The organism is Promicromonospora sp. NPDC110617 (assembly GCF_055598465.1).
Map to the genome: position 1 here is coordinate 1 of NZ_JBVKBM010000007.1, position 57,671 is coordinate 57,671.

Annotated in this window: 47 protein-coding genes (1 of these 47 running past the window's edge); 35 read left to right on the forward strand and 12 right to left on the reverse strand. The window is 72.8% G+C overall.

Annotation, left to right across the window (positions count from 1 at the left end):
- Window positions 1-179: 179 nt before the first annotated feature.
- The 6 genes from ACZ7LE_RS26625 to ACZ7LE_RS26650 all read left to right on the forward strand — a co-directional run bounded on the left by ACZ7LE_RS26625 (window position 180) and on the right by ACZ7LE_RS26650 (window position 8,841).
- Complete coding sequence (locus ACZ7LE_RS26625) at window positions 180-926, forward strand: IclR family transcriptional regulator (RefSeq protein WP_470406224.1); 747 nt, start codon at window positions 180-182, stop codon at window positions 924-926.
- Between the two features lie 117 nt (window positions 927-1,043).
- Window positions 1,044-2,630, forward strand: coding sequence for a malate synthase A (gene aceB, locus ACZ7LE_RS26630; RefSeq protein WP_470406225.1), 1,587 nt, complete (start codon window positions 1,044-1,046; stop codon window positions 2,628-2,630).
- Between the two features lie 136 nt (window positions 2,631-2,766).
- Complete coding sequence (locus ACZ7LE_RS26635; RefSeq protein WP_470406226.1) at window positions 2,767-4,209, forward strand: FAD-linked oxidase C-terminal domain-containing protein; 1,443 nt, start codon at window positions 2,767-2,769, stop codon at window positions 4,207-4,209.
- Window positions 4,209-5,537, forward strand: a complete 1,329-nt coding sequence (locus ACZ7LE_RS26640; protein WP_470406227.1) for an FAD-binding oxidoreductase — start codon at window positions 4,209-4,211, stop codon at window positions 5,535-5,537. The genes ACZ7LE_RS26635 and ACZ7LE_RS26640 overlap by 1 nt, the downstream gene beginning before the upstream one ends.
- Complete coding sequence (locus ACZ7LE_RS26645) at window positions 5,537-6,904, forward strand: heterodisulfide reductase-related iron-sulfur binding cluster (protein ID WP_470406228.1); 1,368 nt, start codon at window positions 5,537-5,539, stop codon at window positions 6,902-6,904. The genes ACZ7LE_RS26640 and ACZ7LE_RS26645 overlap by 1 nt, the downstream gene beginning before the upstream one ends.
- A 119-nt stretch (window positions 6,905-7,023) precedes the next feature.
- On the forward strand, window positions 7,024-8,841 hold the full coding sequence (locus ACZ7LE_RS26650) for an L-lactate permease (protein WP_470406229.1): 1,818 nt from the start codon (window positions 7,024-7,026) through the stop codon (window positions 8,839-8,841).
- 137 nt (window positions 8,842-8,978) lie between these two features.
- Here the strand turns inward: ACZ7LE_RS26650 and ACZ7LE_RS26655 are convergent, their stop codons facing one another.
- Complete coding sequence (locus tag ACZ7LE_RS26655) at window positions 8,979-10,058, reverse strand: hypothetical protein (RefSeq protein WP_470406230.1); 1,080 nt, start codon at window positions 10,056-10,058, stop codon at window positions 8,979-8,981.
- Window positions 10,059-10,400: 342 nt separating this feature from the next.
- Here ACZ7LE_RS26655 and ACZ7LE_RS26660 point away from each other — a divergent pair, with 342 nt between their 5' ends.
- The 14 genes from ACZ7LE_RS26660 (at window position 10,401) to ACZ7LE_RS26725 (ending at window position 26,427) form a co-directional block, all read left to right on the forward strand.
- Window positions 10,401-11,588: a hypothetical protein gene (locus ACZ7LE_RS26660; RefSeq protein ID WP_470406231.1), complete on the forward strand. Its 1,188-nt coding sequence runs from the start codon at window positions 10,401-10,403 to the stop codon at window positions 11,586-11,588.
- Complete coding sequence (locus tag ACZ7LE_RS26665) at window positions 11,585-12,592, forward strand: HAD-IIA family hydrolase (protein WP_470406232.1); 1,008 nt, start codon at window positions 11,585-11,587, stop codon at window positions 12,590-12,592. The genes ACZ7LE_RS26660 and ACZ7LE_RS26665 overlap by 4 nt, the downstream gene beginning before the upstream one ends.
- 404 nt (window positions 12,593-12,996) lie before the next feature.
- Window positions 12,997-13,173: a hypothetical protein gene (locus ACZ7LE_RS26670; RefSeq protein WP_400544452.1), complete on the forward strand. Its 177-nt coding sequence runs from the start codon at window positions 12,997-12,999 to the stop codon at window positions 13,171-13,173.
- Window positions 13,174-13,178: 5 nt separating this feature from the next.
- On the forward strand, window positions 13,179-14,174 hold the full coding sequence (locus ACZ7LE_RS26675; protein WP_470406233.1) for a TlyA family RNA methyltransferase: 996 nt from the start codon (window positions 13,179-13,181) through the stop codon (window positions 14,172-14,174).
- Window positions 14,171-15,118: an NAD kinase gene (locus tag ACZ7LE_RS26680; RefSeq protein WP_377229968.1), complete on the forward strand. Its 948-nt coding sequence runs from the start codon at window positions 14,171-14,173 to the stop codon at window positions 15,116-15,118. Before ACZ7LE_RS26675 ends, ACZ7LE_RS26680 begins: the two co-directional genes overlap by 4 nt.
- 8 nt (window positions 15,119-15,126) lie before the next feature.
- The gene (gene recN / locus ACZ7LE_RS26685) at window positions 15,127-16,881 is read left to right on the forward strand and encodes a DNA repair protein RecN (RefSeq protein WP_470406234.1); all 1,755 of its coding nucleotides are present in this window, start codon (window positions 15,127-15,129) and stop codon (window positions 16,879-16,881) included.
- A gap of 5 nt (window positions 16,882-16,886) precedes the next feature.
- A complete protein-coding gene (steA, locus tag ACZ7LE_RS26690) occupies window positions 16,887-18,110 on the forward strand; it encodes a putative cytokinetic ring protein SteA (RefSeq protein WP_470406235.1) in 1,224 nt (407 codons plus the stop codon).
- 89 nt (window positions 18,111-18,199) lie between these two features.
- A complete protein-coding gene (locus ACZ7LE_RS26695; protein WP_470406236.1) occupies window positions 18,200-19,189 on the forward strand; it encodes a copper transporter in 990 nt (329 codons plus the stop codon).
- Window positions 19,190-19,257: 68 nt separating this feature from the next.
- On the forward strand, window positions 19,258-20,163 hold the full coding sequence (locus ACZ7LE_RS26700; protein WP_470406237.1) for a hypothetical protein: 906 nt from the start codon (window positions 19,258-19,260) through the stop codon (window positions 20,161-20,163).
- Window positions 20,160-21,908, forward strand: coding sequence for a murein biosynthesis integral membrane protein MurJ (gene murJ / locus ACZ7LE_RS26705; protein WP_470406238.1), 1,749 nt, complete (start codon window positions 20,160-20,162; stop codon window positions 21,906-21,908). The genes ACZ7LE_RS26700 and murJ overlap by 4 nt, the downstream gene beginning before the upstream one ends.
- Window positions 21,909-22,035: 127 nt before the next feature.
- The gene (locus tag ACZ7LE_RS26710) at window positions 22,036-23,712 is read left to right on the forward strand and encodes a CTP synthase (RefSeq protein ID WP_470406239.1); all 1,677 of its coding nucleotides are present in this window, start codon (window positions 22,036-22,038) and stop codon (window positions 23,710-23,712) included.
- Between the two features lie 37 nt (window positions 23,713-23,749).
- On the forward strand, window positions 23,750-24,382 hold the full coding sequence (locus tag ACZ7LE_RS26715; RefSeq protein ID WP_020012930.1) for an NUDIX domain-containing protein: 633 nt from the start codon (window positions 23,750-23,752) through the stop codon (window positions 24,380-24,382).
- 221 nt (window positions 24,383-24,603) lie between these two features.
- Complete coding sequence (locus tag ACZ7LE_RS26720) at window positions 24,604-25,368, forward strand: DUF4230 domain-containing protein (protein ID WP_470406240.1); 765 nt, start codon at window positions 24,604-24,606, stop codon at window positions 25,366-25,368.
- 75 nt (window positions 25,369-25,443) lie between these two features.
- Entirely contained in the window at window positions 25,444-26,427 is a 984-nt protein-coding gene (locus ACZ7LE_RS26725; RefSeq protein ID WP_470406241.1) for a hypothetical protein, read from the forward strand.
- Between the two features lie 75 nt (window positions 26,428-26,502).
- Here ACZ7LE_RS26725 and ACZ7LE_RS26730 read toward each other — a convergent pair whose 3' ends face one another.
- Entirely contained in the window at window positions 26,503-28,599 is a 2,097-nt protein-coding gene (locus ACZ7LE_RS26730) for a glycoside hydrolase family 48 protein (RefSeq protein ID WP_470406242.1), read from the reverse strand.
- Between the two features lie 198 nt (window positions 28,600-28,797).
- On the opposite strand from ACZ7LE_RS26730, the gene ACZ7LE_RS26735 reads away from it, so the two are divergent.
- On the forward strand, window positions 28,798-29,988 hold the full coding sequence (locus ACZ7LE_RS26735; protein ID WP_470406243.1) for an FAD-dependent monooxygenase: 1,191 nt from the start codon (window positions 28,798-28,800) through the stop codon (window positions 29,986-29,988).
- A gap of 332 nt (window positions 29,989-30,320) precedes the next feature.
- Window positions 30,321-34,202, forward strand: coding sequence for an AfsR/SARP family transcriptional regulator (locus ACZ7LE_RS26740; protein WP_470406244.1), 3,882 nt, complete (start codon window positions 30,321-30,323; stop codon window positions 34,200-34,202).
- Between the two features lie 56 nt (window positions 34,203-34,258).
- Here ACZ7LE_RS26740 and ACZ7LE_RS26745 read toward each other — a convergent pair whose 3' ends face one another.
- From ACZ7LE_RS26745 to ACZ7LE_RS26770, 6 genes are all read right to left on the reverse strand, one after another.
- Entirely contained in the window at window positions 34,259-35,089 is an 831-nt protein-coding gene (locus ACZ7LE_RS26745; RefSeq protein ID WP_470406245.1) for an ABC transporter permease, read from the reverse strand.
- Window positions 35,086-36,090, reverse strand: a complete 1,005-nt coding sequence (locus ACZ7LE_RS26750; protein ID WP_470406246.1) for an ATP-binding cassette domain-containing protein — start codon at window positions 36,088-36,090, stop codon at window positions 35,086-35,088. Before ACZ7LE_RS26750 ends, ACZ7LE_RS26745 begins: the two co-directional genes overlap by 4 nt.
- Window positions 36,091-36,177: 87 nt before the next feature.
- Window positions 36,178-37,101, reverse strand: coding sequence for a COX15/CtaA family protein (locus ACZ7LE_RS26755; RefSeq protein WP_470406247.1), 924 nt, complete (start codon window positions 37,099-37,101; stop codon window positions 36,178-36,180).
- Between the two features lie 158 nt (window positions 37,102-37,259).
- A complete protein-coding gene (locus ACZ7LE_RS26760; RefSeq protein WP_470406248.1) occupies window positions 37,260-38,474 on the reverse strand; it encodes a S8 family peptidase in 1,215 nt (404 codons plus the stop codon).
- 120 nt (window positions 38,475-38,594) lie between these two features.
- Window positions 38,595-39,368, reverse strand: coding sequence for an ABC transporter permease (locus tag ACZ7LE_RS26765; protein ID WP_470406249.1), 774 nt, complete (start codon window positions 39,366-39,368; stop codon window positions 38,595-38,597).
- Window positions 39,365-40,441, reverse strand: a complete 1,077-nt coding sequence (locus tag ACZ7LE_RS26770; RefSeq protein ID WP_470406250.1) for an ABC transporter ATP-binding protein — start codon at window positions 40,439-40,441, stop codon at window positions 39,365-39,367. The genes ACZ7LE_RS26765 and ACZ7LE_RS26770 overlap by 4 nt, the downstream gene beginning before the upstream one ends.
- A gap of 222 nt (window positions 40,442-40,663) precedes the next feature.
- Here ACZ7LE_RS26770 and ACZ7LE_RS26775 point away from each other — a divergent pair, with 222 nt between their 5' ends.
- Genes ACZ7LE_RS26775 through ACZ7LE_RS26810 form a run of 8 tightly spaced genes read left to right on the forward strand, consistent with a single transcriptional unit; the run spans window position 40,664 to window position 47,527 of the window.
- Complete coding sequence (locus tag ACZ7LE_RS26775) at window positions 40,664-41,452, forward strand: helix-turn-helix transcriptional regulator (protein ID WP_470406251.1); 789 nt, start codon at window positions 40,664-40,666, stop codon at window positions 41,450-41,452.
- On the forward strand, window positions 41,452-42,888 hold the full coding sequence (gene sufB / locus ACZ7LE_RS26780) for a Fe-S cluster assembly protein SufB (protein WP_470406252.1): 1,437 nt from the start codon (window positions 41,452-41,454) through the stop codon (window positions 42,886-42,888). Before ACZ7LE_RS26775 ends, sufB begins: the two co-directional genes overlap by 1 nt.
- Before the next feature lies 1 nt (window position 42,889).
- Window positions 42,890-44,107 carry a Fe-S cluster assembly protein SufD gene (gene sufD, locus ACZ7LE_RS26785; protein WP_470406253.1) on the forward strand — a complete coding sequence of 406 codons (1,218 nt, stop codon included), beginning with the start codon at window positions 42,890-42,892 and terminating at the stop codon, window positions 44,105-44,107.
- On the forward strand, window positions 44,104-44,448 hold the full coding sequence (locus ACZ7LE_RS26790; RefSeq protein ID WP_470406254.1) for a non-heme iron oxygenase ferredoxin subunit: 345 nt from the start codon (window positions 44,104-44,106) through the stop codon (window positions 44,446-44,448). The genes sufD and ACZ7LE_RS26790 overlap by 4 nt, the downstream gene beginning before the upstream one ends.
- Window positions 44,449-44,495: 47 nt before the next feature.
- A complete protein-coding gene (gene sufC, locus ACZ7LE_RS26795) occupies window positions 44,496-45,266 on the forward strand; it encodes a Fe-S cluster assembly ATPase SufC (RefSeq protein ID WP_470406255.1) in 771 nt (256 codons plus the stop codon).
- 27 nt (window positions 45,267-45,293) lie between these two features.
- Window positions 45,294-46,628, forward strand: coding sequence for a cysteine desulfurase (locus ACZ7LE_RS26800; RefSeq protein ID WP_470406256.1), 1,335 nt, complete (start codon window positions 45,294-45,296; stop codon window positions 46,626-46,628).
- A gap of 31 nt (window positions 46,629-46,659) precedes the next feature.
- Window positions 46,660-47,139: a Fe-S cluster assembly sulfur transfer protein SufU gene (sufU, locus tag ACZ7LE_RS26805; RefSeq protein ID WP_377236855.1), complete on the forward strand. Its 480-nt coding sequence runs from the start codon at window positions 46,660-46,662 to the stop codon at window positions 47,137-47,139.
- A 10-nt stretch (window positions 47,140-47,149) separates the two neighbouring features.
- Window positions 47,150-47,527 carry a metal-sulfur cluster assembly factor gene (locus ACZ7LE_RS26810; protein WP_020012947.1) on the forward strand — a complete coding sequence of 126 codons (378 nt, stop codon included), beginning with the start codon at window positions 47,150-47,152 and terminating at the stop codon, window positions 47,525-47,527.
- 143 nt (window positions 47,528-47,670) lie between these two features.
- On the opposite strand, the gene ACZ7LE_RS26815 is transcribed toward ACZ7LE_RS26810, so the two are convergent.
- A complete protein-coding gene (locus ACZ7LE_RS26815; protein ID WP_470406257.1) occupies window positions 47,671-48,561 on the reverse strand; it encodes a hypothetical protein in 891 nt (296 codons plus the stop codon).
- Window positions 48,548-50,263, reverse strand: coding sequence for a VWA domain-containing protein (locus tag ACZ7LE_RS26820; protein ID WP_470406258.1), 1,716 nt, complete (start codon window positions 50,261-50,263; stop codon window positions 48,548-48,550). Before ACZ7LE_RS26820 ends, ACZ7LE_RS26815 begins: the two co-directional genes overlap by 14 nt.
- A 432-nt stretch (window positions 50,264-50,695) precedes the next feature.
- Between ACZ7LE_RS26820 and ACZ7LE_RS26825 the strand changes: the two genes are divergently transcribed.
- Both ACZ7LE_RS26825 and ACZ7LE_RS26830 read left to right on the forward strand, forming a co-directional pair.
- Window positions 50,696-51,277, forward strand: a complete 582-nt coding sequence (locus ACZ7LE_RS26825; protein WP_470406259.1) for a winged helix-turn-helix domain-containing protein — start codon at window positions 50,696-50,698, stop codon at window positions 51,275-51,277.
- A complete protein-coding gene (locus ACZ7LE_RS26830) occupies window positions 51,274-52,506 on the forward strand; it encodes an MFS transporter (protein WP_470406260.1) in 1,233 nt (410 codons plus the stop codon). The genes ACZ7LE_RS26825 and ACZ7LE_RS26830 overlap by 4 nt, the downstream gene beginning before the upstream one ends.
- A gap of 51 nt (window positions 52,507-52,557) precedes the next feature.
- Here ACZ7LE_RS26830 and ACZ7LE_RS26835 read toward each other — a convergent pair whose 3' ends face one another.
- Together ACZ7LE_RS26835 and ACZ7LE_RS26840 are read right to left on the reverse strand one after the other, a co-directional pair.
- A complete protein-coding gene (locus ACZ7LE_RS26835; protein WP_470406261.1) occupies window positions 52,558-54,348 on the reverse strand; it encodes a serine/threonine-protein kinase in 1,791 nt (596 codons plus the stop codon).
- 58 nt (window positions 54,349-54,406) lie between these two features.
- Complete coding sequence (locus ACZ7LE_RS26840) at window positions 54,407-54,808, reverse strand: winged helix-turn-helix transcriptional regulator (protein WP_470406262.1); 402 nt, start codon at window positions 54,806-54,808, stop codon at window positions 54,407-54,409.
- 129 nt (window positions 54,809-54,937) lie between these two features.
- Here ACZ7LE_RS26840 and ACZ7LE_RS26845 point away from each other — a divergent pair, with 129 nt between their 5' ends.
- From ACZ7LE_RS26845 to ACZ7LE_RS26855, 3 genes are all read left to right on the forward strand, one after another.
- Window positions 54,938-55,771 carry a Rid family hydrolase gene (locus tag ACZ7LE_RS26845; RefSeq protein ID WP_470406263.1) on the forward strand — a complete coding sequence of 278 codons (834 nt, stop codon included), beginning with the start codon at window positions 54,938-54,940 and terminating at the stop codon, window positions 55,769-55,771.
- Window positions 55,772-56,000: 229 nt separating this feature from the next.
- A complete protein-coding gene (locus ACZ7LE_RS26850; RefSeq protein WP_470406264.1) occupies window positions 56,001-57,629 on the forward strand; it encodes an L-lactate permease in 1,629 nt (542 codons plus the stop codon).
- 9 nt (window positions 57,630-57,638) lie between these two features.
- On the forward strand, window positions 57,639-57,671 hold the start of the coding sequence (locus ACZ7LE_RS26855) for a hypothetical protein (protein ID WP_470406265.1). It continues 189 nt past the right edge of the window; 33 of the gene's 222 nt are visible here — the first part of the coding sequence; it begins with the start codon at window positions 57,639-57,641; its stop codon lies beyond the right edge, outside the window.

The following is a 57,671-nucleotide window of genomic DNA, read 5'->3' on the forward strand; positions in this document are numbered from 1 at the left end:
GTGGGAGAGTAGGACGCCGCCGGACAACCATTCCCAGCAAGGGGGTGGGGTGCCCGACCAGCAATGGTCGGAGACACCCCACCCCCTTCCTGCATGCCCAAAAACAGTTCCTCGCTTCCGCCCTGTGGAATGCTGGTTCCGTCAGCCGACAGGTCTGACGTTCCGGTGAGGAGAGCGACGTGGCAGAACCTGGTGTGCAGTCGGTCGAGCGAGCGCTCGACCTGCTGGAGATGCTGGCCGAGCACGGCGGCGACGCCGGCCTGAGCGAGCTCTCCGAGCAGTCCGGGCTGCCCCTGCCGACCATCCACCGCCTGATGCGCACCCTGGTCGCCCGCGGTTACGCCCGCCGGCTGCCCTCACGCCGCTATGCGCTCGGCGCCCGCGTGATGGGACTCGGCGACGCGGCCGGCCGTCAGCTCGGCTCCGGCGCCCGGCGGCACCTGGCGCGCATCGCGCGGGAGCTCGGGGAGACCGCGAACCTGGCGATGCTCGACGGGGAGATGGCCGTCTACGTGGCGCAGTCGGCGTCGTCGCACTCGATGCGGATGTTCACCGAGGTGGGGCGGCGTGTGCACCTGCACAGCACCGGGGTGGGCAAGGCGCTGCTGGGCGAGCTGCCCGACTCCGCTGTGCGCGACATCGCCGCACGTGCCGGCCTCGCGGCCGCGACCGACCGGACGATCACCGACGTCGCGGCGCTCCTCGCCGCCGTCGGGGAGATCCGTGAACGCGGGTACGCCGTGGACGACGGTGAGCAGGAGGTCGGCGTGCGGTGCTTCGCCGTCGTCGTGCCCGGGGTGCCCGTACCTACCGCGCTGTCCGTGTCCGGGCCCGCCGCGCGGGTGTCGTTCGAGTTCGGGGAGCGTGCCGTTCCGGTGCTGCACGAGGTCGCACGGGAGATCGCCGCGGAGCTGTCCGGGGGTTGAGCCGCGCGGCCGCGTTGACCGCGTGTCGTCGGGCACCTAGGGTTTTCACTAGGAAGTATTTGGATTCCGTATCGTGGAATACGGCGGGATCGAGCCGATCGACCAAAGGAACTCGACGTGGACACTCCGGACGGCCTGACGATCACCGGCGACATCGCGCCCCGCGCGGAGGAGGTGCTCACCCCGCAGGCGCTCGGGCTGATCATCGCCCTGCACCGCGAGCTCGACGACCGACGGCTCGAGCTGCTGGAGGCGCGGCGCCGGCGGGTCGAGGACCTGGCGGCCGGCGGCACCCTGGACTTCCTGCCCGAGACCCGGCACATCCGCGAGGACCCGACGTGGCGCGTCGCACCCGCGGCGCCCGGGATCGAGGACCGGCGCTGCGAGATCACCGGCCCCACCGACCGCAAGATGACGATCAACGCGCTCAACTCGGGCGCGAAGGCGTGGCTTGCCGACCACGAGGACGCGAACACGCCGCAGTGGAGCGCTGTGGTGGGCGGGCAGCTCAACCTGCTCGACGCGATCAACCGGAACATCGACTTCACAGGCGACAACGGCAAGCACTACGCGCTCAAGCCGGACGCGGAGCTCGCGACGATCATCGTGCGGCCCCGCGGCTGGCACCTGCCGGAGAAGCATCTGCTCGTGGACGGCCGTCCGGCGTCGGGCAGCCTGGTGGACTTCGCCCTCTACCTGGCCACCGCGGGCCTGCGGCAGATCGAGAAGGGCCAGGGCCCGTACTTCTACCTGCCCAAGATGGAGTCGCACCGGGAGGCGCGGCTCTGGAACGACGCGTTCGTGCTGGCCCAGGACTTCCTCGGCATCCCGCAGGGCACCATCCGGGCCACCGTGCTCATCGAGACCTACCCCGCGGCGTTCGAGATGGAGGAGATCCTCTACGAGCTGCGGGAGCACAGCGCCGGCTTGAACGCCGGCCGCTGGGACTTCATGTTCTCCGTGATCAAGTCGTTCCGGACCCGCGGCACCGACTTCATGCTGCCCGACCGCAACGCCGTCACGATGACCGTGCCCTTCATGCGCGCCTACACGGAGCTGCTGGTCAAGACCTGTCACACCCGGGGCGCGCACGCGATCGGTGGGATGGCCGCGTTCATCCCGAGCCGCGACGAGGAGGTCAACGCGGCCGCGTTCGCCAAGGTGCGCGACGACAAGACCCGCGAGGCGAACGACGGTTTCGACGGGTCGTGGGTGGCCCACCCCGGGATGGTCGAGCTCTGCACGGAGGTCTTCACGTCGGTGCTGGGCGACCGGCCGAACCAGATCGACCGCACCCGCGAGGAGGTGCACGTCACCGCGGCACAGCTGCTCGACGTCGCGTCCACACCCGGCGACGTCACCGAGGCGGGGCTGCGCAACAACATCTCGGTGGGCATCCAGTACCTCAAGGCGTGGCTCGGCGGGCTGGGCGCCGTCGCGATCTTCAACCTCATGGAGGACGCCGCGACGGCGGAGATCTCCCGCTCGCAGGTGTGGCAGTGGCTGCACAACGACGTCACACTCGCGGACACCGGTCAACAGGTCACGCGCGAGCTGATCGACCGGATCGTCGAGGAGGAGATCGCCAAGCTGCCGGGCGACGCGGCAGACTACGCGGAGGCGAAGCAGACGTTCCTGGAGGTGGCGGTCGCCGACGACTACGCCGACTTCCTGACCCTCCCGGCCTACGCCCGCATGCCCTGACCTACTTTCGTTGAGTGCTGGGTATTTGTTGCCGCCAGGCCCTGGCGGCAACAAATACCCAGCACTCAACGGAGGACCGTGCAACGAGGAGGTTGCCTTGGGTGTCAGCACGTCAGGCGAGTCAGGATTGTCCGGTGTGGTCGCCGAGCTGATCGGGGCGCTCGGGGGCGAACGGGTCGTCACGGACCGGCAGCGACGGCGGACGTACGAGTGCGACGGGCTCGCCGCGTACCGCGTGATCCCCGGCGTGGTGGTCCTGGCACGGGACGCCGCCGACGTCGCGACCACGGTGCGGGCCTGTGCCCGGCACGGCGTGCCGTTCGTCGCGCGCGGGTCGGGCACGGGGCTGTCGGGCGGGGCGCTGCCGCACGCCGAGGGCGTGCTCGTGGTCATGTCGCAGATGCGGGCGGTCCGGGAGATCGACGCCGGCAACCAGCGCGCCGTGGTCGACCCCGGCGTGATCAACCTGCACCTCACGGCGGCGGCCAGCCCCGACGGCTACTATTTCGCGCCCGACCCGTCGAGCCAGTCGGTGTGCTCGATCGGCGGGAACGTCGCCGAGAACTCCGGCGGGGCGCACTGCCTCAAGTACGGCTTCACCACCAACCACGTCACGGGCGTGGACCTGGTCACGCCGGGCGGCGAACTGGTCGAGATCGGCGGCAAGGCACCCGACGCGCCCGGCTACGACCTGCTCGGCGCGCTCGTGGGCAGCGAGGGCACGCTCGGCGTGGTCACGGCGGCGACGGTGCGCCTGACCCGGCTGCCGCAGGAGGTCCGCACCCTGCTGGCGGCTTTCCGCACCATGGACGACGCCGGAGCCGCCACCTCCGCGATCATCGCGGCGGGCGTGATCCCCGCGGCGATCGAGATGATGGACGCGCTCGCGATCGAGGCCGCGGAAGCCGCGGTGCACTGCGACTACCCGCACGGAGCGGGCGCCGTGCTCGTGGTCGAGCTGGACGGTCCGGCGCCGGACGTCGCGGGGGAGTTCGACGACGTCGTGCGCCTGTGCGAGAGCGCCGGTGCGTTCGAGGTGCGCGTCGCTGCGGACGACGACGAGCGCGCCCTGATCTGGAAAGGCCGCAAGTCCGCGTTCGCGGCGGTCGGCCGGATCAGCCCGGACTACATCGTGCAGGACGGCGTGATCCCGCGGACGGCACTGCCCCTGGTGCTCCGGCAGATCGCGGAGCTGGGCGAGCGCGCCGGCGTGCGGGTGGCGAACGTCTTCCACGCCGGCGACGGCAACCTGCACCCGCTCGTGCTGTTCGACGGCGCGGTCGAGGGCGCCGTCGAACGCGCGGAGGCGGTGGCCGGCGGCATCCTCGACCTGTGCCTGGAGCACGGCGGGTCCATCACGGGTGAGCACGGCGTGGGCGCCGACAAGGCCAAGCACATGCCGCGCATGTTCACCGAGGACGACCTCGACACGATGCAGGCGGTGCGCTGCGCGTTCGACCCCGACGGCATCTCCAACCCCGGCAAGGTGTTCCCCACGCCGCGGCTGTGCGGGGAGCGGCCGGGGCGGCACCAGGGCGCGCACCCCCTGGCGGAGTCCGGCGTGGCGGAGGTCTTCTGATGGTGGACCTGCAGCGCCTCGACGACGCGCTGCGGCAGCACGGGGGAGAGGTGCGGGAGGCAGGTCCGGGGGACGCCATCGACGGGGTGCCCGCCACGGCGGTCGTGCGGCCGGCGACGGCGGAGGGGGTGTCGGCCGTGCTGCGCGAGGCGACCGCGCAGGGACTCGTCACCGTGGCACGCGGGGCCGGCACGGCCCTCGACTGGGGCGCGCCGCCCGAGCGGGCCGACCTGATCCTGGACACGACGGGTCTGGACCGGCTCGTGGAGCACGGCGCGGGCGACCTCGTGGTGGTCGCGGAGGCCGGGCTGCCTGTCGCCGCGCTGTCGGAGACGGTCGGTCGGGCCGCCCAGGAGCTGGTCGTGGACCTGCCGCCGGGTCGGCTCGCGGGTGGGTCCACCGTGGGCGGCATGCTGTCGACCGGCGCGTCCGGGCCGCGCCGGCTGCAACGGGGCGCGGTGCGTGACCTCGTGCTGGGCGCCACGGTCGTGCTCGCCGACGGCACCCGGGCCTCCTCGGGCGGCAAGGTGGTCAAGAACGTCGCCGGGTACGACCTCGCCAAGCTCCTGACCGGCGCGTACGGCACCCTCGGCGTGGTGGTCCGGGCCGCGTTCCGGCTGCATCCGGCCCGGCCGGCCCGGGCCTTCGCGATCGGCTCCGGTCCGTCGGTCGACGTCGCCGCGCGAGCACGGGACGTGGTCGCCTCGCAGCTCGCGCCCGCGGCGGTCGAGCTCGACCGGACCGCGGGGAGCGACGTGGCCGAGGTAGCGGTGCTGCTGGAGGGGACGGCGGACGCCGTCGGGCAGCGGGCCGCCGCTGCCGCCGAGCTGCTGGGCGGGCGGGTCCAGGCCGGGCCGCCGTCGTGGTGGGGCGAGCTGCCCGGGGAGTCGGCAGGCGGCCTCTCGCAGGTCGAGCTTGTCGAGACCGGGGTCTCGACAAGCTCGACCAGCGGTGGGCCGACCGGCGGAGGCCCGACCCTGGCCAAGGCGACCGCCACGCTCACCGGGGTTGCGGGTCTGCTCGCGGCGGCGCGGGATGCCGAGCAGCGGTACGACGTCGGGATAGCGCTGCGCGGGACCGTCGCCGGGGTGCTGCACGCCGCCGTGACGGGCTCGCCCGAGGCGACCGCGCTCGCCGTCGGGCACCTGCGGGCGGCCGCACCCACCCCGCGCGAGGGGACCGTGACCGTGCTGCGGGCGTCGCGCGAGGTGCGGGCGGCGCTCGACGCGTGGGGTCCGGTGGCCGGGCTCGACCTGATGCGTGCGATCAAGCGACAGCTCGATCCCGGGCGGAACCTGGCGCCCGGCCGATTCGTGGGAGGCATCTGATGACCGAGGCGAAGCCGGACCTGCTGGGCTCCTTCGACGGACCGGGGTCCGACGGGCCCGGGTTCAACGGGCAGGGCGCCTTCGACGCGCATCGTCCGCCGTCGCGGGAGCTGGTGGACGACTGCGTGCACTGCGGGTTCTGCCTTCCCGCGTGTCCTACCTATTCGCTGTGGGGCGAGGAGATGGACTCGCCGCGCGGCCGGATCCAGCTCATGAAGCAGGGGCTCGAGGGCGAGCCGATGACGCCGGCGCTCGTCCAGCACGTCGACGCGTGCCTCGGCTGCATGGCGTGCGTGACGGCGTGCCCGTCGGGGGTGCAGTACGACAGGCTCGTCGAGGCGACGCGGCAGCAGGTCGAGCGGCGCGGCGCCGAGCACCGGACGCGGGGGCAGCGGCTGCTGCGGTCGGCGATCTTCGCGCTGTTCCCGCGGCCGGAACGGCTGCGGCGCGTGCTCCCGCTGCTCGCGGCCTATCAGCGTTCGGGGCTGTCGCGGCTGGTGCGCCCGGTCCTGGCCCGGACCTCGCCGACGCTCGCGACGATGGAGGCGATCGCGCCGCCCGTGGGCCCGCGCATCCCGGTGCCGGCGCGCGTGCCCGCCGTCGGGGAGCGGCGGATGACGGTCGGGCTGCTGCTGGGCTGTGTGCAGCGCGAGTTCTATCCCGGCGTCAACGCCGCGACGGCGCGGGTGCTCGCGGCGGAGGGCTGCGACGTTGTCGTGCCGCCGGACCAGGGGTGCTGCGGTGCGCTGTCCGTGCACGCCGGGCGCGAGGCCGAGGGGCTGGACTATGCGCGGGCTCTGATCGACGCGTTCGCGGACGCCGGTGTGGAGCGGATCGTGGCGAACTCGGCCGGGTGCGGCTCCACGATGAAGGACTACGCGGACCTGCTGGCGGACGACCCGGAGTACGCCGAACGCGCAGCCGCCTTCGCGGTGCGGACCCGGGACGTCTCCGAGGTGCTGGCGGAGCTGGAGCCCGTCGCGCCGCGGCATTCGCTGCCACTGACCGTGGCCTATCACGACGCCTGCCACCTGCGGCACGCGCAGGGTGTCAAGGCCCAGCCGCGCGCGGTCCTCGCGACGATCCCGGGACTCGTGGTCAAGGAGATCGCCGAGGGCGACATGTGCTGCGGGTCGGCCGGGATCTACAACCTGACGAACCCCGGGCCGGCGCGCGAGCTGGGCGACCGCAAGGCCGCGCACGTGGCGGCGACCGGCGCCGAGCTGTTGGTCACGTCCAACCCGGGGTGCCTGCTGCAGATCACCGACGCGTTGTCCCGGCAGGGTCGCGCCATGCCGACGGCGCACATGGTGCTGGTGCTGGACGCGTCGCTGCGCGGAGCAGGGCCGGAGACGCTCACCGGGTGAAGTTCGGTACTCCCGTCCGTCCGGGGTAACTGCTACGTTTGTCGGTAAGTGGATTGAAAATTCCGACATGCGAAATTTCAGCGAACCCTACCCGGCAACGGCGCCGGACTGGAGTCACCATGGACAATCTCGGTGTTCTCGCCCTGCTCGCCCTCCTCCCGATCCTGATCGTCGGAACCCTCTTGCTCGGGTTCCGGTGGCCCGCCCGCACGGCGATGCCCGTCGGCCTGGCGGCGGTGGTGCTCATCGCGCTGTTCGCGTGGCGGATGTCGCTGGTCGCCGTCGGCGCGTCCGTCGTCCAGGGCCTGCTGATCGCGATCGGCCTGCTCTGGATCATCTTCGGTGCCCTGCTGATGCTGGAGACCCTCACCAAGAGCGGGGCGCTCCAGACGATCCGCGCGGGCTTCACGACGATCAGCCCGGACCGGCGCGTCCAGGTCATCATCGTGGCCTGGCTCTTCGGGTCGTTCATCGAGGGCGCTGCCGGATTCGGCACGCCGGCTGCCGTCGTCGCGCCGCTGATGCTGGCCCTGGGCTTTCCCGCGGCAGCCGCCGTGATGGCGGGCCTGATCATCCAGTCCACGCCGGTGAGCTTCGGCGCCGTCGGTACCCCGATGCTGACCGGGCTCGGGACGGGGCTCGCGGACACCTCCGGAGCCCTCGCCCCCGAGGTGCAGGCCCGGGCCGACGCGCTCGGACTGGACCACCTGGGATTCATCGCGCACACCGCCACGCAGGTCGCCACGATCCACGCGATCGTCGGCGTCCTGGTGCCGCTCATCCTGGTCACCCTCATGTGCGGCTTCTACGGCGAGAAGCGGTCGTTCCGCGCCGGGCTCGCCGTCGCGCCGTTCGCCCTCTACGCGGCGCTCGCGATGATCGTCCCGTACGTGACGGTGGCCTACGTGCTGGGGCCGGAGTTCCCGTCGATGCTCGGCGGGTTCCTCGGGCTCGTCCTCGTCATGTACACGTCCTCGAAGGGCTTCCTCATGCCCCAGGACGTGTGGGACTTCCCGCCGCGGGAGCGGTGGAGCGACCGCTGGATGGGCACCGTCGACCCGTCCGCCGAGGCAGCCACGCTGACCCGGCGGATGTCGATGGCCCGGGCCTGGTCGCCCTACGTGATCGTCGCAGGGCTGCTGCTGCTCACCCGGAACGTGCCGGCGATCAAGGAGTTCCTCACCGGCCCGGCCGTGCTCGAGGTGCCGGACATCTTCGGCACCGGGATCAGCCAGAACATGGACCTGCTGTACTCGCCGGGCGCGATCTTCCTGCTGGCGTGCCTCGTGACCTACGTGCTGCACGGGATGAGGCGGGACCAGATCGTCGCCTCGTGGAAGGTCGCGGGCGGGCAGCTCGGCGGGGCGGCGTTCGCGCTGCTGTGCGCGGTGCCGCTGGTGCGGATCTTCATCAACTCCGGGCCGGACTTCAATGCCGCCGGGCTCGACTCGATGCCGATCACGCTCGCGCAGGCCGCGGCGGACGCGGCCGGTCAGGGCTGGCCGATCGTGTCACCGTTCATCGGGGCGCTGGGTGCGTTCGTCGCGGGGTCCAACACGGTGTCCAACATGATGTTCGCGCTGTTCCAGTTCAACACGGGGCTAGGCATCGGTGCGGCCTCGCCCGAGACCGTGGCCGCGCTCCAGGCCGTCGGTGGGGCGGCGGGCAACATGGTGGCCGTGCACAACGTGGTCGCCGCGGCGGCGACCGTCGGGCTGCTCGGGCGCGAGGGCGACCTGATCCGCAAGACGATCCTGCCGATGACGTACTACTGCCTGGCGACCGGCGGGATCGGGTACCTCTGGATCTTCGGGATCGGGTTCAACGCCGGCCTGGTGGTGCTCCTGCTCGTGGTCGCGGCCCTGGTGCTGGCAGCCGTGCGGATGCTGCGCGGATCCGACGCGTACAACCCGGAGGTCGCACCGGCCCGGGTCTGAGCCCGGGCGCTGGTGCCGGCCTGGTTCGGCACTCTGGGTGTGAGGTCGGCAGGTCGTATCGAGATCGGCACAGCCCTGTGCCGATCTCGATACGACCTGCTGGCCTGCGCGGTGACGGCGACGGGTGGACGTGCACGTCACAGTCCCTCGACCACGGGGAGCGGCCGCTCCCGTGGGAGAATGTTCGGGCATCTGTCATCGAAGGGAACACCGTGAACGAAACGCCCCGTGACCAGGGGAACGACCGCGAGGGCGACCGCCGCGGCGAGCGCAAGGGCGCCTACCGCAACGACGGCAACGGCCCGCGTCGCGACGACCGGGGCGGTGAGCGCGGTGGAGACCGGGGCCGCCGGTATGACGGCGCCCGCGGAGGCAGTGCGCCCCGGCGCGACGACGACCGGCCGCGTCGGTCCTTCGACGACCGCGGCGGCGATCGTCCGCGTCGGGACGACCGCGGCGGCGACCGTCCGTACCGGAGCGGCAGTGACGACCGTCCCCGCCGTCCGTACGGCGACCGGGACAACCGGGGCGACCGGGGCAGCGACTTCCGGGGCGGCCGCGACGACCGCGGCGCGCGGAACGACCGTCCGTACCGGGGCAACGACGACCGTCCGCGCCGCTCCTTCGACGACCGCGACAACCGCGGGCCGCGCCGCGACGACGACGGGCCCCGCCGGAGCTTCGACCGGGACGACCGCCCGCGGCGGTCGTTCGACGGCGACCGTCCGCGGCGGAGCTTCGACGACCGCGGTGGGAACCGCCCGGCGCGGCGCGACGACGACCGTCCGCGCCGTTCGTTCGACGACCGCGGCGGCGACCGTCCGCGTCGTACCGAGGGTGACCGTCCGTTCCGGCGCAACGACGACGAGCGTCCCCGCCGTTCGTTCGAGGACCGCGACAACCGTGGCCCGCGCCGCGATGACGACCGTCCCCGCCGTTCCTTCGACGACCGTGGTGACCGGCCGCGTCGTTCGTTCGAGGACCGCGACAACCGTGGCCCCCGTCGTGACGACGACCGTCCCCGCCGTTCCTTCGACGACCGTGGTGACCGGCCGCGCCGTCCGTACGGCGACCGCGACGACCGGGGCGCGCGCGACAACCGCGGGCGGGACGACCGCCCGCAGCGGTCGTTCGACGACCGGCCCCGCCGCTCGTTCGAGGACCGCGGGGGCGACCGTCCCCGCCGTGACGAGGGCGACCGGTCGTTCCGGCGCCACGACGACGACCGGCCGCGCCGTCCGTACGGCGACCGCGACGACCGCGGTGGCCGCGATTCGCGTGGCGGACGCGACGACCGTGGCGGACGCGACGGGGGTGCGCGTCCGTTCCGCGGGAACGACGACCGGCCTCGCCGTGACGACCGCGGGAGCGACCGGCCCCGTCGCGACGACCGGGGCGGTCACCGCCCGCGTCACGACGAGCGCGGCGGCGACCGCGCGAGCCGCTCGTTCGGCGACCGCGACGACCGTCCGCGTCAGGACGCCGGCGAGGAGCGCGCCACCCGCGTCCCGGAGCCGGAGATCGCGGAGGACGCTTCGTTCAGCCAGCTCGACCGCGACGTGCGTTCGCGCCTGCGCGGGCTGAGCAAGGAGCACGCAGAATACGTGGGGCTGCACCTGGTGATGGCGGGCCGGCTGCTCGACGTCGACCCGGAGCGCGCCTACGAGCACACCCAGGCCGCGGTGCGCGGCGCCGGCCGCATCGACATCGTGCGCGAGGCCGCCGGCCTCGCCGCGTACCACACCAACCGTTACGCGGAGGCGCTGCGCGAGCTGCGCACCGTCCGCCGGCTGAACGGCTCGTCGGAGCACCTGCCGATCATGGCCGACGCCGAGCGTGGCCTCGGCCGTCCGGAGCGCGCCCTGGCGCTCGCGGCCTCCGAGGAGGCCGCGACGCTGGACGCGACCGGCCGGATCGAGCTCGCGATCGTGGCGAGCGGTGCCCGCTCGGACCTGGGCGAGCACGACGCCGCCCTGGCCGTGCTCGACAAGGTCTCGGCCGAGGACGCCCAGGGCGACCTCGGGCTGCGCGTGGTGCAGGCTCGCGCCGTGGCGCTCGAGGCCGCGGGCCGGGCCGACGAGGCGGCCGCGCTCCTGGCGTCGGTCGACAGCGAGGCCCTCGAGCGGGCGATCGGTGCGCAGACGCCGGACGAGGACATCACCGTGTTCGACGTCGAGGAGGACGCGGCGATCGCCGAGCAGGAGTACGCCGCGGAGCACCCGGAGGAGTTCGCGGACGACGAGGACTCGGACGACGAGGACTCGGACGAGGACGACGACGAGGACGAGGAGGACGAGGACTCCGCTGACTCCGCCGATTCCGGGGACTCCCCGGATTCTGCTGACTCTGCCGATTCTGCCGATTCTGCCGACTCGGCTGACTCACCCGACTCTGCCGATTCCGCGGACTCCGCTGACGAGGACGACGAGGACGACGACGAGGAGTCTCACGGCTCTGACAGCGACGAGTCTCACGAGGACGAGTCCGGCAGCGACGAGTCCGACGGCGACGAGGACGGTGCCAACGAGCCCGAGGCCGACGCCGTCGACGAGCCGAGTGTCGCCGAGTCCGACGAGGCGTCCGCCGCTCCGTCGACCGGTGCCGCCGACCCGTCGCCCGAGACCGTGGTGACGGAGACCGAGGTGTCGACGACCGACACCGACGCGACCGACACCGACGCGACCGACACCGAGGGAGAGCCGACCGCCGAGGGCGACCGGTCCGGCGTCGGGCAGGAGAAGGAGTGACGGCGACCGCCGGGCTGCTGGGGAGCGACGTCCCGCTCGCCGAGGCCTACGACCTCGCGCTCGTCGACCTGGACGGCGTCGCGTACAAGGGGCACCTGCCGATCGAGCACGCGTCGGCGAGCCTTGCCGCGGCGCGGTCGGGCGGGATGCGGCTCCTGTTCGTGACGAACAACGCGTCGCGTGAGCCGGAGGACGTCGCGGGCCAGCTCACCGGCCTCGACATCCCGACCGACCCGGACGAGGTGATGACCGCCGCGCAGGCCTGCGCGGCGCTGCTCACCACGCGGCTGGACGAGGGTGCGAAGGTGCTCGTCGTGGGCGGCAAGGGCCTGGTCACGGCGGTGCGGTCCGCGGGCTTCACGGTGGTGGAGTCGGCGGACGACGAGCCCGACGCGGTCGCCCAGGGCTATTCCCCCGAGCTGGGCTGGACGCAGCTCGCGGAGGCCGCGTATGCGGTCAACCGCGGCGCCTGGCACGTGGCGAGCAACCTGGACCTGTCGCTGCCGACGGCGCGCGGGTTCGCGCCGGGGAACGGCGCCCTGGTGGGCGCCGTGGTGTCGGCGACGGGGGTCACCCCGGACAGCGCCGGCAAGCCGTCGCCCACGATGTACCGGCTCGCGGTCGAGCGGGCCCGGGCGAGCCGGCCGCTGGTGATCGGTGACCGGCTCGACACGGATCTCGCCGGCGCGCGCGGCGGCGGGTACCCGGGGCTGCACGTGCTGACGGGCGTCTCGACGGCGCGCGACGCCGTGCTGGCCGTGCCGGGGGAGCGCCCGTCATTCGTCGGGGCTGACCTGCGGGCGCTGCTGGAGCCGCACCGCGCGCCGGAGCTCGCGGACGGCTGGTACGTGTCCGGCGGCGCGGCGGCCCGGGTGTCCGACGGCGAGCTGCGGCTCGACGGCGCCGGTATCGACCTGGTTCGCGCCGCGTGCGCCGCGTCCTGGGCCGCGACGGACGCCGGCGAGCCCCTGGACCCGACGTCGGTCCCGGACCTCACGCTCTGACGCCTGTCGATCCCTGTCGCACTCTGGTCCCAGAAGGTGCGCCTCCACCCAGCCATGACGCCCGAAAACCCCGCGTTTCCGGGCCTCATGGCTGGGTGGAAGCGCACCTTGGTGGGGACCGGGACGGGCACCTGGCGGGGCGCTGCGGGCGCCGGGTGCGGCACCGGGCCGGGGTGGCGCGTCGGCGTCGGCGGGCGGCGCGGCTTCTCCCCGCAGAGAACCTGACGGAATTCTCCCGGGTTCTGTCGGAGGCGACAGGTACCGTGTCTTGCATCATGCGGACGGTCCGTGCGGCGGTCCGTCGCCGAGGAACAGGACGAGCAGGGACGAGCAGGCACCAGCACGGACGAGCACCGTCACGGACGAGCACCCTACGGACGAGCACAGTGGAGCGTTGACGCACGATGGACGAGTTCTACGAGACCGAGGAACCCGCGACCGGCCCGGCCGATCCCGAGGCGGGCGTCCGACATGCGCTCGACGCGCTCGACGGGCTCGACGACCTGCCCCCGGCCGAGCACGTCGCCCGGTTCGAGGCGGTCCATGACGCCCTGCGCGCGCATCTGAGCGGTGACGCCTGACGGTGGTGACGACGACTGTGAGCACGCGCGTGGACGCGGAGCTGGTCCGCCGCGGGCTGGCCCGTTCGCGGCGGCACGCCGCGGAGCTCGTCGCGTCCGGCCGGGTCACGGTGGCGGGACGGGCGGTGGTCAAGCCGTCCGCGGCGGTGTCCGACGGCGACGAGGTGTCGGTCGCGCCCGGCGCCGACCCCGAGCACGAGTTCGCCTCGCGCGCCGCCCTCAAGCTGGTCGGGGCGCTCGACGCCCTGGCCCGCGTGCCGGGTGGTCCGGTGGTCGAGGGCGCGTTCTGCGCCGACCTCGGCGCCTCGACCGGGGGCTTCACCGACGTGCTGCTGCGCCGCGGCGCCGCCCACGTGGTGGCGGTCGACGTGGGCCACGACCAGATCGTGCCGGCGCTGCGTGCCGACGACCGGGTGACCGTGGTCGAGGGTCTCAACGTCCGCGACCTGACGCCGGGCGACCTGGCGCAGGCGCCGGACCTCGTGGTCGCCGACCTCTCGTTCATCTCCCTGACCGTCGTGCTGCCCGCCGTCGCGGCCGTGCTGCGCCCGTGGGCCCAGGCGCTGCTGATGGTCAAGCCGCAGTTCGAGGTGGGGCGCGAGCGGCTGGGCAGCGGGGGCGTGGTGCGCGACCGCGCGCTGCACGCCGAGGCGGTCTCCACCGTGCTGCGCACGGCCGAGGGCCTGGGTCTGCTGGCGCGCGCGGTGGTGCCGAGCCCGCTGCCGGGACCGAGCGGCAACCGCGAGTTCTTCGTGTGGCTCACGCCGGCGGGCGCGACCGACTGGACCCCCGGGGACGACCTGGCCCTCGCGGCGGCGGTCGAGACGGCGGTGGCCTGGGACCCGGCTCACGGCGAGCCCGCGACGCGGCCCGGCCACCCGCCGGAGCCGCCGGCCGTCGTCGTCCACGGACGGCAGGACGACGCACCCCCGGCCGACGGGCCGACAGACGAGCAGGAACAGCAGGAACAGCACACCGACAAGAAGGAGCCCCGACCGTGACCCGGCGCGTCCTCATCGTGACCCATGGCGGTCGTCCCCAGGCGGTCGCCGCGCTGGCCGAGGCGCTGCGCGAGCTGAAGGCCGCCGGCTTCGAGTACACGCTGCACGACGACGCGCTCGCGGAGGAGTTCGGCGACCACATGGCGGCCAAGCGCCTCGCGGAGGGCGTGCACAACGCCGAGGCCGTGATGGTGCTGGGCGGCGACGGCACGATCCTGCGCGCGGCGGAGCTGACCCGCGGCACGGACGTGCCGCTGCTCGGCGTGAACCTCGGCCACGTCGGCTTCCTCGCGGAGTCGGAGCGCGAGGACCTCGGCGCCGCCGTCCGGCGGCTGGTCGCGCGGGACTACGACGTGGAGGAGCGCGCCACGGTCGACGTGACGGTGCACCTGCCGGGCACGGCGGAGCCGGTGGTCGGCTGGGCGCTGAACGAGGCGACCGTCGAGAAGGCGTCGCGCGACCGCATGCTCGAGGTCGCGATCGGGGTGGACGGCCGCCCGCTGCTGTCGTTCGGCTGCGACGGCGTGGTGATGTCCACCGCGACGGGCTCCACGGCCCACGCCTTCTCGGGCGGCGGGCCGGTGATCTGGCCGGACGTCGACGCCGTGCTCATGGTGCCGCTGTCGGCGCACGCGCTGTTCGCGCGGCCGCTCGTGATCGGCCCGAAGTCGCGGTACACGGTCGACGTGCTGCCGCAGTCGACGGTCGAGGGCGTGCTGACCTGTGACGGGCGACGGGAGATCCGGCTGCCCCGCGGTTCTCGCGTCGTCGTGCGCCAGGGCGGTACGGTGCGGCTCGCACGGTTGTCGAACGCGCCGTTCGCGGACCGCCTCGTGTCGAAGTTCAGCCTCCCCGTCTCGGGCTGGCGGGACCGTGTCGGGTCGGGGCAGGCAGCAGGGCAGGATGTACCTTCTGACCCAGCCGACACCACACCAGAGAATTAAGGAGTCAGGTGCTCGAGGAGATCGCTATCGAGAACCTGGGCGTCATCCGCTCGGCCCGGGTCCCCCTGTCGGACGGTCTGACCGTCATCACGGGCGAGACGGGCGCGGGCAAGACGATGGTGCTCACGGGGCTGAACCTGCTCATGGGCGCCAAGGCCGACCCGCAGTCGGTGCGCCCGGGTGCGTCGTCGGCCGCGGTCGAGGGGCGGGTCCGCGTCTCCGGGCGGGACGCCGTGCTGGGCCGCGTCGACGAGGCGGGCGGCGAGGTGGAGGACGACGGCACCGTCGTGATCCTGCGCACCATCGCCGACGGCCGCTCCCGCGCGCACCTGGGTGGGCGCGCCGTGCCGCAGGGTGTGCTCGCGGAGATCGCCGAGGACCTGTTCACCGTGCACGGCCAGGCCGACCAGCTCCGGCTGCGCACCTCAGCGAAGCAGCGCGACGCCCTGGACACGTTCGTGGGCCCCGCCCACCAGCGCGTCCTGGCCGCGTACCGCACCGCGTGGAGCGAGCGCGGCGGCCTGCTGACCGAGATCGCGGACCTCGAGGCCCGCGGCGCCGAGCGCGCCCGCGAGGTGGAGCTGCTGCGCATCGGCCTGGAGGAGATCGAGCGCGTCGAGCCCGTCAGCGGCGAGGACGTCGAGCTGCAGGCACTGATCGAGCGCCTGTCCAACGCGGAGGGCCTGCGCACGGCGGCCACCGAGGCGCACGAGGCCGTCGCGGGCGAGGACGCCGACGGCGCCCGGGAGAACGCGATCGCGCTGGTCGAGCGCGCGCGGCGCGCCCTGGACGCGGCGGCGCACTCTGACGCCGCGCTCGGCGTGCTCGCCACCCGGTTCGCCGAGGTGGGCTACCTCCTCTCGGACGTGGCCACCGACGTCGCCGCCTACGTGGACGACCTGCAGGCCGACCCGGCCGGCCTGGAGACGGCGCACAACCGGATGGCGGAGCTGAACGGCCTGACCCGGTCGTACGGCGAGACCATCGACGAGGTGCTGCAGTGGGCCAGCGACGCGGGCCTGCGCCTGCTCGACCTCGACGACGGCGGCGACCGCCTCACCTCGATGCGCGCCCGCGTGGCGGAGCTGGACGGTGAGCTGGACCGGCTGGCGGAGATCCTCACGGCCGAGCGCACCCGCGGCGCGTCCGAGCTGGCCGAGGCCGTGACGAACGAGCTGCACGGCCTCGCGATGGGCGGCGCGCACCTCGTGGTCACGGTGGACGGGCTCGACCAGCCGGGGCCGTTCGGCGCCGACCAGGTCACGTTCCTGCTGGTGCCGCACCCCGGCGCCCCGGAGCGCCCGCTCGGCAAGGGCGCGTCCGGCGGTGAGCTCTCCCGCGTGATGCTCGCCCTGGAGGTCGCCCTGGCGACGTCGGGCGGCGCGGCCGCGGCGCGCACCGCGGACACCCCGCGCAGCACGTTCGTGTTCGACGAGGTCGACGCCGGCGTCGGCGGCCGGGCGGCCGTCGAGGTGGGCCGCCGCCTGGCGCAGCTTGGGCGCAGCACCCAGGTGGTCGTCGTGACGCACCTGGCCCAGGTCGCCGCGTTCGCGGACGCCCACCTCGTGGTCACCAAGAGCTCGGACGGCGAGGCCGGCGCGAGCGACGGTGACAACGGGATGATCACGGTCACGGGCGTGCGCGAGGTCACCGCGGACGCCCGCGTCCGCGAGCTGGCGCGCATGCTGTCCGGCCAGGACGACTCGGAGACGGCGCGTACCCACGCGCTGGAGCTCCTGGAGTCCTCGGTCGTGGGACGATAGAGCGGATGAAGCTGATCTCCCGACCCGAGAAGCGCGCCGACAAGGGCGCAGCGAAGAGCGCCGCCGACCAGGCCCCGGTGCTGCCGCAGACCGTGGCGCACGGTCCCGCCCGGATCGGGGCGCGCACCAAGGAGCTCACGTCCCGGCTGAACCACGGCGACGTCGCCGTGATCGACCACGTGGACATCGACCGGGTCGCGGCCGACGCCCTGGTCTCGGCCGCACCCGTCGCCGTCCTGAACGCCGCCCCGTCGACCTCCGGCAGGTACCCCAACACGGGCCCGGACATCCTGGTCGAGGCCGGGATCGTCCTGGTGGACGACCTGGGGCCGTCGGTCATGAAGATCGACGAGCACGCCGACGTGGAGATCGTGGGCGGCGAGGTCGTCGTCGACGGCGAGGTCGTGGCCACGGGCACGTTCCAGACGCCGCGCACGGTGGCGGCGAACATGGCCGCGGCCCGCGAGGGCCTGTCGGCCGAGATCGAACGGTTCGCCGAGAACACGATGACGTACCTGCGCCGCGAGCGGGACCTCCTGCTCGACGGCGTCGGCGTGCCGGACATCCGGACCCACATCGACGGCCGGCACGTGCTGATCGTGGTGCGGGGCTATCACTACCGGGAGGACCTGGCGCAGCTGCGGTCCTACATCCGGGAGAACCGGCCCGTCCTGATCGGCGTGGACGGCGGCGCCGACGCGATCATCGACGCGGGCTGGCAGCCCGACATGATCGTGGGCGACATGGACTCCGTCTCCGACCGGGCGCTGGCCTGCGGCGCGGAGATCGTGGTGCACGCCTACCGTGACGGCAAGGCGCCCGGGCTGGAGCGCGTCAAGGCGCTCGGCGTGGAGCCCGTCGTCTTCCCCGCCACGGGGACCAGCGAGGACATCACCATGCTGCTGGCCGACGACAAGGGCGCCGAGCTCATCGTCGCCGTCGGCACGCACGCCACCCTCGTGGAGTTCCTCGACAAGGGGCGCTCGGGCATGGCCTCCACCTTCCTCACCCGGCTCCGGGTCGGCGGCAAGCTGGTCGACGCCAAGGGCGTGTCCCGGCTGTACCGCACGCGGATCTCGAACACCCAGCTCACGCTGCTGTCGGGCGCGGGTGTCGCGGCGGTGCTCGCGGCCCTGGCCTCGACCTCGGCCGGCCAGACCTTCTTCGGACTGATGGGGGCACGGTTCGACGACGTCGTGTCCTGGATCGGTAACCTGTTCGGCGGCTGACCTGCGGGAACACCTTTCCGCAAGCACGCCGCCCCGACCTGACACCGGGCCTCTCACGCCCGGAACATGCTTAAGGACTCCTTCCCACCGTGATCGACTTCCGATACCACCTCGTCTCGCTCATCTCCGTCTTCCTCGCCCTCGCGGTCGGCATCATCCTCGGCGCCGGACCCCTGCAGGGGGCGATCGGCGAGACGCTGACGGAGCAGGTGGACGCGCTGCGTGCCGAGCGTTCCGACCTGCGCACCGAGCTGGACGCCACGCAGAGCGCGCTGGACGGCGACGAGCGCTACATCGAGGCGGTCGGCACGCGCCTGGTCCCCGGCTCGCTCGAGGGCGAGCGCGTGGCGGTGGTGCAGCTCGGCGAGGTGTCGCAGGAGGTGCACGACGGCGTCCTGAACCAGCTCGACACCGCGGGCGCCTCGGTCGTCGCCAAGACGGAGCTCACGGACGCGTGGACCGACCCCGCCGAGGAGTCGACCCGCGAGACCGTGGCCGAGGGGCTGCGCGCCACCCTCGGCTCCGCGGTCCCCGAGACGGACGACCCGAACGCCATGCTCGGCGCCGCGCTGGCCCTCTCGCTCACCGGCAGCGACGGCGGCACCGACCGCAGCTCGCAGGCCACCGACCTGGAGGCCCAGCTGGAGCGGTTCGGCTTCGCCGAGCCGGGCGACGAGCAGACGGACGCCGCGCAGGCGCTCGTGCTGCTCGTGGGCCCGGCCGGGCAGCCGCAGGAGACGGCGGACGGCGCCACCGAGGAGTCGGAGCCGACGCCGGACGTGTGGACGGCCGTGACGCTGGCGGCCCAGGAGGTCTCCGGGGCGGCGGTCCTCGCCGGCCCGACGGACGACCCGGGCGACGCGGTGCAGGCCGTGCGGGACGACGAGGACATCGCCGCGGTGGTCACGACCGTCAGCGGCGTCGACCGGCTCGCGGGCCGGATCAACGTGCCGCTCGCGGTCGCGTCGCGCCTGAGCGGCGTCGTGGGGCAGTACGGGCTCGAGGACGACGCGACGGCCGTGCTGCCGCCCGCCCCCGACGTCACGGCCGGTGACACCGTGGGCGACACCGCCGGCTGAGCCGGCGACGAGCCGAGGCCGAACGGTACGAGCAGCGAAAAGACCGACACACAGACCGAGGGGTAGTCATGGGTGCAGGAAGGTTCATCGTCGCGGGCGTCGTGGCCGGGGTCGCGACGGCGTTCGCGCGCCGCAAGCTCGACGAGAAGGTCGCCGGGGGCGCCCTCGGCGGGGACGACACGTGGACGCGGACCAACCACCGCGGCGAGCCGATCAGCCTGCTGGAGGGCCCGGCGGTCACGGCCGGCCTGGTCGCCGGCGCCGCCGTCGGGGGCGGCGCGGCCCCGGGTGCCACGGCGTTCGCGACGGCCGCCGCGGGCGGGTTCGGCCTCTACGACGACCTCGCCGAGGACACCGCCACCCGCACGAAGGGCCTGCGCGGCCATCTCGGCGCGCTCAAGGAGGGCCGCCTGACCACGGGCGGCCTCAAGGTGCTCGGCATCTCCGGCTCCGCGCTGCTGGCGTCCGCCGTCGGCACGCCCCGCACGGCGCGCAGCGCGTTCGGCCACGTGGTCGACGTCGGCCTCAACGGCGCGCTGATCGGCGGCACCGCCAACCTGATCAACCTTTTCGACCTGCGCCCTGGCCGGGCCCTGAAGGCCGGCGTCGCGGCGAGCCTGCCGTTCGCCCTCGCCGGCACCGGCGCGGCGGGCGCCGTGCTGGGCGCCGCCGCGGCGGCGGCCCCCGGAGACCTGGGGGAGAAGGACATGCTGGGCGACGGCGGCGCCAACGCCCTCGGCGCGCTCGTCGGCAGCCAGGTCGCGTTCAACGCGCCCCGCGCGGTGCGGTGGGCGGCGCTCGCCGGCGTCGTCGGCCTCATGCTGGCGTCGGAGAAGGTGAGCTTCTCGAAGGTGATCGCCGAGAACGAGTGGCTGAACAAGGCCGACATGCTCGGCCGGCGCCCCTCGGCCGCGGTCGAGGAGTCGGTCGCCGAGCTCGCGCAGACCAAGCCTGTGGCCACCCCGGGCGCGTGAGCCGCACCCAGTCCCTGGCGGGCGCGGCGCTGCTCGTCACCGTCGTCACCCTCGCCAGCCGCCTGGTCGGCTTCGGCCGCTGGCTCGCGCAGGGCGCGTGGCTCGGGTCCGACGGCGTCGGGACGGTCTTCAACTCGGCGAACCAGCTGCCCAACCTGCTGTTCGAGGTCGCGGCCGGCGGCGCGCTCGCGGGCGCCGTCGTGCCGCTGCTCGCCGGGCCCCTGGCCCGGGCGGCGTTCACCGCCGACGGGACCGCGGCCTCCAAGGAGCAGGCCTCGCGGATCGCGTCGGCGCTGCTGGGCTGGACGCTGGTGGTCCTGGTGCCGCTGGCCGGGCTGACCGCACTTCTCGCGCGCCCGATCATCGGCCTGACCGGGCTGGACGACCCGGTGCAGGTGGACGTCGCCACGGCGTTCCTGCGGGTGTTCGCCGTACAGGTGCCGCTCTACGGGCTGGCCGTCGTGCTGGGCGGCATCCTCCAGGCGCACAAGCGGTTCTTCTGGCCGGCGTTCGCGCCGCTGGTCTCCAGCCTCGTCGTGATCGTGGTCTACGGTGTCTTCGCGCTGCTGGCCGACGGCGACCAGCAGGACGTCGCCGCGCTGTCGTCCCAGGCGCTGGTCTGGCTGGCGTGGGGCACCACGGTGGGCGTGCTGTTCCTGGCGCTGCCGCTGGTGGTACCCGTGTGGCGCACCGGCCTGCGGCTGCGCCCGACGCTGCGCTTCCCGTCCGGCGAGGGGCCGCGCGCCGCGCGTCTGGCGTTCGCCGGCGTGGGCGCGCTCGTGGCCCAGCAGCTCTCGGTGTTCCTGACGCTGCGCGCGGCCAACGCCGCCGGCGGTGACGGCACGCTCTCGGTCTACCTGTACGCCCAGCAGGTGTACCTGCTGCCGTACGCGGTGCTCGCGTTCCCGATCGCCACCAGTGCGTTCCCGCACTTCGCGGAGCATGCTTCCGCGGGCCGGCTCGGCGAGCTGCGCGGCCTGGTGGCGCGCACCACGCGGTCGCTCCTGCTCGTCACCGCCCTCGGCATGGCCGCCCTGATCGCCGCCGCCCCGTTCGTCGAGCAGGTCTTCGACCTCATCGTGCGGGGCGACGCCCCCGGCCTGGCTGCCGGGCTGATCACGATGGCGCCCGGGCTGATCGGGTTCGCGCTGATCCTGCACCTGTCGCGGGCGCTGTACGCCGTCGACCACGGGCGTGCCGCGGTGACCGCGACCGCGAGCGGGTGGGGCGTTGCGGCGGTCGGTGCCGCGCTCGTGCCGGTGCTGTTCGCGACGCGGACGCGGGAGTCGGTCTGCTTCGAGGACTCCACCGCCTGCGTCGACCTCGCGCTGCGGACCGACGTCATGGCGGCGCTGGGCGCCGTCGGCACGGCCGGCATGGTCGTGGCGGGGCTGGGGCTCCTCCTGGCGGTGCGGCGGCACCTGGGCGCGCCCGCGCTGGCCGGCGTCTGGCGGGCGCTGATCGTGGTCCTCGTGGGGGCCGCCGTCGGCGCCGCCGCCGGGCTCTGGCTGCCGTGGCGGCTCGGCCTGACCGCGACGTCGTACCTCTCGTCCTCGGAACCGGCGCTGAACGAGGTGCCGTTCGACGGCAGCGAGTTCGCCGCCGAGCTGGGCCTCGGGCTGGCCTTCGGGCTGCTGGCCGCGCTCGTCGCGCTGGCGGTGGCGGTGCTGCTCGACCGGGACCTGCGCGCCGCCGTCGGACCGCTGTTCAGGAAGCTGGGGAGGAAGTTCTCCCGGAAGGCCTGACTTAGCGAGCGCGAACGACGCAGCAGGGGCAGACTCGACCAAAACCGGTCGATAGTTCCCGCGCGGCGCGTGCGTGTGCTGGTCGTTACACCACCAGCACGCCGGACCTCGTTTAGGATGGAGTTCCGTGGTCGAACACCGAAGCAGTCTCCAGTCCCGTCAGCGGTCCGGCGCCTCCACGCCGACCAAGCACATCTTCGTCACCGGTGGTGTGGCGTCCTCTCTCGGCAAGGGTCTGACGGCGTCGTCACTCGGCCGCCTGCTCCGCTCCCGTGGCCTCAGCGTCACGATGCAGAAGCTGGATCCCTACCTCAACGTGGATCCCGGCACCATGAACCCGTTCCAGCACGGTGAGGTCTTCGTCACGGAGGACGGCGCCGAGACCGACCTGGACATCGGCCACTACGAGCGCTTCCTCGACGTCGAGCTCCCCGCCTCGTCCAACGTGACGACCGGCCAGGTGTACTCGCGCGTCATCGCCAAGGAGCGCCGCGGCGAGTACCTGGGCGACACCGTGCAGGTCATCCCGCACATCACCGACGAGATCAAGTTCCGGATGCGCGAGCAGGCGTCCGACGACGTCGACGTGATCATCACCGAGATCGGCGGCACCGTCGGCGACATCGAGTCGCAGCCCTTCCTCGAGTCCGCGCGCCAGGTGCGGCACGAGCTCGGCCGCGACAACGTGTTCTTCCTGCACGTCTCGCTGGTGCCGTACATCGGCCCGTCGGGTGAGCTGAAGACCAAGCCGACGCAGCACTCCGTGGCCGCGCTGCGCTCGATCGGCATCCAGCCGGACGCCATCGTGCTGCGCTCCGACCGCGTGGTGCCCGAGAGCATCAAGAACAAGATCGCGCTCATGTGCGACGTCGACAACGAGGCCGTGATCAACTGCGCCGACGCGCCCTCGATCTACGACATCCCGCGCGTCATCCACGCCGAGGGCCTGGACGCCTACGTGGTGCGCCGCCTGGGCATGCCGTTCCACGACGTCGACTGGGACGGCTGGAGCCGGCTCCTGGAGCGCGTGCACGAGCCCGAGCACAACGTCGAGGTCGCCCTGGTCGGCAAGTACATCGACCTGCCCGACGCCTACCTGTCCGTCACCGAGGCGCTGCGCGCCGGCGGCTTCGCGAACGACGCGAAGGTGGCGATCCGCTGGGTCGCCGCCGACGACTGCCAGACGCCGGAGGGGGCGCAGGCCTCGCTGGAGGGCGTCGACGCGGTGCTGGTGCCGGGCGGGTTCGGCGTGCGCGGCATCGACGGCAAGGTCGGGGCGCTGCGCTGGTCGCGCGAGAACCTGGTGCCGACCCTGGGCATCTGCCTGGGCCTGCAGTCGATGGTCATCGAGTACGCGCGCAACGTGCTGGGCTGGGCCGACGCGTCGTCCACCGAGTTCCACCCGACCAGCAGCCACCCCGTCGTGGCGACCATGGCCGAGCAGAAGTCGATCGTGGAGGGCGATGGCGACATGGGCGGCACCATGCGCCTGGGCGCCTACGAGGCGTCGCTCACCGCCGGATCCGTCGTGGCCAAGGCCTACGGCAGCGAGAAGGTGACCGAGCGCCACCGGCACCGGTACGAGGTGAACAACGCGTTCCGCGTCGAGCTGGAGGAGGCGGGCCTGCTGATCTCCGGCACGTCCCCCGACTCGTCGCTCGTGGAGTTCGTCGAGCTGCCCGCCGAGACGCACCCGTACTTCGTCTCCACGCAGGCGCACCCCGAGTTCAAGTCGCGCCCCACGCGGGCACACCCGCTGTTCGCGGGTCTGATCGCTGCGGCGCTCGAGAAGCAGTCCTCATGAAGCTGGGGATCGTCGGCAGGCGCGGCGGAGGGACAGCATGAGCAGCGACGAGGTCACGGACGTCATCGACCCCCGCCCCGCGCGGCGGCTCGACGTACCGTTCCAGGGGTTCGTGGTCGACATGGTCTCGGACGAGGTCGACCTCGGCGAGGCCGGCGGCATCGTCCGGCGCGAGTACGTCGACCACCCCGGCGCGGTCGTCGTCGTGGCGCTGACCGACGACGGCAACGTGCTGCTGCTGCGCCAGTACCGGCACCCGGTCGGCGCCTTCCTGTGGGAGGCGCCCGCCGGCCTGCTCGACCTGGACGGCGAGGACCCGCACGTCGCGGCGGCCCGCGAGCTGGCCGAGGAGGCGGACATGAACGCCGGCTCCTGGGACGTGCTGCTCGACCTGCTGCCCACGCCGGGCGGCAGCAACGAGGCCGTCCGCGTGTACCTGGCGCGCGACCTCACGCCCGTGCCCGACGACGAGCGGCACACGCGCGAGGCCGAGGAAGCCGACATGGTCGTGGTCCCGGTGCCGCTGGAGGAGGCCGCGGCGCTCGCACTCGCGGGCCGGCTGCACAACGCGGCGACGATCGCGGGCGTGCTGGCGGCGGCGATCGGCCGGGCCTCCGACTGGGAAACGCTGCGCCCGGTGGACTCCCCGTGGGAGTACCGCAAGAACTGAGGCTGACCTGAGGCAAAATTCAGGTCGCATGCGTTGCTGACTTCGGTCGGTTGCTTCGAGATCGGTCCGTCGACCGACCGATCTCGGGACAACCGACCGAAGTCGTTTCTGGCCTTGCCCTTGAAGGTGACGGGCTGGTGGGCGAGTGTCAGAGGTGGGGGCTAGCGTGGGAGACCTGGGTGGGAGATATGTCTGGTATCTCCCCGGGAAGGGGCGCTGCGATGACGGGCACCGAGGTACAGACCGAGCAGGTGGTCTCCAGGACCGAGCCGGCGCCGTTCGGCAGCGGCCCGACGCCGGGCGAGCCACGCCGCAGGATGCCCGCCGGGCTGGCGGGCGTGCTCGGGTTCGTGCTGGGCGCGGCACTGACCGCCGGCCTGGTCGCGGGCGCCGTCTCCGCGTTGCGCGACGACCTTCGTGACGCGATCTGGCGGACGCTGCTCGACGGGCTCAACCCGTTCACGACGGGCGAGGTCGACCGGTCGGAGACGCCGGTGCTGGTCAGCATGCACGACCTGGCGCGGTTCGTGGCGGCCGAGGCGCAGTACGAGGTGCTGGTCGACCTGGAGAACGACGTGAGGTACGTGCCGAGCTGGCTCGCGGGGGAGCGCATCGTGCTCGCCGTGAACGGCTCGGTCGACGCGTACGTGGACTTCCGGGACCTGGACGAGGACGCGATCGAGATCTCCGACGACGGCACGACGGTCACCGTCACGCTGCCCGAGCCCGAGCTCGCCGAGCCGCGCGTCGACCTCGACGCCAGCCGCGCCCTGACCGAGGACCGGGGGCTCGTCGACCGCGTGGGTGATCTCTTCGACGCCGACACCGACGCCCGGCAGGAGGCGCTCGCGACGGCCCAGGACCGGATCTCGGACGCCGCGGCGGGCTCCGACCTGGACGAACGGGCCCGGGCGAACACGACCGCGACCCTCGAGGCGATGTTGTCTCCGTTGGGGTACGACCAGGTCGTGGTCGAGTTCGGGTAAGTGTCCGGGTAAGTCGCGAAGGCCGCTTACCGGGCGTGTCATAACGGCGTCACCGGGCTGCGCTATTCTCCCCGCGTGACCAGCGAACCCGACATGCTTCCCAACGTTTCGTCCCTTCCGGCGTGGCTCGTTCCGTCCGTCTACCTCAACTGGTCCGAGGACTGGCTGGGCGAGGCGGTCGCCATCGCGAGCCGGAGCCACGAGCACCGCCTGCCCGGCGGCGCGGACGGCCCCCAGCGCGGCGACGTCGTCGTCACCGTCGTGGGCTCCGAGCCGGGCATCGTCGCCGCGGTCGAGCTCATGGGCGCCAGCCAGGGCGAGGACTGGGTCAGCGACGAGGTCTTCGGCCCGGACAAGCCCGTGGTCTGGGACGACCTCTTCAACGGCGCGGCCGCCTACGCGCGCTCGTCCGGCTGGCTGCCGCAGGAGCACGCCCGCCTGGTGCTCGACGGCATCGCCCACCAGTACAAGCACGGCGCCACCGGCACGCTCGACGCCGGCAACTGCGAGACCGACGAGCTGTCGCCCAACCTGCACGTGCTGCGCCTGCTGGGCCACAAGCAGGTCTCGGGCACGGACCTGCGCCGCGAGGAGCGCTGCGCGTCGTGCGAGCGGTTCGTCGACGTCATGCAGCTGCGCCCGCACGACGACGGCGCGCACACCGGCCAGACCGGCGAGCGCCCCCTGGCGGAGCTCATCGAGCAGACCTTCCTGGTGTGCGGCCCGTGCCACGCCCTGCTGCACCCGCACGCGGTGCTGTCGCAGCGCGCGCAGATGCGCCCCTCGTGCCCGTCGTGCGGTCAGCGCGGCGCCACCAAGCGCATCGTGTGGGGCCAGGCGATCCACGACAACATGAAGCTGGAGCCGGACGTCGTGTACGGCGGCTTCGACACCCCGGTGCCGACGCCGGACTGGTACTGCCCGGAGTGCTACGCGAACTTCTCGTCGGGCGCCGTGGCGCAGCGCGCCCTGGGCGACGTGCCCGACGCCGTCCCGGTGGGGGTCGGCGCCGTCGGCACCCCCGCGAACGGCGAGGACCTCTGGGTCCCCGAGGTCTGATCCTCGCACCCGCTTCACGTGTCAGACCCTCAGGTCACCCCGGTGACCTGAGGGTCTGACACGTTCGGGGGCCCGCTACTGCGCGCCCGCGCCCAGGAGGCGGTCGTACTCCGCCATGGCCGTCGCCACGGCGGTCTGCGCCCAGAACCGGTGGTACGTGAACTGCGGCACGTCGCCGCCGTCCAGGTACTCCTGCACCTCGCCGAACATGGGGTCGTCCTCGTAGAACGAGCGCAGGTCCAGGAACGAGACGCCGGACGTCGCCTGGTCGCCGTTCGGGTAGGTGCCGGTCCAGCCCTGCGGCACGTAGACGCCGTCGCCGCCGGACTGGTACTCGTCGTCGAACCGACCGAAGTCGGCGCGGGACTCGACGGTGGCGATGCCCTGCTCGTCGCTGTTCTGCTCCCACATCGCGTCGAGCAGCGCCTTGGCCGTGTCCGCGGCGGCCTGGTCGCCCGACGCCGCGGCGTAGTAGATCAGCGTGCGGGCGATGGCTCCGGCCACGCCGACGTCCTGCCCGTGCCCCGTCACCTCGACGTGCAGGCCCGTGTTGGCGCCCGGTGACGCCGGGTCCCACGTGTCCGGGGCCCCGGTCCAGGACAGCTCGGACGGCACCTGCCAGGAGTCGGCGGTCACCGTGATCTCGTCGAGCACCCAGGGCACCCACCTGTCGAGGATGTCCTGCGCCCGCTCGTCGCCCGTCTCGTGGTAGAGCTGGGCGATCCGCTCCACGCCCCAGCCCTGCATGCCGAACCACTGGTTCGACGGCGGGTCGTGGTAGACGGGGGCCTCGTCGTAGACCATGTCGTAGAACGTGGGCGCGCCGGCGGGGTGCGTGCCGTAGGCGCCGTCCACGCTGTTGGTCGCGCCGCCCGCGATGCCGCCCTCGGCCGACTGGAGCCACTGGAAGAACTCGATCTGGCGGTCCAGGCTCACGGCCCAGTCGTCCTGCGCGGTCGGGGAGGCGGGGACCAGGCCCGCGTCGGTGGACAGGGCGTAGGCCGCGAGCGGGTTCTGGTAGCCGAAGTGCGCGTGCGACGAGCCGATGCGCCAGGCCCAGGGGCCGCTGGTGTCCAGCGCCCCGCCCCACGCGTAGTACCAGGACAGCAGGTAGTGCGCCGAGCTGCGCCCGGAGCCCGCCTGGCAGCTCGTGGACTCGCAGCCGATCTCCTTGAAGTACTTGTCGAACAGCGAGTAGCGCAGGTAGTCGCCCATCCTGGACGCCTTCTCGACGGTGCCCGAGACCTCGGCCCCGGCACCCTGTTCGGTCGCGAACTGCTGGGCCCAGTAGGCGGCCTCGACGGCGCGGGCGTCGGCGTCCGGCGCGTTGGTGTACTTCCACTGGCGGGCGTAGCTCGTGTCCCCGGTGAACAGGTCCAGGTAGCCGTTCGGGCCGCCGTAGGAGAAGTCGTCGATGGCGGGCTGGGGGATGGTCTCCCAGACCGATTCCTGCGGGCCGCGCTGGAACGTGTTGATGTACGAGGAGCCCTCGTAGTCCGGCCCCAGCAGCTCGGAGGAGCCGGGGGCGGCGCCGAAGCCGTACACGTTGTCGACGTCGGCGAGCCAGTGCATGCCGTAGATCTCGTCCGTGCCGTAGGTCTGGCTCAGCTCGGCGCCGATCGGGTCCTGGCCCACCGCCACGCCCGAGTCGAGCCGGGCCGGGTAGGAGCTCGGGTGGTCGTGCTCGGGCGCGTAGGTGGCCGGGGAGCCCGGGTTGTACGCGCCGTTGGTCGGCTGGTTCTCGGTGGTGGGGATCATGTACGCCTCGAGCGTGTCCCAGGCGTGGTTGAACGGCTCCCAGTCGCCCGTGACCTGCCCGTACGACGTCTCCAGCCACAGCCAGAAGCTGTACGCCTCCGACGTCGTCTCGTGGCCGTAGTCCGGTGCCTCCACCAGGAGGGTCTCGGCCGAGTGGTACGGGATGCCCTGCGCCGAGAAGTAGCCGTTCGCCGGGTCGTGCAGCTTCGCGTACAGCGCGAGGAACCGGTCGGCGTACTCGCCGGCCGCGGCGCGGGGTGCGGCTTGCGGGGCAGCCTGCGGGGCGGCGCCGGGGGCACGGCCCGGGTCGGCGTCGAACGGGCCGGCGGTGGCGGGCAGCACCCCCAGGGCGCCCAGCGACAGTGCTGCCAGTGCTGCGGCGGCTAGGACTCTGCGCCTTCGTACTCTGTTCATGGCGGGGCCTCCGGGTGTGCGTGCGTGGTGTTCGCGTGCGGCGTCGGACGGCGCCCGCGGTGCGGGCGCACCCTCGACGGTCGACGCGCCCGCGTGCCGGGGCAACGGACTTAACTGATTCACACGGGGCGTGATACGAGAGACTGCGCGGGACCGGGTGGGTGCCCGGGCACAGGACCGGACGACCGGGGAGGACAGATGGGCAGGAGTGCGATCGTCGTCGGGGCGGGTATCGCCGGGCTGACGGCGGCCAACGCGCTGACACGGTGCGGGTGGGACGTGCGGGTGCTGGAGCGCTCGCCCGAGCCGCGCACCACCGGCGCGGGCATCGTGCTGCTCGCCAACGCACTGCGCGGCCTCGACGCCGCAGGGGTGGGCGACGCCGTGCGCGCCGTCGGGCAGCGGGCCTATCCCGGCACGCTGCGGGACGGCGCGGGGCGCGCCCTGGTACACGTCTCGGCGGAGCAGATCGCGGCGCGGCTCGGCACGGTGGCGATCGCCTTCCACCGGCCCCGGCTGCAGGAGGCGCTGCTCGCCGGGCTCGGCGACGTGGACGTCACCTACGGCGCGGCGGCAGCGGCCGTCGACCCGGGCGACGCCTCGCGGTCCGCCGTCGTCGCACTCGACCACGGCACCACGCTCGGCGCCGACCTCGTGGTCGCCGCCGACGGCGTCCGGTCGCGCCTGCGCGCCGCCGTCGCGCCGGACGCCGCGGAACCGGTCTACGTCGGGTCGACGACGTGGCTCGCCGTGCTCGACAACCCCGGGATCACCGAGATGTCCCAGACCTGGGGTCCGGGCGGCGAGGTGGGCCTGATCCCGCTCGGCGACGGGCGGCTGTACTGGTACGCCACGCAGGTGGGCCCGGCGGGACGGCCCACCGGGGACCCCGCCGTCGACCTGGCGGGCGCCCGCGCAGCGTTCGCCGGCTGGCACGACCCGATCCCGCAGGTCCTGGCGGCGACCACGCCCGAGCAGGTGCAGCAGCTCGACCTCTACGGCTTCCCGAGGCCGGTCCCGCGCCTGGTCCGCGGCCGGGTGGCCCTGGTCGGCGACGCCGCGCACGCCATGCCGCCGAACGTGGGCCAGGGCGGATGTCAGGGCATCGAGGACGCCGTGGTGCTGGCGGCGTCGGTGTCGGGTGGCGCGGGCGGCTCGAGCGGCGACTCCGTGGTCGACGGGCTCGTGGCCTACGACCGGGTGCGCCGGCCTCGGACCTCCGGCGTGCTGCGCGCGGCCTGGGCGAGCGCCCGGTTCGGCGAGCAGCTGGGCAACCCCGCGCTCGTCGGGCTGAGGAACGCGGCGCTGCGTGCACTTCCCGCCCGGGTCATGCTCGACGGCATGTTGCGGTTCGCGAGCTGGACCCCGCCGCCGCTGCCGGTGGGCTGACGCTGACGCTGGGACTGACGCTGGGGGTGACGCCGGGGCCGGGCCGTGCTGTCTGCTGTCGGCAGTTGGCTGAGTGCGGTCGGCAGCTTGCTGCGGGGGCGGCAATGAGCCGACAGTGGGCAGGCAGCGGTCGGCAGTCTGCATCGAGGTCGGCACAGGCCTGTGCCGACCTCGATGCAAACTGCCGACCTCGCAGGGGACTGCCGACCTCGCAGGGGACTGCCGACCTGGCACGGGGCTGCCGACCTCGCGCAGGGGGCTGCCGACCCGTCGCTGCCGGTCTCCGGTACGAGTACGGCGTCGGCCCAGGTGCAGCGCTTAGAGTGGCGCGCATGCAGCACGTCAACTCCGGCCCCCCGACCGGAGCACCCGGGGAGGACCCGGTGGTGGCGGTTCTCGGACCGGTGGCCGTGCTGTCCGACGCCGGCCCGGTCGCGCCGCGCGGCACCCGCGCCGCGGCCCTCGTGGTGCTGCTCGCGCTGGCCGCGCCCCGGACGGTCACGGTGTCGTCGCTGGTCGACGCACTGTGGGCGGACGACCTGCCGGCCAACCCGCGTGCGGCGCTCCAGAGCCTCGTCTCCCGGCTGCGCTCCCTGGGCCCGGCCACCGTGCGGTTCACGTCCGCGGGGTATGCGCTCGGCGGCCCAAGCGACCTGGACCGGGCGCGCGCGGCCGTGACGGAGGCGCGCGAGCTCCTCGGGTCGGCCCGTGTCGCGGGGCCGGACGGCGGTACGCCGCGCCGCCCGGCCGACACCGCTGGTGCGCTTCGCCGCGGTGCCGCTGATACGTCCGGCGGTGGCACGGCTGGTGTGCTCGGCAACACGGCCGGTATGCCCGGCGTGCCCGGCAACACGGCCGGCGTGTCCGGCGACACGGTCGGCGTGCCCGACGACGACGTGCGGCGGGCCGTCGCGGCGGCCGCCGTCGTGGACGCCGCACTCGCGCTCTGGCGCGGCGAACCGGGAGACGGGCTGGACGACGCGACACCCGGGCTCGCGCAGGAGCTGCGGGACACCGCCGGACGTCTGCGGGACGAGCTGACCACCCTGCGCCGTCGGGCCGCGGTGGCCGCGGGGGACGCCGCGACCGTGACCGTCCTCGGCAACGCGGCCCTGGCCGCCGACCCCCTGGACGAGGACGCGGCGCGCGACCTCATGACGGCGCTCGCGGCGACGGGGCGCCCCGACGAGGCGGTGCGTGTGTTCGGACGGCTGCGGCACGCCCTGGTCGCGGAGCTCGGCACGGACCCGGCGCCCGACCTCGTGGCGCTGCACGCGCGCATCGCCGAGGTCGCCGCCGGAGGTGCCGGAGGCGTGGCCCGGGGCGTCGCGGTGGTCGGCGGCACCCCGCCGTCCGACACCCCGCCGTCCGACACCCCGGACGGTCGCACCCCGCCCGGTGACGGCCCGGCCGCCGTCGCGGCGACCAGCACGCCTGCCGCCTCGCCCCGGCCCGGAGCCGGCCGGTTCGTGCGCGGGCTGCGCGCCGCCGCCACGCCGCTGATCGGGCGCGCGGACGACGTGCGCGCCGTCGTGGGCGAGCTGACCCGGCACCGGCTCGTGACGATCCTCGGCGCGGGCGGGCTCGGCAAGACCCGGCTGGCCCAGGAGGTGGCGCGCACGGTCGCGGAGGACCGGCCCGCGACGGCGTCGGGCCCGCTGGACGGGCTCTCGATCGCGGTCGCGGAGCTCGCGGGCGTGCGCACCGACGACGACGTGGCGCTCGCGATCGCCGACGGCCTCGGGGTGTCGGCGGTGGGTTCGGCGCGTCTGTCCGACCGGCTGCTCGCCGGCGACCTGCACGACCGCATCGTGGAGCGCGCCCGCACCGCCCGTACCCTGCTCGTGCTGGACAACTGCGAGCACGTGCCCGACGGCGCCGCCCGCTGGGCGGACGTCCTGCTCTCCGCCGCCCCCGGCCTGCGGATCCTGACCACGAGCCGCGCGCCCCTGCAGGTCGCCGCCGAGCAGGTGTACCCGCTGGCGCCGCTCGCCTCGGGCGGTGCGCCCGGCGGGGACGCAGCGGACGGTGCGGGCATGCCGGGCGACGGCGCGCGCGGGTCCGGGACCGGACGCGGCCCGGCCGTCGAGCTGTTCCGGCAGCGGGCGCTCGCGGCCCGGCCCGGGGCGCAGCTCCCCGACGCCGTCGTCGCCCGGCTCTGCGACCGGCTCGACGGGCTCCCGCTCGCGATCGAGCTGGCCGCCGCACGCGTGCGCACCCTGTCGGTCGAGGAGATCGAGCGGCACCTCGACGCCCGGTTCGCCCTGCTGCGCGGCGGGGACCGGACCGTGCCCGACCGGCACCGCACGCTCGAGGCCGTCATCGAGTGGAGCTGGAACCTGCTGGAGCCGTCGCAGCGCGAGCTGTGGCGTCGTGTCTGCGTGCTGCCCGACGGGCTGTCCGCCCACGCGGCCGCGGCTCTGGGCCGCCTCGACACGCACCCCGAGGGGACGGCCCCCGACGGGGTGGTCCCGCTCGACGTGCTCGACGACGTCGACGGGCTGGTGACGCAGTCCCTGCTCGTCGTCGAGGAGGACCCGGGGCTGCCGGGCACGGGTGGCCCCGGAGGAGCGCCCCGGCCCGCTCCGGTGCGGTACCGGATGCTGGAGACGGTCCGGGAGTTCGGCCTGCTGCGGCTCGCCGAGGCGGGTGAGGACGACGCCGTCCGCGACGCGCTGCTGAGCTGGGGCAAGGGCGTGGCGCGCTGGTGCACGTCCCGCCTCCTCGGCCCGGAGCAGGTGGCCGCCGTCGACCTGCTGCGGCGCGAGCACGAGAACCTGCTGTTCGCGATCCGGGAGGCGGCGCGCGCGGACCGGCCCGACGTCGTCGTCCACGGCTTCGTCGCGCTCGGCGGGGCATGGACCCTGCGGGGCGCGGAGGAGCGGGCGGCCGACCTGGCGCCCGCCGTCCTCGACGCCGTCACCGGGCGGACCGTCCCGGCTGCGGACGCGGACGTGACCGCGCTGGCCCTGGCCTACGCCGCGGCCACCACGGCGTTCTCCGGGATCACGGGCAACCTGCGGGCGCTGGCGCGGCTCCGGCGGGTGCTGCGCGACCACGGCGACGCGGTGGGCCCGCGGACCCGTGCGGTGGCGAGCATGCTGCTGGCGCCCGCGCCGGGGGCCGTCCTGGACCTGCGCGACTCGGACGACCCGCTCATCGCGTTTCTCGCCCACCTGGTCGCCTCGCAGGAGGCGGAGAACGCCGGACGCCTGGACGAGGCGCTCGAGGGCGCCGAGCGCGCCTACCACCTGGCCGCGGGCATCGGCGACGTGGCCAGTCGGGCCGGGGCCGCGATGTTCCTGGCCACCACGGCGTTCGGGGCCGGGGACACGCGGACCGCGAAGCACTGGTCGCGCGTCGCGCGGGAGGGCCTGACGGTGATCGGGGCCGACGGCGCGATGCGGCAGCTCGACTGGGTGGACCTCGGCACCGCCGTCGCGGACGGCGACCTGGCCGGAGCCGAACGGATCTGCGCGCGGGTGGAGCACGCCGGGCGGGACGCGGACCAGTCCGAGCGCGGAGGAGACGAGTCGCGCGCCGTGGTCCGGGCGGGCCGGGCCGAGATCGCCTGGGCGCGGGGCGACGTCGCCGGTGCGCTCGACCTGTACGAGCAGGCGGTGAACGTGTTCGCGGACCTGCCGGGCATCGCGGACGACGACGTGCCGCCCGGCGGCCCGGGCTCGCCCGCGACGCCCGCCGTCGGGCCGCCCCCGGCCGGGCGCGGGGACCCGTCGCCGGCGGCGCCGTGGGCGGTGATCGTGGGGTCCGCGTGGATCGTGCGGCTCGTCGACGCCGGGCAGGACGCGCGGGCGCGGCAGGTGGCCGACGTCGTCCGGCGTCGGGCCGTGCGGCTGTACCGGGAGTGGATGCGGCACGTGGCCGACCACCCGGTGCTCGGCACGGTGTGCCTCGCCGTGGGGGCGGTGGTCGCGGCCGGTCCGCGGCCCGACGCGGTCGACGGGCTGGAGCTGCTGGCCCTGGCCGAGGTGCTGGGCTCGCGGCAGGACTTCCTGGCGCTGCGGCGCGAGCCGGTCCTCGCCGCGGCAGCCGAACGGCACGAGGCCGAGGCGGTGGCGGCGGCGCGGGCGAGGATCGCGGCGATCCCCCGCGAGGACCTCGCGGAGCGCGCCCTGACAACCCTGGAGCACCTGCCGACGATGACGCCCGTCGCGGGCGAGCGGGTGCCGAACGTAGGGATCGTCGGCCCATGAGCGGTCATGAGCGACGATCCCTACGTTCGGCACCGCGCGGACCGCGGCGGCGGGAGTCAGGCCTTGCGGAGGTAGCTGCGGACCGCGATCGGGGCGAAGACCACCACGACCACTGCCGCGCTCAGCAGCGTCCAGCCCACGTCGGCCGTGACCAGGCCCTCGTTCGCGAGGGACCGCACGGCCGACACGAGGTGGGACACCGGGTTGATCTCGACGAACGCCTGCATCCAGCCCGGGAGGGTGTCGACCTCGACGAACGCGTTGGACAGGAACGTCAGGGGGAACAGGACCATGAACGAGACGCCCTGCACGAACGTGGCCGACCGCGCGATCACGCCGATGTAGGCGAAGATCCAGCTCAGCGCCCACGCGCAGACGATCACGAGCAGCCCGGCGAGCACCACGCCGCCGAAGCCGCCGCCGGGGCGCCAGCCCATGACCAGGCCGGTCAGGAACGTGATGGTGGTCGCCACGAGGTAGCGGACAGTGTCCGCGAGCAGGGCGCCGGCCAGCGGCGCGATGCGCGCGATCGGCAACGAGCGGAACCGGTCGAACACGCCCTTGTCCATGTCCTCGCGGAGCTGGACGCCGGTCACGACGGACGCCGTGATGACGGTCTGCGCCAGGATGCCGGGGATGATCAGCGGCAGGTAGGCACCGACGCTGCCGGAGACCGCGCCGCCGAACAGGTACGTGAACATCAGCGTGAAGATGATCGGCTGGAAGGTCACGTCGATGAGCTGCTCGGGGGTGTGCCGCACCTTGAGCAGGCCGCGGTAGGCCATGGTGAACGACTGGGAGACGGTGGCGGCCAGGCCGACCCGGACGGGTTGGATCGTGGCGGTGTGCGGCGTGTGCGGTGCCGGGACCAGGGTTGCGGTGCTCATGCGGTCACCTTCTCGGTGTCGTTCCGGGTGTTCTCGGTGCTGCCGCCGGCGGGGGCGTCGTCCGACGCCGCGTGGCCGGTGAGGGTGAGGAAGACCTCGTCCAGGCTCGGCTTGTCGAGGCTGACGGAGTCGATCGGCACCCGCGCGTCCCGGAACCGGATCAGCAGGTCGGCGACGGCCTCGGCGTGGGGGACCGGCACGGTGATGCGCAGCCCCTCCGGCGCGACGACGCCCGCGGCGCCGAAGACCTGCTGCACCAGGCTGAGCGCGGTGCCGAGGTCGTCGGCCTCGGCGAGCCCGACCTGGAGCGACTGGGCGCCGACGGTGGACTTGAGCTCGTCGGCGGTGCCCTCGGCGACCACCGTGCCGCGGTCGATGACCGCGATGCGGTCGGCGAGCTGGTCGGCCTCGTCCAGGTACTGGGTGGTGAGCAGCACCGTGGAGCCGTCCGCGACGAGGCGGCGGATCGTGTCCCACATCTGGTTGCGGGTGCGCGGGTCCAGACCGGTGGTGGGCTCGTCGAGGAAGATGAGCGGCGGCCGGGCGATCAGGCTCGCCGCCAGGTCGAGCCGGCGGCGCATGCCACCGGAGTAGTTGCGCAGCGGCCGCTTGGCGGCGTCGGTCAGCGAGAACTCCTCCAGGAGCTCGGCCGACTTGGCGCGCGCGGCGCGCGCGGAGAGCCCGAGCAGCCGCCCGAAGACCACGAGGTTCTCGGTGGCGCTCAGCGTCTCGTCGACCGACGCGTACTGGCCCGTCACCCCGATCAGGGAGCGGACGGCGGCGCCCTCGCGGGCGATGTCGTGGCCGAAGATGCGGGCCTCGCCGCCGTCGGGCCGCAACAGGGTGGCGAGCATGCGGATGGTCGTGGTCTTGCCCGCACCGTTGGGCCCGAGCACCCCGTAGACGGTCCCGGTACGGACGGTGAGGTCGACGCCGTCCACGGCGCGGTTGTCGCCGAAGATCTTGACGAGGCCCTGTGCCTCGATCGCGTTCGTGTTCATGCCCCCAGCGTGCGGGGGCCCGCTCGCACGGGACTGTCAGACCGCTGTCACGGCGCGCTCACCGCGCGGTTCACCGCACCCGCGCCGTCACCGCACCCGCGTCGTCAGCCACACGCGGGTGGTCCCGGCGATCAGTGCGGCGGCACCGATCATGTGCAGCCCGACGAGCAGCTCGGGCAGGTCGGTGAAGTACTGCACGTACCCGATCAGGCCCTGCGCCAGCGTGATGACGAGCAGGATGACGGCCGCGCGGCGCACCTCGGCCGGGCCGCGCCGGACCGCCACGAGGAAGGCGACCAGGGCGGCCAGGAACACCCACACCGCGGCGGCGTGCCACTTGGTCAGGAGCGCCGGGTCGATGGCGAACCGGTAGCCCACCTCGGAGTCGCCGCTGTGCGGGCCGGCTCCGGTGGTCAGCACACCGAGCACGACCACGACGGCGGTGAGCCCGGCCAGGGCCCACGCGAGCGTGCGCACGCGCGGCGCGACCACGAGCCGCGCCGGCCCGTCGCCCTCGTCATACCGGTGCAACAGGTACAGGGACAGGGCGACCAGCGCGCCGGAGACCGCGAAGTGCAGGGACACCCAGCCCGGGTGCAGGTGCAGCAGCACCACGATGCCGCCGATCAGGGCCTGCATCAGCACACCGACGATCGGCGCCAGGCCGAGCATGCGGTAGGACGCGGTCCGCTTCAGGTCGGTGCAGACCAGCACCGCGAGCAGCACCGCGACGACCCCGAGCACGCCCGTCAGCGTGCGGTTGCCGAACTCGATGTAGGGGTGCAGCGTCGTCGCCTCGTGGAACTGCGGCGTGAAGCTGCCGGGCTCGCACTGCGGCCAGGTGGAGCAGCCCAGGCCCGAGTCCGTGAGGCGCACGGCGCCGCCGGTCCCGATGATGCCGATCTGGCCGATCAGGTTCGCGACGAGGACCGCGCGGGTCCAGTGGCGAAAGCGGTCCACGCGGCCGGGGAGCGCGTCGAGCCAGGAGACGGGGGCGGCGGGTGCGGTCACGGGTCCCACGCTAGTGCCCGACGACGGCGCTGCCTCCCGTGCTGGTCCCGGACCGGGTGTGATTCTTTGCGGACCATCTGTCAGGAACGTGTCAGACGCTCAGGTCACCGGGGTGACCTGAGCGTCTGACACGTACCGCTGACGAAGAGGAGTAACCGTCAGAGCCCGCTGACGTTCAGCAGCAGGTTCGGCGAGCCCGTGCCCGGGTCGGACACGACGTCCGGCACGGCCGCACCGGTCAGGGCGTCGCCGACCTCGGCTGGCGTCGCGGCCGGGTTGCCGCCCAGCACGAGCGCCGCGGCGCCCGCGACGTGCGGCGTGGCCATCGAGGTACCGCTGATGGTGTTCGTGGCGGTGTCGCCGGTGTACCAGGCCGACGTGATGTCGGTACCGGGCGCGAAGATGTCCACGCAGGTGCCGATGTTGGAGTACACGGCACGGGCGTCCGTGTCCTCGGTGGCGCCCACCGTGAGGGCCTCCGGCGTGGAGCCCGGCGAGCCGTCGCAGGCGTCGGCGGCGTAGTCATTGCCGGCGGCCAGGGCGAAGGTGACCCCGTCCGCGACGGCCTCGGACACGGCGTCGTTCACGGCCTGCGAGAAGCCGCCGCCGAGCGACATGTTGGCCACGGCCGGCTCCCCGGCCTCGTGGTCGGCCGTCACCCAGTCGATGCCGGCGATGACGCCGTCGTAGGTCCCGGAACCGCCGCAGTCCAGCACGCGGACCGCGACGAGCGAGACGTCCTTGGCGACGCCGTAGGACGAGCCGCCCACGGTGCCCGCGACGTGCGTGCCGTGGCCCGCGCAGTCGGTGGCGTCGTCGTCGTTGTCCACGGTGTCGGTGCCGCTGACCGCGCGGCCGCCGAAGTCCTCGTGGGTGGTCAGGATGCCGGTGTCGACGATGTACGCCGTCACGCCCGAGCCCGAGTTCCCGTACGTGTACGAGTCGTCGAGCGGCAGGCCCTCCTGGTCGATCCGGTCCAGACCCCAGGAGGGGACCGGCGACTGCGTGTCCGTCGCGGTCATCACCCGGTTCTGCTCCACGTACGCGACGGACGGGTCCGCCTCGAGCCGCTCGGCCTGCGCCGCCGACATCGACGCCGAGAAGCCGCGCACCGCGTTGGTGTAGGAGCGCTGCACCTCGCCGCCGTACTCCTGCACCAGGCCGCTGGCCGCGGCGCGGACCTGGCCCTTGCTGACACCGCTGTCCTTGAGGACCACGATGTACGAGTCCTCGATCGGTGCGCCAGCGACTGCTGCGGGTGCCTGGTCCGGAGCTGCCGACGCCACGGCCGCTGCTGCCGGAGCCGCCGCGAGGGCGATCGCGATACCGGCCCCGACGATCAGCCGGCGACGGTTGCTGTGAGTGGAAGTCACGCTGCCTCCCTGGGGAATGTAGGTGAAGTGGACCCTAAAGGGGCATATTTCACCCGCCAACCTCTCGAAAAGGTCATACCGCCCGGGTATGCGTGTGTGGTAGGTAGTTTCCCGGCCGGCTCAGTGCCAGCGGAACAGGCGGGCCGCACCGGCGCCGAGTGCCGCGGTCCAGGCCAGCAGCACCACCACGGAGAACGGCGGCACCGCGCCGTACAGCAGCGCGCCGCGCATCGCCTCGCCCAGCGCGCCCGACGGGAGCAGCACCGCCACGTGCGCCAGCGGCCCCGCGAGCTGCTGCGCGGGCAGCAGCACGCCGCCGCCGACCGTGAGCAGCACGAGCACCAGGTTGGCCACGGCCAGCACGCCCTCGGCGCGCAGGGTCCCCGCGAGCAGCAGGGCCAGGGCGGTGAACGCGGCGGTCCCGAGCAGCACGGCGCCGACGACGGCGGGCAGCGCGCCCAGCTCCGGCCGCCAGCCCAGCGCCACCGCGACGCCGCAGATGACGACCACCTGCACGACCTCGACGGCGAGCACTCCGAGCACCTTGCCGGCCAGCAGCCCCGACCGGCCCAGCGGCGTGGTGGCCATGAGGCGCAGCACGCCGTTGCGCCGGTCGAACGCGGTGGCGATCGCCTGCGAGGTGAACGCCGTCGACATCACGGCCAGCGCGAGCACGCCCGGCGTCACGAAGTCGACGCGCGAGAAGCCGTGCGTGTCCAGGTCGATGAACGACGTGCGCACCAGCGCGAACAGGACCAGCACGGGCAGCACGATCGTGACGAGGAGCTGCTCGCCGTTGCGCAGGATCGCGCGGGTCTCGAACGACGCCTGGGCGGCGATCCGGCGCGCGACCGGCGCGGCGGCGGGCTCGACCCGCGAGGTGGGCGCGCTCATCGCAGGTGCCTTCCGGTGAGGTCGAGGAACACGTCCTCGAGGGTGCGGCTGCCGGTGGTGACCGACCGGGCCAGGACGCCCTGCTCGGCGAGCCACCCGGTGACGGCGGCGACGGCCGCCGGGTCAACGGCCCCGGTCACGGTGTACACCCCGGCCTCGCCCTCGTCGACCACCCACCCTCCGTCTCGTCGAGTGCTGGGTATCTGCGGGGTCGCGGGCTGTTCGGCCGACAAATACCCAGCACTCAACGAGTGCAGGGCGGTGCGGAGCGGCGCGAGGTCCAGCCCGGGCGAGGCCTCGACACGGATCGAGCTCGGGCCCGCGCCGCTCCCGGACGTCAGGTCGCGGACGCTCCCGGACGCGATGACGCGGCCGTGGTCCACGACGTGCACGTGGTCGGCCAGGTCCGCGGCCTCGTCCATGAGGTGCGTGGTCAGCACGATGGCGACACCGTCGGCGCGCAGCTCGCGCACCAGGTCCCAGACGGCGCGCCGGCTCTGCGGGTCCATGCCGGCGCTGGGCTCGTCGAGGAAGACGACGTCGGGCCGCCCGACCACCGCCGCGGCGAGCGCGACGCGCTGGCGCTGCCCGCCGGACAGGCGGCGCACCGTGGTGCGCGCGAACCCGTGCAGGCCGAGGCGTTCGGCGAGCTCGTCCACGGGGCGAGGCGTGGCGTACATGGCGGCGACGTGCCGCAGCAGCTCCAGGGCGCGCACCCCGGTGGGCAGCCCGCCGTCCTGCAGCATGACGCCGACGCGGGGGCGCAGCGCCCGGGCGTCGGCCACGGGGTCGTGACCCAGCACGCGGACGGTGCCGCCGTCGGGGGAGCGCAGGCCCTCGCAGCACTCGATCGTCGTCGTCTTGCCGGCGCCGTTGGGCCCCAGGACGGCGGTGACGGCGCCTCGGCGGGCGGTCAGGTCCAGGCCGTCCACGACGGCGCGGCCGTCGTAGCGTTTGACGAGCCCGCGCACCTGGACGGCGACCTCGTGGTCGGCACCGGCGGGGCTGGCTGTGGCGGCGCTCGCGGTGGCCGCCTGGGCGGGGTCGATCGCGGGCGCGTCGGACAGGGGCACCGCACAATCGTAGGCGGCGCCGCACGGGGACGACGTCGTCCGGCGTGACCTGGGGGTGGACCTCGCGTGTGAGATGTGTCGCGATCGACCCCAACTGAGGGTCGCCTTCCTTGCGCATCTCGAATTAGGGAACAAGGATGTTCTCAAAAGCATTGGCGCCTACGAAGGCGTGCCCACCGGGTGAGGTCTGCCCCCGGACCGACGGAGGAGGAGGTGACCAGCATGAGCGCACCGACACAGGTGTCCGCCGGCCACGCGGTGAGCCACCCGGCGAGCCACGAGACCGACGGCACCACGCGACGGCGCGTGCTCGAGCTCGTCGCCTCCCGCGGTCCGGTCACGGCGGGCGCGCTGGCCGCCGTCCTGGGCCTGACCGCCCCGGCCGTGCGCCGGCACCTCACGCTCCTGGAGGAGGACGGCAAGATCACCGTCCACGAGGCCACGCCGTCGGGCACCCCTCGGCGCGGGCGCCCCGCGCGGCGGTACGTCGTCACGAGCGGCGGCCAGTCCGAGCTGGCGGGCGGTTACCAGGAGATCGCCCGGCAGGTGCTGCGGTTCCTCAAGGAGACCGGTGGCAGCCAGGCGGTGGCGGGCTTCGCCAAGGAGCGGTTCGACGCCGTCGCGCGCAGCTACGCACCGCACCTCACCGCGCCCGACGCCGAGGGCCGGGCCGCCCAGCTCGTCCAGCTCCTGTCGGCGGACGGCTACGCCGCCTCCGTCCGGCCGGTGCCGGCACCGCTGACCGGCCCCACGGCCGGTGTCGTGGCGCCCGCGGTCCAGCTCTGCCAGGGGCACTGCCCGGTGCAGCACGTGGCCGAGGAGTTCCCCGAGCTGTGCGAGCAGGAGGCCCGCGCGTTCAGCGAGCTGCTGGGCTCGCACGTCCAGCGGCTGGCGACCATCGCCGGCGGCGCACATGCTTGCACGACCAACATCCCCGTGAACGTCTCTGCCCAGCCAGGCGCAGGCGTCCCGCGAACGTTCCCCGCGACGACCCCCACCGAAGGAAAGTGATGAGCGCAGAAACGCAAGCGCCAGAGCAGCGCTCCGACGACGAGATCATCGCCAGCATCGGCCAGTACGAGTACGGCTGGCACGACAGCGACGCCGCGGGCATGTCCGCGCAGCGCGGCCTGAGCGAGGACGTGGTCCGCAACATCTCGGCGCTCAAGAGCGAGCCCGAGTGGATGCTGAACCAGCGCCTCAAGGCCCTGCGCCTGTTCGGCAAGAAGCCGATGCCGAGCTGGGGCTCCGACCTGTCGGGCATCGACTTCGACAAGATCAAGTACTTCGTGCGCTCCACGGAGAAGCAGGCCACGTCCTGGGAGGAGCTGCCCGAGGACATCAAGGCCACGTACGACCGGCTCGGCATCCCGGAGGCGGAGAAGCAGCGCCTCGTCGCGGGTGTCGCCGCGCAGTACGAGTCCGAGGTCGTCTACCACCAGATCCGCGAGGACCTGGAGGAGCAGGGCGTCATCTTCGTCGACACCGACACCGGCCTGCGCGACTACCCGGAGCTGTTCCAGGAGTACTTCGGCACGGTCATCCCGTCGGGCGACAACAAGTTCGCCGCGCTGAACTCGGCCGTCTGGTCGGGCGGCTCGTTCGTCTACGTGCCGCCGGGCGTGCACGTGGAGATCCCGCTGCAGGCCTACTTCCGGATCAACACCGAGAACATGGGCCAGTTCGAGCGCACGCTGATCATCGCCGACGAGGGCTCGTACGTGCACTACGTCGAGGGCTGCACGGCGCCGATCTACACCTCGGACTCCCTGCACTCGGCCGTCGTCGAGATCGTCGTCAAGAAGAACGCCCGCGTGCGTTACACGACGATCCAGAACTGGTCGAACAACGTCTACAACCTGGTGACCAAGCGGGCCACGGCCGCCGAGGGCGCCACCATGGAGTGGGTCGACGGCAACATCGGCTCGAAGGTCACCATGAAGTACCCGGCGATCTACCTGCTGGGCGAGCACGCCCGCGGCGAGACGCTGTCCATCGCCTTCGCGGGCGAGGGCCAGCACCAGGACGCCGGCGCCAAGATGGTCCACGCGGCACCGAACACGTCGTCGTCGATCGTCAGCAAGTCCGTGGCGCGCGGCGGCGGCCGCACGTCGTACCGCGGGCTGGTGCAGGTGCTCGAGGGCGCCGCCCACTCCGCGTCCAACGTCCTCTGCGACGCGCTGCTGGTGGACCAGATCTCCCGCAGCGACACCTACCCGTACGTGGACGTCCGCGAGGACGACGTGTCCATGGGTCACGAGGCCACGGTCTCGCGGGTGAGCGAGGACCAGCTGTTCTACCTCATGTCCCGGGGTATGGAGGAGACCGAGGCCATGGCCATGATCGTGCGCGGGTTCGTCGAGCCCATCGCGCGCGAGCTGCCCATGGAGTACGCACTCGAGCTCAACCGCCTCATCGAGCTGCAGATGGAAGGGTCCGTCGGCTGACATGACTCTCACGACCGATCACTCGCGCGCTGTTGCCGACGGCGCCCACTCCCACGGCGCCGTCAAGCCCCAGGGCTCCCGAGCCGAACGCCTCACGTCCTTCTCCCTGGAGGACATCCCCGTGCCGAACGGCCGCGAGGAAGAGTGGCGCTTCTCCCCGGCCGACCGCCTCCAGCCGCTGTTCCAGGCCGACCTGGGTTCGGCGGGCGTCACGGTCCAGGTGACCGCCGCCCCCGAGGTCAAGGTGGAGACCGTCGCCCGCGACGACGCCCGCCTGGGCACCGCCGGCAAGCCCGGCGACCGCACCGCCGTCACCGCGTGGAACGCCTTCGAGCAGGCCACCGTGGTGACGATCCCGGCCGAGGCCGTGGCCTCCGACGTCACGTCCGTGCGCCTGGAGGGCGTGTCGACCGACGCGACCGCCGCCCACGTGCTGGTCCGCGCCGAGCGGCACTCCGAGGCCGTCGTGGTCATCGACCACAACGGCGTCGGCTCGCTCTCCGAGACCGTCGAGATCGTGGTCGAGGACGGCGCGCACCTCACCGTCGTCAGCGTCCAGGACTGGGCCGAGGGTGCCGTGCACGCCTCGTCGCACCGGGCGCGCATCGGCCGCGACGCCAAGCTCAAGCACGTCGTGGTCACGTTCGGCGGCGACGTCGTGCGCATCACGCCGGACGCCGAGTTCACCGCCGAGGGCGGTGACGTCGAGATGGTGGGCCTGTACTTCGCGGACACCGACCAGCACCAGGAGCACCGCCTCTTCGTGGACCACGCGGTGCCGGAGTGCAAGTCCCGCGTGACCTACAAGGGCGCCCTGCAGGGCTCCGGCGCGCACACGGTGTGGGTGGGCGACGTGCTGATCCGCGCGAACGCCGAGAACACCGACACCTACGAGCTCAACCGCAACCTGGTCCTCACGGACGGCGCGCGCGCGGACTCGGTGCCGAACCTCGAGATCGAGACCGGCGAGATCGCCGGGGCCGGCCACGCCAGCGCCACCGGCCGCTTCGACGACGAGCAGCTCTTCTACCTCCAGGCCCGCGGCATCCCCGAGATCGAGGCCCGTCGCCTCGTGGTGCGCGGCTTCTTCGCCGAGCTCATCCACGAGATCGGCGTCCCGTCGGTCGAGGAGCGCCTCCTGGCCTCCATCGAGGCCGAGCTGGAGAAGTCGATGAGCGTCATCACCGGGGCGCCGACCGCCGAGGCTCCGACCGCATGACCGCGCAGCTGGCCTGCATGACCGACGACCTGGGTCCGGAGGAGGCGATGCTCGTGGAGCTCGACGGCGCCGACGGCGCCCCGGTCGCGGTCGCGGTGGCCCGCGACGCCGACGGCACCTTCCACGCCATCTCGGACGTCTGCTCGCACGGCGCCGTCTCGCTGTCCGACGGCGAGGTGGAGGGCTGCCTCGTGGAGTGCTGGCTGCACGGCTCCCAGTTCGACCTGCGGACCGGCATGCCCGTCCAGCTCCCGGCGGTGCGCCCCGTGCCCGTCTACCCGGTGACGCTCGACGGGGACAAGGTGCTCGTCGACATCGACGTGACCGTCCCCGTCTCCTGAACCACTCACTCTTGAACCACTGACTTCGCAACCCTGGAGTAACAGATATGCCCACCCTCGAGATCCGCGACCTGCATGTCAGCGTCGAGACCAAGGAAGGCCCCAAGCCGATCCTGCGCGGCGTCGACCTGACGATCGCCAGCGGTGAGACCCACGCGATCATGGGCCCCAACGGCTCGGGCAAGTCCACCCTGGCCTCGGCGCTCGCCGGCCACCCGAAGTACACCGTCACCTCGGGCACCGTCACGCTCGACGGCGAGGACCTGCTGGAGATGACCGTCGACCAGCGCGCCCGCGCCGGCCTCTTCCTGGCCATGCAGTACCCGGTGGAGGTCGCCGGCGTCTCCGTCGCGAACTTCCTGCGGACCGCCAAGACCGCCATCGACGGCACCGCCCCCGCCCTGCGTACCTGGGGCAAGGAGGTCAAGGGCGCGATGGAGAACCTGCGCATGGACCCGGCCTTCGCCGAGCGCTCCGTGAACGAGGGCTTCTCCGGCGGTGAGAAGAAGCGCCACGAGATCCTCCAGATGGAGCTCTTCAAGCCGCGCTTCGCCATCCTCGACGAGACCGATTCCGGCCTCGACGTCGACGCCCTGCGCATCGTCTCGGAGGGCGTGAACCGCGCCAAGGAGAACACCGAGGTCGGCGTTCTGCTCATCACGCACTACACGCGCATCCTGCGCTACATCAAGCCCGACTTCGTGCACGTCTTCGTCGACGGCAAGATCGCCGAGGAGGGCGGCTCCGAGCTGGCCGACCGCCTCGAGGAAGAGGGCTACGACAAGTACGTCGGCGCGAACGCGACGGCCACGGCCTGACCGACCGCTGAGGCACTTCGAGGGGACATGATGACCACCACCGCCACCGTGCGACCGGGCGACCCGGCGCCGCAGGCTACGGAGAGCGGCTCGCTCTCTACCACCGAGCTCGCCGCAGTCCGGGCGGACTTCCCGCTGCTCGAGCGCACGGTGCGGGGTGGTCAGCCCCTCGTGTACCTGGACTCCGCCGCCACCTCCCAGAAACCCCAGGTGGTGCTGGACACCGAGGTGGACTTCTACGAGCAGCGCAACGCGGCGGTCCACCGCGGCGCGCACCAGCTCGCCGAGGAGGCCACCGAGGCGTTCGAGCAGGCACGCGCGGCCGTGGCCGCGTTCGTCGGCGCGGACGAGGGCGAGATCGTCTGGCAACCAGGTGCCACCGCCGCGATCAACGTCGTGGCGTACGCCTTCTCCAACGCGACCCTGGGTCGCGGGGGAGAGGCCGCGGCGCGGTTCCGGCTCGCGCCGGGCGACGAGATCGTGGTCACCGAGGCGGAGCACCACGCCAACCTCGTGCCGTGGCAGGAGCTGTGCGCCCGCACGGGCGCCGTCCTGCGTTGGATCCCGGTGGCGGACGACGGCCGGCTCGACCTCTCGGGTCTCGACTCGATCGTCACGGAGCGCACCAAGGTGCTGGCCTTCGGCCACGTGTCGAACGTGACCGGCGCCATCGCCCCCGTCGCCACGCTCGTCGCGGCGGCCCGGCGGGTCGGCGCGCTCACCGTCCTCGACGCGTGCCAGTCCGTGCCGAACATGCCCGTGGACCTGCACGAGCTCGGCGTCGACTTCGCCGCGTTCAGCGGGCACAAGATGCTCGGCCCCACCGGCGTCGGCGCCCTGTACGGGCGGCGCGAGCTGCTGGAGGCCATGCCGCCCACCGTCACCGGCGGGTCCATGGTCGAGGTCGTGACCATGGAGTCCACCACGTACGCGCCGCCGCCGCAGCGGTTCGAGGCCGGCACCCAGATGGTGGCCCAGGCCGTCGGCATGGGCTGCGCGGCGGAGTACCTCGGGGAGCTCGGCATGGCGGGCGTGGCCCGGCACGAGACCGAGCTGGCCGTCGAGATGCTCAAGATCGCCGACATCCCCGGCGTCCGGGTGATCGGCCCCCTCGACACGGCCGACCGGCTCGCGGTGGTCTCGTTCGTGGTCGACGGCGTGCACGCGCACGACGTCGGGCAGGTCCTGGACGACAAGGGCATCGCCGTGCGGGTGGGGCACCACTGCGCGCAGCCGCTGCACCGCCGGTTCGGCGTGGCCGCCACGGCGCGCGCCTCGGCGTCGGTCTACACGACGGTCGAAGAAGTTGTCGCCTTCCGGGAAGCGTTGGCAGGGGTCCGGGCGTTCTTCGGAGCAGAGTGATTTCTTCGGTGAGACCTAGAAAGGCAGCGTCGTGAGCACGCTCGAGCAGATGTACCAGCAGGTGATCCTGGACCACGCGAAGCACCCGGTAGGCCGCGGGCTCGTCGACGTCGCCTCGGTGGAGGGACACCTCGCGGGGGAGTCGCACCAGGTGAACCCGACGTGCGGTGACGAGGTGACCCTCCGGGTCGACGTCACGCCGGAGGGTTCCGTGGCGGGCGTCTCGTGGGAGGGGCAGGGATGCTCCATCTCGCAGGCGTCCGTGTCCGTCATGACGTCGCTCGTCGAGGGCGCCGACCTCGCCGAGGTGGCGCGGCTCGACGGCCTGTTCCACGACCTGATGTCGTCCCGCGGCAAGGGCCTGGGCGACGACGACGCCGAGGACGCCCTCGGCGACGCGACCGCCTTCACGGGTGTGTCGCAGTACCCCGCCCGCATCAAGTGCGCGCTGCTCGGCTGGGCGGCGCTCAAGGACTCGCTGGCGCGCAGCGGCGCGCTGGCCACGAGCTGAGGAGAGACCGATGACTGAGGCAAGCACCGACGTCGGGCAGGACGCCCCGGCCGCTCCGGCCGAGGGCGTGGGCCCGTCGCCCACCACCGTGGTGGACGTCGAGGAGGCCATGCGCGACGTGATCGACCCCGAGCTGGGCATCAACGTCGTGGACCTGGGTCTGATCTACGGCATCCAGGTGGACCAGAACAACCACGCGACCATCGACATGACGCTCACGTCGGCGGCCTGCCCGCTGACGGACGTCATCGAGGACCAGAGCGCCCAGGCGCTCGAGGGCCTCGTGGACGGGTTCCGCGTGAACTGGGTCTGGATGCCGCCGTGGGGTCCGGAGAAGATCACGGACGACGGCAAGGAGCAGCTCCGGATGCTGGGGTTCAACGTCTGAGGATTGAGGAGGTCAGGTGACAGCTCCCTGAACCGGGGAGATGCCACCTGACCTGCTTTTTCTTCTTCGGGACCAGGGACGGAAGCGGACGCGAGCGGCCCCGGCTCGCGCGCGCCGACGGGACCGCTGTGACCGGCCGCCGCTCAGGAGGAGACGGCGAGAGCCCGGAGGGTGAGGGATCGAGCATCTCGGTCGACGACTCGCACCGCCGCCAGAACGGTGACCTTCGGCATCTTCTCGATGCCTGAGTAGCCGGTCTTGCTCCGGCCCCACGCACCGAGCTGGATCGTCGCCGTCCATGGCTGTGCCCCAGCCTCGTCCGCGTCCTGCGGGCCGACAGGGACCGACACCTCGACCGTGCACTCCCGGGACCTGCTGAGACAAGACTGCTCGTCGCACGTCTCGTTCGGATGACTCCGGAACGCGCCGTCGACGTCGGCACCGGGGACACTCAGCTCCACGAACTCGTTCGAAGAGCTCTTCGTCGGCGGTGTGTACCAGCGCAGCTCGGCGTCGTTGTCGAGGTCGTGCAGCAGGCTCCGCCTCGACAAGGCTTCCCGAGCCTGCTGCAGCTGGTTGACCAGACTCAGGTTGAAGGCGGTCTCGTACTCGCGCGACGTCTCGAACTGTCGGCCGAACGCGGCCTCCGAACGGGCGACCTTGATGGCGGCGCCCGAGCTCTGGCCGGCCCGCGTCCCCGTCTTGACCACCTGCTGGATGTTCGCCCCGTGGAAGAGCTGGGCGTGCAGGTCGGCCACGCGCCACGGGCAGAGGTAGTGATAGGTGCCGAGCGGGCGTGCCCGCCGTGGTTCGGGCTCCGGAGCGGACTGGATCACCGCGCCGATGACTGCCCCCAGCACGGCGACCCCGGCGGCGCCGAGCACGACGTCGCCGAGACCCTCGGGCACGAAGTGGGCGGCGACGGCGCACAGGGCCGCGATCGCGCCGCCGACGTGAGCGCTCGTCGTGCTCCATGCGCGCCGCAGGCGGCCGCCGGCGGGCGCGTCGCGATCCAAGGCGTTACTGGTAGGCACGGATCTCCTTGAAAAGTCTCTGCAGGTCGGCAGGGTCTGCCGACCTGATGACCGACCCGCCGGACTCGAAGGCGAACGACTCCAGCTCGTGGACGGTGGTGCACTTGTCGTTGTCGACCTGTTCGCACCCGGCGGCATCGGCCACGAGGACGACGTGCGTCGGCACGTCGAGCGCCGCGTAGTCCCTGTCATAGTTCGCGCGGAACGCGTCGGACGTGGTGCCACCGTTCCAGAAGCCGTCGGTGACGATGACCACCGACGTCTGCCTGCCCTCCACGACCTCGTCCTCCTTCAGCGTGCTGTAGGCCTCGTCGAGGGCGTCGTAGTAGTGGGTGTCGCCGTCGCCGGCCTCGAGCGACTGGACGATGCCGTTGAGCCGGTCCAGCTCGGGGTCCTCAGGGCTCCCGACAGTGAGGTCAGCGATCTCCTCCACCTCGCTGTCGTAGGTGAACGCGGTGAGCTCCTCTCCCGTCCGGAACCGCATGAACTGCCCGCTGATGCTGGTGTCGGTGCCGGTCAGACCCCCGAAGGCCGTCTTGAGGCTCTTGAGCCGGGCGGGCTCACTGCCCATCGACCCGGAGACATCGAGCAGGAACACCGTGCGGGCCTTGGGCGAGTAGTCGTCGAAGTACGCGGTGAGCAGACCTTCGAGGGCGGCGAGGTCGTCCGGCAGCGGTACCTCCTCGACGGCGGCTGCCGTCTGCAGCTCCTTCGCGAGCTCCGGCGCCGGATCGACGTCCGTCGCGCCGGGGCGGCGCAGCGTCAGGCTGCTGAGCTCGTCCTGCACCTCGGTGCGCAGGAGGTACTCGGCGACGACGTCGTAGGCCGTGCTCTCGTCCTGATCGGCCGCGGGCGCCAAGCCCGTGAGCGGGTAGGTTGCCTCGACGACGCCTTCCTCGGGGTAGATGATCGCGAGGTTCGCGCCGTCCCTGCGCAGCCCCAGCAGCTCCGACTCGTAGTTGAACAAGCCGCCGTAGAGCCCGGCGCCGTCGACGAACTTGTCCGAGAGCCAGCCTGAGCTCGGCGCCTGGTCGGCGCGGCCGGCGAAGAACTTCCTCATGGTCGCCAGGTCCGCGGAGGCCGGGTCGCCGCCGGTCCCGAACGCGCTCGCCGCCCCGACGAGGGTGGCGAGTCCGGAGTTCGACGCCGCCGGGTTGGTCATGAGGAACGAGAGAGAAGCGGTGTCGGCGGCATCGGCGATCTCGGACCACGACACGGCATCGCCGTCGGACCAGCCGAGGCCGTCGGCGACCGACGCCTGGACCCCGAGGACGACGGGGGAGCGCATGATCGGGTCCGACGACGTGATCCCGCCGAGGTCGCGGTCCGCGAGCGCGAGACGCAGGTAGTGGTCGGACGCGAACCAGGCGGCGTCGAAGCGTGAACGATCAGCCAGGATCTCGTCGGCCGCCTCGAGCGTGCCGACGAAGTCGGGCTCGAGTGTCACGCCGGTGGCGGCCGTGAGCTCCCTGGCGAACTCGCTCGGGCCCTCGGCGCAGCCGAGATGGCCGTCCGGGTCGGGCGCCGGAGCGGCCTCGCCGTCCTCGCAGAGGAGCGCGTCGAGCTCGGACCCGGCAGCGAGAACGAGCGTCGTGGGCTCCGCGACCTGTGGAGGTTCCTGAGACTCCCGGACGATGTACCAGGCGGTTGCCACGAGGGTGACCGCGAGCAGGGCCGGCGCGAGCCAGGGCAGACGCTTCACGAGTCGCGGGATCCTCTGTTGTCGATGGTGCCGGGCAGACGGGTTCTGGCCAGTGCCGGTGGGCAGCACAATCCAGGACAACTCTGTCGTAAGCGCTGGTGACGGGTCCGGGGAGCGCGGCCCTGATCGCACGAGTTCGGGAGATGTTCACCACCGGTTCATGCGGGCCGCGCCGAATGCTCGCGCTCGTTTCTGGGTTCCGAGCGCGTCGATGAGTTTCCGGTGTTGGAGGTGGTTGTCCCAGATCGGCCAGGGTCAGGGGAGTGTCACGCGACGGGACCGCTCGCGATGGCCGTGGCGGTTCCCGGGGAACCATCCCATCGGGGTGGCGAGCCCGCCGATGCCGCTGCGCCGCCAAGAAACTCTGAAAGAGTCTTGCAGAATTCGAAGGTGGCGAAGTAATCTGAAAGCTCCTTTCAGAAAGGGCGTCGGATGTCGACCTCCGAGAACCGCCAGACGATCACCGACCCCGCGGCGCTCGACGCGCTGGCGCACCCGGTCCGTCTCGATCTGCTCAGCTTCCTCATGTCCAACGGGCCGGCGACCGCGTCGGAGTGCGCGCGTGCTGTCGACGACTCCCCGTCCAACTGCAGCTATCACCTCCGCGTGCTCGCGAAGCACGGCCTGGTCGAGGATGCGGCGTCCGATGACGGCCGGGAGCGCCCGTGGCGCGCGACCATCACCGGCCTGAGCGTGGATCTCGACTCCGACGACCCGTCGACCGTGACAGGCGCCGTCGCGGCCCTCGAGGCCTCCCTCCAGCTCGACTACCAGCTCGCCCGCGAGCACCTCCGCCACCGTGACCGGCTGCAGGGCGCGTGGCGCGACGTCGACGCCCATGCGCAGTACGGGCTGCGTGTCACGCCTGAGGAGCTCAGGTCGATCGTCGAACGCATCGACGCCATCGTCCGCCCCTACATCGGTGCGACGCGGGACGACGCACCAGCGGAGGCGGCAGCGGCGAACCTGTCCCTGCTCGCGTTCCCGCGACCGACCTTCGGCGGCGCGTCGTGACCTCGCGCACCGCCTTCGCGATCCCTGCGTTCCGGCGCCTCTGGGGTGCGGGCCTCATCTCCGACATCGGTGACTGGTTGCTGTTCGTCGCGCTGCCGTTGATCGTCTTCCAGCTCACCGGCTCCGCCCTCGGCACTGCGGTCGCCTTCCTGCTCGAGCTCATGCCCGCCGTGGTGCTCGCGCCGCTGGCCGCGCGACTCGTCGGCCGTTTCGACCGGCATCGGCTGATGGTCGCGGTCAACATCGGCCAGGCCCTGGCGCTCCTGCCGCTCCTGTGGGTGCACGACGCCGCCGACCTCCCGATCGCCTATGCCGTCATCGTCGTGCACGCATCGCTCAGCACCCTGTTCGAGCCGGCGAAGAACACCCTGCTGCCGGATCTGGTGGATGCCGAGCGGCTGGTCTCCGCCAACGCCCTGATCGGCCTCAACCAGAACCTCGGGCGCCTGGTCGGGGGCCCGCTCGGCGGCATCCTGCTCGCGGTCGGCGACCTCGCTCTCATCGTGATCGTGGATGCCGCGACCTATCTGCTCTCGGCCGTGCTGATCGCCACGCTTCCCACGGTCGCTGCCTCCCCACCCGCGGACTCCGACCGACGGCCAGGAGGGCTCTGGGAGGCGCTCCGCATCCGCCGCTTGTCGGGCGCATACGTCGTCATCTTCATCTCGAGCATCGCCCAGGGCATGTTCCTGCTGCTGTTCGTGCTGTTCGTGCTCGGGCCCCTGGGTGGCTCCGATGCGGATGTCGGTCTGCTCCGCGGCGTCCAGGCGGTCGGGGCGATCGCGGCCGGCCTGGTGCTGGGGTTTCTGGTGCGGGGCTCGTCGCCGCGCACGCTGACGGCCGCGAGCGTGCTCACCTTCGGCGTCATCTCGCTCGTGACCTGGAACCTGCCGGCGCTGACCACGGACATCGGGTGGTACGTCGTGCTGTTCGCGGCAGTCGGTGCGCCCGGCGTCGTCATGCTCGCGGGCCTCATCAGCGTGTTCCAGCAGGAGTCCGAACCCCGCCAGCGCGGTGCGGCCTTCGCCGCTGTCGGTCTCGTCAGCGCAGCCGGGCAGGGCGTCGGCATCCTCCTCGGTGCCCTGTCCGACACTTCGATCGGCCTGCTTCCGTTGCTGGAGGTGCAGGGATGCCTCTATCTGGCGGGCGGTCTGATCGCGCTGCTCTGGCTCCCGCGCACCCTCCACCCGGCACGCGCACCTGCGGCAGACACCGCGGCTCGCAGCTGACCGGTAGGGACTGCCGCACGGAGGGTCATGGCGCGATCGGCGACCTGCGGGTCAGCCGGCCGGCACCCATTCGTCCGGCAGGAGGAAGTTCGTGCCGAAGGTGGCCGTGCGGTAGCCCTCCCGCTCCGTCGTCACCATCACGCGTGCCTGGTGGCCGGCCCTGCCGCCGCCGATCCAGATGCGCCGGCTGGGCGTGTAGCTGCCCCACCTGATGGTTTCGTCCTCGGTGACGTCGACCCACGACCACGTGTAGGTGACCTCGGGGTCCTCCTTGAACTCGCAGTGGGCGAACCAGCCGGCGTGCAGCGTGCCCTCGGTCAGGTGTACGGCGCAGCTCGGCTTCGGCACGGTGGGCTGGGGCACCGTGCCGGTGGCGTTGGAGAGCGCCACGGCCTCGCGGTATCCCGTCCGGGTGCCGGTCAGCTTGACCTGGACGGGTTTGCCGACGTCGTCGAGTGCGATGGTGTAGCTGCACGAGCCGAGGTTGTCCCGCTCCACGCCGCCGATGCTCCACACGCACGTGCTGCTGGCCGGTTGTGGTGTCCAACCCTTCGGCCACGCGGTGATCTTCTGGCCGACCTCGACCTGTGCCGGGATCGAGACGGTGCCCGGCCGGAACTGGGTCAGGACGGCGTCCTGCTCCTCAGCGGCCCCGTCGCCCGGCTCGTCGACGGGCTCGTCGACAGGGGTGGTCGGGGCACTGGGCGACGTGGACGGCTTCTTCGACGGTTCCTTCGCGCTGGGGCTGGGGGTGGGGCTGGGTGTGGTGGAGGGTTCCGCGGGCGCGGACTCCTCGGCCTGGGACGTGCCGCCCGTGCCGTCGGGGCCGAGGAAGTGCACCAGGGCTGCGGCACCGCCGCCGACCAGCACCAGGCCCAGCGCGACCAGACCGGTCAGCACCCGGCGCCGGACCCGCCCCGGCGCGGGCGCAGGGTCCGGCGACGCCGTGTCTGGCGCCGCCTCCGTGCCCAGTACGGTGTCCGCGCCGGCCAGGCCGGCGCCGGTCAGGCCCGTGACCTCGGGCTCGACGAGCGGCAGGGGCGCGAGGGAGGCGAGGACCGCGGCCGTGGTCGGGCGCTTGGCGGGGTCCTTGGCCAGACACGCGGCCACCAGGGCACGCAGGCCGGGCGGCACGTCGTCCAGGGCGGGCGGTTCGTGCACGATCCGGTAGGTGACCGTGGCCAGGCTGCCCGTGCCGAACGGCGGGGTCCCGGTCGCCGCGAGGTGGGCGACGGCGCCCAGCGACCACACGTCGGTCGCGGTGGTGACGGCCTCGCCGCGGGCCTGCTCGGGTGACATGAACTGGGGCGTGCCCGGCTGGACACCCGTGGTGGTCAGCGAGGTGGCGTCGGAGTCGGCGACGACGCCCAGGTCGATCAGCACCGGCCCGTCGGGGCCGAGCAGCACGTTGGTGGGTTTGACGTCCCGGTGGACCAGGCCTTGGCGGTGGATCGCGTCGAGCGCCTCGGTCAGCCCCGTGGCGAGCTCGCGGACGGCGTCCTCGGGCAGGCTGCCCAGCTCGGTGATGGCCTGCGCGAGGGTGGGCCCGGGTACGTGCTCGGTCGCGAGCCAGGGTGTGGGCGCGTCGACGTCGAAGTCGACCACGGCCGCCGTGCGGTGGCTGCGCAGCCGCGTCGCGGCCGAGACCTCGCGGCGGAACCGGGTGCGGAACTCGCTCTCACCGGTGCGCTCGGGGTGGATCACCTTGATCGCGAGCAGTCGGCCGCTGCGGGTCGCGCCGAGGTAGACCACGCCCATGCCGCCCTGACCCAGCCGGCCGCGGATCTCGTAACCACCGATCTCGGGCGGGTCATCGACCGTGGGAGGCGTGATCTCGGGCACTGGGACACGTCGGACCACGGCGGACAGCACGGAAGGAGCGTAACGGACGCGGTCGGATTCACCCGCCGGCGCGTGCTGTCGCGTCGTCGAACTCGTCGCGCGCGGACTCGATGTGGTCCATGTTCTGTCGGGTCCACTCGCACATCAGGTCCACCGTCGCTCGTAGACCGCGCCCGGGGCCGGTGAGCCGGTACTCGACCCGGGGCGGGACCACGGGGTGCACCGTCCGCTCCACGAGGCCGTTGCGCTCCATCATGCGCAGGTTCTGCGTCAGCATCTTGTGGCTGATCCCCTCGAGTGCGTCACGCAGCTCGCTGAACCGTCGGGTCTTGTCCCCGAGGGTCTCGATGATCAGCAGCGCCCACTTGTTGGCGACGTCCGAGAAGATCTCTCGCGCCAGCGTCCCGGCGCGCATGATGTCGTCCTGGGCGGCCGGGCTGCCGGCCTGTGCGGTCACCATCTGGTGCCTCCGTTACGAAGAAGTGCGTTCTTCCGTCCCCAGGCTAACTCTCTTATGGTTCCTGAGTCACCAGAAGTGACCAAGGGGCGACCGGCCGTCGGCCCGGACCGCCGGACACGAGGGAGCACGATGACCGTCACACTCACCAACCCCCAGGGCCTGCCGCAGGTGGACGTCTACCACCAGGTCGCGGTCGCGACGGGCACGCGGCAGGTCTTCGTCGCCGGTCAGGTCTCCTGGGACACCGACGGCGTCACCGTCGGCGTCGGCGACCTGGCCGCACAGGTCGAGCAGAGCTACGCCAACGTCGCCACAGCGCTCCAGCATGCCGGGGCGGGTGTTGATGACCTGGTCCGGTTGACGGTCTACGTCGTCGACTGGACACCCGACAAGATGCCCCTGCTCCTGGACGGCCTGTCCCGAGCGGCCAACCGCCTTGGTTCCACCGCCACGCCGCCCGCCACGCTGATCGGTGTCGCGGTCCTGGACATGCCTGAGCACCTGGTCGAGATCGAGGCGACCGCCGTCGTCGGTGACGAGGCGCCGGCCTCCGGCCCGCAGTTCTTCGCGACGCCGGGCTACGGCGACCGCCAGCTGGAGCGGATGGGCTACAGCCAGGCCGTCCGCATCGGCGACCGCGTCGAGACCTCGGGACAGGGCGGGTGGGACGACGACTTCGACTTCCCGGCCGACCTGGAACAGGAGATCGTCCAGGCGTTCGACAACGTCGAACGGACCCTGCGGACCGCGGGTGCCACCTGGAGCGACGTCGTGCACGTCAACTCCTACCACGTGCCGGAGACGCCCGGTTTCATCGGCGAGACCCACAACCGGGTCATGGTCGAGCAGTTCCGGCGGCACATGGGTGACCGTGCGCCGATCTGGACCGAGACCGGGGTGCCGGCTCTCGGGGCCCCAGGCATGCGGGTGGAGATCCGGGTCACCGCGGTCATCGGGTCCTGACCGCCGGGAGCTTCCTGCCGGTCCCGAGTCCCAGGGAAGCTCCAGCCGCCCACGGTCGGCCGTAGGTCCCTGAACAGGGGAGATGCGGTCTGACCTGCGCAGCTCCCTCCGGGTGGGACGCCGGTGGGTTTCGCGATGCGAAATACGGCCCGAGTGAAATTGCTGGTCCTGTGGGCCCGGCGTACGTTCGAGTGCGCCAGCAGTTCGCCGCAGAACCGCAGGGGGGCACATGGACGAGGCGCAGCTACCCGTCGACCTGCTGCACTGGCTCCTGGCCGTTCTGCCGATCATCGCGTTGCTGATCCTGCTGGTTCCCCTGCGCTGGCGTGCCCCCGAGGCGGCGCCGGTCGCGATGTTCATAGCGGCCCTCGTGGCCCTTCTCGCGTTCGAGACGCCCTGGGACACGCTGGCCGTGGCCTCGGCGAAGGGCGTGTGGGACGCGATCTTCATCCTGTTCGTCATCTGGCCCGCGCTGCTGCTGTACCAGGTCACGAAGCAGGCCGGGGCCTACGACGCCCTGCGCCGCGGCATCTCACGGTTCAGCCGCAACGAGCTGTTCGTGATCCTGGCCCTGTCCTGGGTGTTCTCCTCGTTCCTGCAGGGCATCGCGGGCTTCGGCGCTCCGGTCGCCGTCGTCGTGCCGCTGCTCATCGCCGTGGGCGTCAAGCCGGTGTACGCCGTCGCGATGGGCGTGCTCGCCCACGCCTGGGCCCGGTTCTTCGGCACCCTGGGCGTGGGCTGGCTCGCGACGGTCCAGGTGGCCGACGTCGAGAACCAGGTGGCGGCGGCGTTCCAGTCCGGGTTGCTGATCCTGATCTCGGCCTACGGCGGTGGGTTCTTCGTCGTGTGGATCTACGGCCGCTGGGCGGCAGTCCGGCACGCCTGGCCGATCGTGCTGATCCTCGGCACGATCCTCGGTGTCGGGCAGATGATGGCCACGCTGTTCAGCCCCGAGCTGTCGACGTTCCTGGCGGCGGCCGTGGCGCTCCTGGCGCTCTACCCGCTGTCGCGCTGGCGGCGGTTCGGGGACCCCATCACGGGTGTGCCCGTGCGGCCTGCCATGGTCGAGCGACCCGCGGCAGAGCGCGAGGACCAGGAGCGGCCGGTGATGAGCCTGTTCTGGTCCGCCGTGCCATACCTGGTGCTGCCCGTGGTCACCCTGAGCGTGCTGCTGATCACGCCGCTCAACGACCTGCTGCGGTCCTGGCAGGTGGGCCTGCCGTTCCCCGAGGTGAGCACGGGGCTCGGGGTGGTCAACGACGCGACCGACAGCTACGCGCCCGTGACGGTGCTGACCCACCCCGGCATGATGCTGCTGGTCACGGCGATCGTGATCTGGATCGTGTACCGGGCGCGGGGCTACTACCGCGCCTGGGCGCAGCGGCACACGCCCGAGCGCATCGGGACGGCGCTGCTGGTGGACGCCGTGCCGGCGTCGGTCCCGGTGATCGCGTTCCTCGTGACCAGCCGCATCCTCGACCACAGCGGCCAGTCCCTGACGATCGCCTTCGGCCTCGCGGCCGTCTCGCCACCCCTCGTGTACGCCTTCATCTCCAGCCTGATCGGCGCCCTGGGCGCGTTCATGACCTCCAGCAGCACCGCGTCGAACGTGCTGTTCGGCGGCGTGCAGGGCGACGTGGCGCGGCTGCACGGCCTGAGCGTCGAGTCGATCGTCGCGGCCCAGGCCGCCGGCAGCGCGTACGGCAACGCGGTCGCCCCGGCCAACATCGTGCTCGGCACGAGCATCGCGGGCATCAAGGGCCAGGAGGGCTCCGTGCTGCGCCTGACGATCTGGTGGACGCTCGTCGTCGCCGTCCTGACGGGCCTCGGCACCATCGCCCTGGTCCTCTTCACCTAGGGAGCCACCGTGGACAAGAAGCTCACGATCGAGACGCTGGCG

Bases quoted from the DNA above. Each gene is read 5' to 3' on its own strand.
- ACZ7LE_RS26640 (WP_470406227.1), top strand. From the start codon at position 4,209: ATGGTGGACCTGCAGCGCCTCGACGACGCGCTGCGGCAGCACGGGGGA.
- ACZ7LE_RS26645 (WP_470406228.1), top strand. From the start codon at position 5,537: ATGACCGAGGCGAAGCCGGACCTGCTGGGCTCCTTCGACGGACCGGGG.
- ACZ7LE_RS26650 (WP_470406229.1), top strand. From the start codon at position 7,024: ATGGACAATCTCGGTGTTCTCGCCCTGCTCGCCCTCCTCCCGATCCTG.
- ACZ7LE_RS26670 (WP_400544452.1), top strand. From the start codon at position 12,997: ATGGACGAGTTCTACGAGACCGAGGAACCCGCGACCGGCCCGGCCGAT.
- steA (WP_470406235.1), top strand. From the start codon at position 16,887: ATGAAGCTGATCTCCCGACCCGAGAAGCGCGCCGACAAGGGCGCAGCG.
- ACZ7LE_RS26700 (WP_470406237.1), top strand. From the start codon at position 19,258: ATGGGTGCAGGAAGGTTCATCGTCGCGGGCGTCGTGGCCGGGGTCGCG.
- ACZ7LE_RS26715 (WP_020012930.1), top strand. From the start codon at position 23,750: ATGAGCAGCGACGAGGTCACGGACGTCATCGACCCCCGCCCCGCGCGG.
- ACZ7LE_RS26720 (WP_470406240.1), top strand. From the start codon at position 24,604: ATGACGGGCACCGAGGTACAGACCGAGCAGGTGGTCTCCAGGACCGAG.
- ACZ7LE_RS26730 (WP_470406242.1), bottom strand. From the start codon at position 28,599: ATGAACAGAGTACGAAGGCGCAGAGTCCTAGCCGCCGCAGCACTGGCA.
- ACZ7LE_RS26735 (WP_470406243.1), top strand. From the start codon at position 28,798: ATGGGCAGGAGTGCGATCGTCGTCGGGGCGGGTATCGCCGGGCTGACG.
- ACZ7LE_RS26740 (WP_470406244.1), top strand. From the start codon at position 30,321: ATGCAGCACGTCAACTCCGGCCCCCCGACCGGAGCACCCGGGGAGGAC.
- ACZ7LE_RS26745 (WP_470406245.1), bottom strand. From the start codon at position 35,089: ATGAGCACCGCAACCCTGGTCCCGGCACCGCACACGCCGCACACCGCC.
- ACZ7LE_RS26750 (WP_470406246.1), bottom strand. From the start codon at position 36,090: ATGAACACGAACGCGATCGAGGCACAGGGCCTCGTCAAGATCTTCGGC.
- ACZ7LE_RS26765 (WP_470406249.1), bottom strand. From the start codon at position 39,368: ATGAGCGCGCCCACCTCGCGGGTCGAGCCCGCCGCCGCGCCGGTCGCG.
- ACZ7LE_RS26775 (WP_470406251.1), top strand. From the start codon at position 40,664: ATGAGCGCACCGACACAGGTGTCCGCCGGCCACGCGGTGAGCCACCCG.
- sufB (WP_470406252.1), top strand. From the start codon at position 41,452: ATGAGCGCAGAAACGCAAGCGCCAGAGCAGCGCTCCGACGACGAGATC.
- sufD (WP_470406253.1), top strand. From the start codon at position 42,890: ATGACTCTCACGACCGATCACTCGCGCGCTGTTGCCGACGGCGCCCAC.
- ACZ7LE_RS26790 (WP_470406254.1), top strand. From the start codon at position 44,104: ATGACCGCGCAGCTGGCCTGCATGACCGACGACCTGGGTCCGGAGGAG.
- sufC (WP_470406255.1), top strand. From the start codon at position 44,496: ATGCCCACCCTCGAGATCCGCGACCTGCATGTCAGCGTCGAGACCAAG.
- ACZ7LE_RS26800 (WP_470406256.1), top strand. From the start codon at position 45,294: ATGATGACCACCACCGCCACCGTGCGACCGGGCGACCCGGCGCCGCAG.
- ACZ7LE_RS26810 (WP_020012947.1), top strand. From the start codon at position 47,150: ATGACTGAGGCAAGCACCGACGTCGGGCAGGACGCCCCGGCCGCTCCG.
- ACZ7LE_RS26825 (WP_470406259.1), top strand. From the start codon at position 50,696: ATGTCGACCTCCGAGAACCGCCAGACGATCACCGACCCCGCGGCGCTC.
- ACZ7LE_RS26840 (WP_470406262.1), bottom strand. From the start codon at position 54,808: ATGGTGACCGCACAGGCCGGCAGCCCGGCCGCCCAGGACGACATCATG.
- ACZ7LE_RS26845 (WP_470406263.1), top strand. From the start codon at position 54,938: ATGACCGTCACACTCACCAACCCCCAGGGCCTGCCGCAGGTGGACGTC.
- ACZ7LE_RS26850 (WP_470406264.1), top strand. From the start codon at position 56,001: ATGGACGAGGCGCAGCTACCCGTCGACCTGCTGCACTGGCTCCTGGCC.